This is a genomic window from Hyphomonas oceanitis (assembly GCF_036964545.1).
Classification (GTDB): Bacteria; Pseudomonadota; Alphaproteobacteria; order Caulobacterales; family Hyphomonadaceae; genus Hyphomonas; species Hyphomonas oceanitis.
Genome location: NZ_JBALTL010000002.1, coordinates 222186 through 275576, shown reverse-complemented (window position 1 = coordinate 275576; position 53391 = coordinate 222186). Strand labels below are relative to the sequence as shown.

Sequence of the window (53391 nt, the reverse complement as noted above, 5' to 3'; positions counted from 1 at the left end):
CTGCCAAGCCGGAACGTGTCTGCGGCGGCGTCATAGGCCGTGCGACCGAGTGCAGCATAGGGCGAGGCCTCGCCCCAGTCCTTGTCGCCGCCATTGGCGAGATCATAGAGGATGGCCGCCGGCACGATGGGCGATTTGGGCACGGTCGGCAGGTCGATCAGGCCGAAGCCCCGCCCCGCCTTCTTGAGGCCGGCCGCAACGCCGTCTGCAGCGGCGAGGCCGAACGCACTGCCGCCGGAGAGGCAGATGGCATCGACCGCATCAACCAGCGTGCCACCTGCCAGCAGGTCCGTCTCGCGCGTGCCGGGGCCACCCCCTGCAACACATACGGCAGCAACAGCGGGCTTCTCGGCCAGGATCACGGTCGTGCCCGTGCGCACGCGGGCATCTTCCGCCTGCCCGACGCTGATACCTGCCACATCCGTGATCAGGTTATTCTTTCCGGGCTTTGCCATGATGTCTGCCTTTGCCTTTTCATTCCTGTGCCAGTCTCTTAAGGTCAGCCGAACACTGCGCCAAGCAAAGGGTTTTTCATGTATCGTCGCACGCTATCGCCCAGCCGTTTCCTCGGGCTGCCTCTCATTGCCATTGCCAGCCTTGCGCTGAGCGCCTGTACGCAGGCCAAAAGCAATGTCACTTCCTCCGCAGACGCGGCCAAGACCGCGGCGGAAACAGCCGAATCACTGAGCCCGCCAACCGGCGACCTCAGCTGGACCAAGGGCGCGATGGTGGCTGCGGCCAACCCGCTGGCCGTGGAAGCCGGGCTGGAAGTGATGCGCAATGGCGGCAACGCGATCGATGCGGCGATTGCCGTCCATGCCGTGCTTGGCCTCGTCGAGCCGGAAAGCTCGGGCCTCGGTGGCGGCGCTTTCATGGTCTATTATGACCGTTCCAAGGACGAGATCACCGTATTCGATGGTCGCGAAATGGCCCCTGCGGCTGCCACGGCGGACTATTTCGTCAAGGACGGCAAGGTGATGGATTTCATCGAAGCCTGGCAGTCGGGCCATTCGGTGGGTGTTCCGGGACAGGTCGCGCTCTACAAGGCCGCGCATGACGCCGCCGGCACGGGCGACTGGGCGGCAGATTTCGCGCCCGCCATCCGCCTTGCCGAGAATGGTTTTGAAGTTGGTGAAAAGCTTTCGCAGGCGCTGTCATCCGAGCGGCTGCGCGCGGTTATCAATCTCGACGACAACCCGGTGACGGCCGCCTATTTCTATCCGGATGGCAAGCCGCTTCCAGAGGGCTACCTGCTGAAGAACCCGGACTATGCCGCCACGCTGCAACGCATCGCCGCTGAAGGCCCCAGCGCCTTCTACACCGGCGAGATTGCTGAAGGCATCGTCGCCGCCGCTGGTGCCGAGCCCTATGGCAGCGTGATGACCATGGAAGATCTCGCCGATTACACCGTGAAGACACGCCCGGCCGTCTGCGGCACGCTGCCGACCGGCTACAAGATCTGTTCCGCCCCGCCACCCTCTTCCGGCGGTATCGCGCAGAACGAGATCATGGGTCTCTATGACCTGATGAAGCCCGGCCCGAACGTGAAAGTGTCGGAAGACTATTACCTGAAAATCTTCGTCGACGCCCAACGCCTCGCCTATGCCGACCGCGACTATTATGTGGCCGATGCAGACCATGTCACCGTGCCGACGGCTGACCTGATCAACCCGGACTATCTGAAAGTACGCGCCAAGGAGGCCTTTGCGCCGGACGCGCATGCCACGCCGGGCGATCCGGGCGTGGCCCTTGGCCGCAGCCCGATGATCGGCATGTGGGGCCAGGACCAGACCGAGCACAAGCCGGGCACGACGCATATCTCCATCATCGACACTGACGGCAATGCCGTCTCGATGACGGCGACCGTTGAAGCCGCCTTCGGCTCGTCGCGCATGACGCATGGCTTCCTGCTCAACAACCAGCTGACCGACTTCTCCCGCGCGCCAACAGCTGGTGGCCAGCCTGTGGCCAACGCCCCTGCTGCCGGAAAGCGTCCGCGCAGCTCGATGTCACCAACGCTCGTGTTCAATCCTGAGGGCGACCTGTTCATGGTCACCGGCTCGCCGGGCGGCAACTCGATCATCGCCTATGTCGCCAAGACGCTCGTCGGCGTGATGGAATGGGGCCTGACGGCGCAGGAAGCCGTCGACCTGCCGAACATCATCGCGCGCGGTGACACGGTTGGCGTCGAAGTCGACCGCGAAGGCGGCCCGGAAGATGCCGAAACGCTGCGCCAGATGGGCTATGATGTTGACGAGCGCGAAGGCGAGAATTCCGGCCTGCACGTCATCGTCGTGCGCGACAATGGCCTTGAAGGCGCCGCTGATCCGCGCCGTGAAGGCGTTGCGAAGAAGCTGGAATAGGGTCGACAACGGGGCACCTTCCCCGCTTCCCCTGCGCATGCAGGGGTCCAGTGCGGCGCGTCACGGATGCGGCAAACTGGGCCCCAGCATTCGCTGGGGAGACGGCTCTGGACGGGCAAAATTGTGACAAACTAGACCATGGCCAAGCTCTATTTCTCCTACGCCGCAATGAATGCCGGCAAGTCGACCATCCTGCTTCAGGCGGCGCACAATTACCGTGAGCGGGGCATGGATGTGCTGCTGCTTACCTCCGAACTCTATGGCGGCACCGAGGACGGGCATATTTCCTCGCGCATCGGTATCAGTTCCGAAGCGACGCTCTATTCCGACAAGGTGGACCTTTTTGCGCTGATCCAGGACGTGATGGCCAAGGGACGGCTGGACGCCATCTTTGTCGACGAGGCGCAGTTCCTGACGAAAGCACAGGTCTGGCAGCTGGCGCGGGTGACCGACTATTTGCATGTGCCTGTGCTGACCTATGGCCTGCGCACGGACTTCCGGGGCGAACTGTTTGAGGGCTCGGCGGCCTTGCTGGCGATTGCCGACAATCTGCGCGAAATCCGCACGATCTGCGAATGCGGCAGCAAAGCCACGATGGTCGTGCGCATCGGGCCGGACGGCAAGGCGCTGACAGAGGGCGATCAGGTGTCAATCGAAAAGACGACTTATCTCTCCCTCTGCCGTCGCCATTGGGAAGAGCGGATGGGCCGTTTCCCCGTCGGCTGAGAACCGCTTATCCAGGGGCCGCGATGTCACGCAATCGTCGCAAATATGCGGCTGGTTGAGTAGCGCCATCACCGTTATAGCCGGGCACAGAACCGACCCTGATGGAGCCTGACATGTCCCCTGCCCGCCTCGTTCTCGCCAGCGCATCGGCGCTCGCCCTTGCTGCCTGCGCCAGCGTTCCGGCCTTCCCGACCGCTTCCGTTATGCCGCTTGCCGAGACCGGCCTTGTCGGTGCGACGGGCGACAGCGCGGACGATCCAGCCATCTGGGTCAGCCCGACCGATCCGGCGAAATCGCTGATCCTGGGCACCAACAAGCAGGAAGGTCTGGTCGTGTTCGCGCTCGACGGGTCTGAAGTCCAGCGCCTGCCACTCGGCCCGATCAACAATGTCGACGTGCGCCAGGACCTTGGCGGCCCCTTCGACCTCGCCGTGGCCAGCAATGACACGCAGGGCATTTCGGTCTTCTCGATCAAACGCACGACGGGCGAGATCGCCCATATCAACGACATCCAGACGGGCAAGACCGAGCCTTACGGCATCTGCCTAGGCGACGGTAAATCCAACCCGATTGCCGGCGTCACCTACAAGGATGGCACGGTTGAACTCTGGAAGATTGACGGCGAAGCCGATGGCGTCACCGGCAAGCTGCTGCGCAGCGTGAAGCTGGCGACCCAGCTGGAAGGCTGCGTGTTTGACGAGGTCAATGGCCAGCTGGTGATCGGCGAGGAAGGTCACGGCATCTGGACGCTGGCCTATGAAGAGGCGGACTCCCAGCCGATCGAACTCGACACGATTGCCGCGGGTAATGGTCTCGTGGCCGATGTCGAGGGCGTCTCGATGTGGCGCGGCAAGGATGGCAAGGGCTGGATCGTTGCATCGGCGCAGGAAGCCAATCGCTATGTCGTGTACGAACGCCAGGCACCGCACACGCCGATGGGCGCTTTCATGCTGGTCGAAAACACCGAAGCAGGCGTTGACGGTGTTACCCACACTGACGGGCTCGACATCGTCTCGGCCGCCCTGCCTGGTTATCCGCGCGGCCTTCTGGCGGTGCAGGACGATGCCAACCCGCTGAAGGAACAGGACCAGAATTTCAAAATGGTCAGCTGGGCCGATGTGGAAGCGGCCCTCGGCCTGCCGCTGCTCGACGCCGAATAAGGGTCTACTCAAGCGATAGCCCCGCCAAACAGCGCCGGATGGCGCAAGGCGGCGCCATAACTGAGATTCCTGGACAGGCCGAGCGAGAGCGCGGCCAGTTCATCCATCACTTGAGTGTCCGAGGCGCTTTCGAACGCCAGCGTCCATTGCGCTATACCGGCGCAGGTTGCTTCTGTCAGCTCGGCGCGCAGTCCGCCTGCATCGCTCAGCCGGCGGACCTTTTCGACTGCACGGACCGGGGCGACGGCCCCCAGACGACGCAGCGCATCGGCGGGATTTGCGAGCGGCTCGTCGGCGCAGTCCATATCAGGGAAGATGACAGCCAACATGGCCTGTTCGTCCGGCGTCAGCGGAAAGTCCGACGCCATCTGCACCTGCCAGATTTCCAGCGGGGCCTGCCAGCCTATGCAGGCCTTGATGTCGAAGCGACTGCCGCTTCGCAGCTTGATCAACAGGTCGTCGCGGTGAGCGGCCGGGAAATAGATATCGGTCCGCCGGTTTGCGGGTGCCAGATTATAGCGCGTCTCGACATCCCGGCGCAGAGCGGACGTGAGTTCGGGCCAGCAGCGAAATTCGAAACGCGTCGTTTCAGACGTCATTGTCAGGTTCCTCGCGGCCAAGGATCCGCCGCTTTCCCAGCAAACGGCTCTCGATGATACGGAAGGGCAAGAGGATGACAATGGCGAACACGGCGCCGATGACAGCGACCGTTAGATACCCTGCCCCGCATGCGAGACCGACTGCGCCAGCAAGCCACATGCCTGCCCCCGTCGTCAGACCTTTTACGGACCCACGCGCCTGAATGATCGTCCCGGCGGCGAGAAAGGCGACGCCTGCCGTGACCGCTTCCACTACGCGTATCGGATCGAACTGGGTGTGACGGTCTTCACCAGCCATGTTTGCCATCATCTCGATGGCGATGATGGCAAACATGGCGGCTGCCAGCGCCGTGAGCATGTGCGTTCGCAAGCCTGCCGGACGATCACGCACTTCCCTGTCGATGCCAATGGCAATGCCGAGCGCGCAAGCGGCTCCGAGGCGCAACGCAATGACACCCCAGGGCAGGCTCGTCTCGAAGGAAGTGATGAATACGTTTTCCATGCCGACAGGATAAACGCGTCAGCGCAGTGCTGGTTTCAGGCTCAGACCATATGCTCTGTCAGGCTGAACGCTGCATGATGCCAACGGGCGCTGGCGCGCGCAGCTCCGGCCGACCGATCAGGTAACCCTGCGCGAGGTCGCATCCCAGCTGCGCGATGAGATGGAGATTCTCGCGCGTCTCGATACCCTCGGTGCAGCTCTTGATGCCGAGCTCCTTGCAGAGCGCAATCGTGGCCTTGAGGATCGTCCCGCGCACGGTCTTTCCGCCTTCCTGGGCGACGAAAGAGCGGTCGATCTTGATCTTGTCGATCGGCAGCTGGTCGATCAGCTTGAGTGAGGAATAGCCCGTGCCGAAATCGTCGAGCGCGACAGACACGCCCATGGCGCGCACCTTTGTAAGGATTTCCGTGCTGAGATCGAGATTGCTGAAATAGATATGCTCGGTGACTTCCAGCTCCAGACGCCCCGGGTCAACATTGTGGCGTGTGAGCAGGCTGTCGAGCTTGTCGAGGAAATAGTCCGAACAGAGTTGGGTCGGCGAGATGTTCAGCGCGAGGAATGTCTCGCTGTCATCCATGCTTGCAACGGCCTTGTCTGCGAGTGACCAGAACAGCGGGTCAATCAGCCCGAGGCGCTCGGCAGCCTGGATGAACTGGCTGGGCATGGGATCGGACTGGAGACCGCTTTGCGGCCAGCGGGCGAGCATTTCATGGCCGACAACGCGGCCGGTGCGAACATCCAATATGGGCTGGAACGCCGGCTCGAAACGCTTGTTCGCCACAGCTGAGACGAGCGCGAGATCCACCATGTCGGCCTCGCGGCTGCCGATGTCGAGCACCCTGTTGAAGCGGGCAACGCCGCCGCCCTGCCCCTTGATCCGCAGCATGGACTTGTCGGCGGCATGCAGCATGGCCGCTTGCTCGAACGTGTCCATAAGGTGGATGGCATAGCCGATGGAGGCACCGACAAAGACTTGGCCGACAGCGGAATCGATGCCGCAGATCAGTTCTGCCTGTGTGTCCTCTAGAATCTGCTGGATCGCAGCAGACCCACCGGACGCCCGGACCACAAAGGCAAACTCGTCGCCGCCCAGCCGGGCCGCATGCGCCAGCGCCGCATTATTCGACAGGCGGTTTGATATCGCCTTCAGCACTTCATCGCCGACCGCATGGCCATAACGGTCATTCAGATGCTTGAACCGGTCGAGGTCGACAAAAGCGCAGGCAAAGGGAATGCCCCGCGCGATATGGGCATCGACCTCGCGGACAAAGGCGCGCCGGTTGAGGATTCCCGTGAGCGGGTCTTCATCGGCCAGAGACTTGATTTTCTCTTCGGCAACTTTGCGTTCGGCAATTTCAAGTGTCAGCTTTGCCAGCATGCTCGTATGGATCTTGTTCATGGCTTCGAACACGTGAAGGCCACTCATGATGCCGTAATAGCGGCCATGCTGATCGACGAGCACGAGGCCGTCGCGGATCGTCCTGTCATCGGAAATATAGCGCCCGATGACATCCGCAATCCTGTCGCGGATGGAGGGAAAGTCCGCGCTGGACTTCATCAGGTCATGAATCTTCTTCTTTTCGTGCAGCGCATGGCCAAAGGGCGAGGCGAGCATTGTCTGGAAAGACAGGGAGGACACATAGCCGATCGGAACCTGCTGCGCGTCGATCACCGGGCATAGCGTCGCGTCGGGATATTGCCGGAAGAAAGCCGCCACATCATGGAAACCCATCTCCCGTGTCAGGGCAGGCGTTCTCTGGATAGGGGCCGACTCAAACTGCATACGGTATTCCTTGCTTAACGAGCCTTAGGCGGAATATGTATTTATTTCCTGAATCAAAACGCCAAATCTGTAGTAATTTATACAGAATGGCAAAATACAGCCCTGAGGTGTTTACCTTTACGTCCTGCTGCTGCGGACAGGGCTGCGACACAGCGTTGTTGAAGCTGGCTACAAGCGATTGCGGCGGCAATGCCACGGCGTCCTCCGCAATCCTGCCGTAATTGCGAGCAAGGATTCACAGGCAATGGGATACGAAAAGGAGATTTCCCGTGGGCGTGAAGCGCAATGCCATCCTGGGAATACTGACGATCGCCGCCTTTGTCGGCTGCGGCCTGCTGGCCAATGCCGAGGCGCAGGAGACACCTCAGCCAGCCGAAGCCCTGATTGACTATGACGGCTTTGTCGGCCTCAGCAGCGAACTCGCCGCCTATCGGCAGGCCCGCCTTGTGGGCCTTGAGACATTTAACGCGATGAAGGCCGAGCCAGGCACGATCCTGCTGGATACGCGCAGCGCCGAGGCTTTCCACATGGGCCATATCGAGGGCGCCGTGAACGTCAATTTTTCCGATTTCACCGACGCGAAACTGGCCGCGGCGCTGGGCGACAAGACCACGCGCATCCTGATCTATTGCAACAACAATTTCAGCGACAATACGGCGCCAGTGATGCTGAAACGGATGGAGCTGGCGCTCAACGTGCCGACCTTCATCAACCTTTATGGCTATGGATATGAGAATATCTACGAGCTGAACGGCGCCCATTCGATCAAGGATGCCGATGTGCATTGGGTGTCCGACTGGCCGGAAATAGCCCTGGCCCCGACTGTTCAGCAAAACTAAACTGCCAATCTGACGCCTTGCTTTTGCAGGCCCGAGGGGTCATTTGCGGGCTGAACCTGTAATGCCGCCCCCTGTAAAGAGGCCTGCCCATGTCTGCTGATGCATCTGCCGCTGCTGCGACGCCTGCACCGAAAGTGAACCCGAATGCCCCGACCGAGGAGACTGTCCTCAGCGTCGAGCATTATACCGACCGGCTGTTCCGTTTCCGCATTACCCGCCCGCAGAGCTTCCGCTTCCGCACCGGGGAATTTGTGATGATCGGCTTGCCCAAGGAAGACGGCAAACCCCTGCTGCGTGCCTATTCCATCGCCTCCCCTGCCTGGGACGAGGAACTGGAATTCTATTCGATCAAGGTGCCCGACGGCCCGTTGACATCGCGCCTGCAATCGATCCAGCCGGGCGACAAGGTGCTGTTGGGCAAGAAACCGACCGGCACGCTGGTGCTGGACGCGCTGACGCCCGGCAAACGGCTCTACATGTTCTCCACCGGCACCGGCTTTGCGCCCTTCGCCAGCCTGATCCGCGACCCGGACACATATGAGCGCTATGACGAAGTGATCGTGACGCATACGTGCCGCGACAATGGCGAACTGGCCTATTCGACAAACCTTGTGCGCGACATTGCCAATGACCCGCTGGTTGGCGAAATGTCGAACGGCAAGCTGAAGCTGTTTACCAGCTGCACGCGCACGCCGCACCCGACAATGGGGCGGATCACGACGCTGATCGAGACCGGCAAATTGTTCGAGGCGCTCGGCGTGCCGAAGCTCGACCCGGCAACCGACCGGGCGATGATTTGCGGCTCGATGGAAATGATCCAGGACGTGAAGGCGCTGATGATCGCCAATGGCCTGACCGAAGGGTCCAATTCCGCGCCGGCCGAATTCGTGATCGAGAAAGCCTTCGCAGGCTGATCCCTGCCCTGCCGATGAAGCAAACCGCTTCGTAAAAAACTGACGCCTATGTCATCTATTGACACCGGAGCCGATGCCCGGCTCCTATTCCCTGAGGATGGGGAGGGAGAGGGCATGGCGGTTTCGAGGCGGACCATTTTGTTGGCAGGAGGCGCGGTTGCTGCAGGCAGCGCTGCGATTCCCGTCGAAAAGCACATAGCCTGGACCGGGCGTGATTTCACACGCCCGGACTATGAACCTGACTATCCGGAGGCGCCGGACGGCGAGGACAGCTGGATGAACTGGTCGGGCGTTCAGCGCGCGACGCCTGAGGCGATCAGCCTGCCCGCCAGCGAGGATGAGCTGAGCGAACTGGTCGCCGGAACGACGTCCCGCATGCGCCCTTATGGGAGCGGCCATTCCTTTGTGGGCCTTGCGCCGAGTGAAGGCGTGATGGTGGATGTGAGCCGTCTGACGGGCCTGAAATCATTTGATGAACAGACAGGCCATGCCGTGTTCGGGGCCGGCACGCGCCTCTTCCAGATGGCAACGGAGCTGGCCGAAGTGGGCCGGGCCCTGCCCAACCTGCCGGACATTGACGTCCAGACGCTGGCAGGGAGCTTTTCCACAGCGACGCATGGCACCGGCGAAACGCTGACGGCGCTGCATGACCATATTGCCGGCTTCCGGCTGGTGACCGCCACGGGCGACGTGATGGATGTGACGCCGGAGCGCCACCCTGACCTGTTCGCGGCGGGGCGCGTGTCGCTCGGCGCCCTTGGCGTGATCTCGCAATACACGCTGAAGACGGTGCCGAGCTTCAATCTGCACAGGAAACTGTGGGTCGAGCCCATCGACGAGCTGATCGCGCGGGCCGAGGCGCTGGCCGGGACGCACCGCAATTTTGAGTTCTATTACTTCCCGCACACTGGCTATGGCGCGGCGATCAGCCATGACCTGCACGAAGGGCCCGTCACCGGGCGCGGCGACGATATTGATGACGAGACGCTGGACCAGCTGAAGATGCTGCGCAACCAGTTCGGCTGGGCGCCCTGGCTGCGGCGCAAAATTGTCGGCGCAGCGCTGCCCAAGGGCACGATCGAGGATTTCAGCGACAGTTCCTACAAGCTGCTGTCTACGACACGGCCGACCAAGTTCAACGAGATGGAATACCACCTTCCTCGCGAGACCGGGATCAAGGGCCTGCGCGAAGTGATTGCCCAATTGGAGACGCACAAGGACGTTTTCTTCCCCATGGAAGTGCGGTTCATTGCGTCGGATGAGGCCTGGCTGAGTCCGTTCAATGCCGGTCCGCGCATTTCGGTAGCGATCCATGCCGCTGTGGACGAGCGCTATGACTATTTCTTCTCGGAGATCGAACCGATACACCGCGCCAATGGCGGGCGGCCGCATTGGGGCAAGCACCATTCGCTGGGCAAGGCGGAGCTTTCCGGGCTGTATCCGAAATTTGACGACTTCCTGGCGCTCCGCCGCGAGCTCGACCCGGCGGGCAAGTTCCTGAACCCATATCTGGCCTACCTGTTTGGAGAGCCTTTCAATGATTGAATTTTCGCGCCGCAATGTGATCCTGGGCGGAGCGGCCCTGGTAGGAGTAACAGCCCTGATGATGAAACCTGGTGACAAGAGCGGGCCACGCGACGCCTATTTCCTGGATGTGCAGAAGGCGCTGATTGCGGCCGGCATCGCGCAGCCGACCATGGTGGTCGACAAGGCGCGGCTCAATGCGAACGTGGACACGCTGAAGGGCTTCCTGCCAGCGGGCATGAACTATCGCATCGTGGCGAAGTCCCTGCCCTCGCTGGGGCTGATCCAGCACATTCGCGAACGGACGGGCACAGACCGGCTGATGACGTTCAACCTGCCAATGCTGCTGGAAATTTCGCAAGCCATGCCGGAGGCGAGTCAGCTGCTGGGCAAGCCCCTGCCCGTGGTCGCGGCGAAGCATTATTTCGAACAGCTGCCTGCGGACTATTCCGGCGCGGCGGACAATGTGCAGTGGCTGATCGATACCCCCGAGCGGCTGGCGCAATATGCAGACCTCGCCGACCAGGTGGGCCGCGACCTCGCGATCAATATCGAGCTCGATGTCGGCCTGCACCGGGGCGGCATGGTGGCTGGCAGCGCGCTGAAAGGCATGCTGGAGGCGATAAAGGCCAATCCACGCCTCAGCTTTGCAGGCTTCATGGGATATGACCCGCACATCGCTTCGCTGCCGACGGCCATGGGCTGGCAGGCGCGGGCGATGAAGGGCGTACGCACGGGCTATGCGGCGGCGCTGGCGCAGGCGACCGAAGTGTTCGGCGCGGATGCCATGAAAGGCATCACGCGCAATGCGGCGGGCAGCCCGACCTACCGGACCTATCAGGATACGGAGATTGCCAGCGAAGTGTCGGCTGGCTCGTGCCTCGTCAAGCCGACGCATTTCGACACCGAGCTTCTCGAGCCGCATCTGCCCGCGAGCTTCATTGCGACGCCTGTGATCAAGTCCATGCCGGTGACGCATATGCCGGGCCTGGAATTTGCCGATGGCGCGACCAAGGCCTGGAACCCGAACGCGTCGAAGACCGTGTTCATCTATGGCGGCAACTGGCTGGCCGACCCGGTCGACCCGCCGGGCCTTGCCTACAACAAGACGTTCGGGCGCTCATCCAACCAGGAAATGCTGAATGGTGGGCCGGAGCTGCAGATTGCCGCCGACGAATTCGTGTTCCTGCGCCCGCACCAGAGCGAGGCGGTGTTCCTGCAATTCGGGGATATTGCCGTCTACGAAGACGGGGCGATCACGGAGCGCTGGCCGGTGTTTGATTATTCGGCCTGAGGCTGCAGGCCCAAATCAGGATATTCCAAATCCCGGGGAAATCATGTAGATTTCACCCTGCACCGCGACTGTGCGGCGCTAAAGGGTGGGACCCATTTCCATGATAAAATCAGGCTTGGCGGGTGCACTGGCACTCGTGGGGTTGTCGGCGTGCACGCCGACCGAATCTGCAGCACCAGCAGCGCCTGCCGCTGAAGCCGCTGCGCCGGTAGAGGTGGCCGAGGGGCCGGTCGCTGAAGATCCGGTGGCGCGCGGGCAATATCTCGTGAGCATCACAGGGTGCCATGATTGTCATACGGCCATGACGCCGACCGGCCCGGACATGGGCCATGCGCTGCAGGGCGGACCGCTGCCCTTCGCCCCGCTGGCCGAGATGCCTTGGGCGCCGGTTGCGCCATCGATTGCCGGGCTGCCCGAAGGCTGGACGGATGGCGAGTTCACAGCCTTCATGACTGGTGGCCCGCGGCCGAGCGGCGTGCCGGTGCTGCCACCGATGCCGCGCTATGCAATGTCGGATGCCGATGCGCAGGCCGTGACGGCCTATGTCGCCTCGCTGCCCCGCGCAGCCGAATAGGTAGGCGAGGCGTCGGTGATCGCTGAGCGCTGGCCGGTGTTTGACTATTCGGCTTGAGGACTGATTCAAGCACAATGCCCTTTATCCTCCCCCGCGCGCGGGGGAGGTGGCCCGAAGGGGCGGAGGGGGTATCTGCATAATATATCACACTCCCCCTCCGACTGGCCGCTACGCGTCCAGCCATCTCCCCCGTTTTACGGGGGAGGATAAGGGGGGCTGCGCGTCAGGACGAGTTCAGATTGTCCAGCTGGTAGACGGCTTCGTCGTGGAGTTGTTCGAGGGCGTCGCGTTCGTCCTTCGGGACGCGGCGGGCGCGGACGGCTGGAGGGAGTGCGCCGAGTTTGTAGCGGCGTGTCGCGGGCTGGGCCCTGGCGCGCAGGAGGTGGCGCCCCATGCGGGCAAGATGAGTGGCCGGATCCACGAAGACCTGATTCAGGGCGACGAGGCGGCGGATCAGCGGCTGGCTCGGCACAAGGTCTTCGGAGAGGACGGGATATTCCCATGGCTCCGGCGGAGGCAGCGGCTGGTCGAGACGCAGGATGCGCGGACGCGGGCCGCCTTTGAGACGTCGGGGTGGCGGCGTGCCTGCGGCGCGGCCGGTGCTCTCGGCAAGCCGGAAGGACGGGACGGTAAGGCTGGGGCGTGATTGGGGCGCAGATGTTTGCGCGATCGCGGGCTGTTGCCGGCGAGCGGCGACGGGGGACCGGGCGACGCCGTAATGCGACAGCCCCTTCTCCAGAACCATCAGCACGAGCAGGCGGCGCGTCAGAGCCTCGAAGCGGGCAAGATCTGCCGCGAGGCGGGCGCGCACGGGGCGCAGCAGGAAGGGCTTGCACGGCAGCAAGCCAAGGCCGAGCGCGCACACCATTTTATGTACGAGATAATCGGCCCGGCGCCAGGCGAGCATGACAAGGGACTGGAAAGGATCAAGCGGCGTGAGAGACATGGGCCAAGCCTCTCACGGGTTTCATCCCGGTCGGAGACGGCCGCGGATTTCCGGCAAATTATCGCCGCGCTGCGCAATGACCGCTGCTGATGGGCGCACTCTCTCCCGTGGAAATCCGCGCAATTGCCCCTCATCTTTATACAGCGCACTTGTGCAAAGCCTTCAGAAAAGCGCCGTCATGCGATCAGTTGCACGACAGGCAGAATGCACGCGCTCCGCGAATATTATCCGCATAAAAACAATTATAGGCGAAAATGTTAATTTGTGTTAACCATCGGATATATAATAAAAAAAGGAGGAAACGATGAGAACACACTGGAGCAATTCGCTGAAGATCGCGGGCCTTGCCGTAACGATTGTGCTCGCGGGATGCGCAACATCCGCAACGGCGCAGGAACCGGCAGCCACGACCACGACGGATGCCGATACGTATCCGATGGTCAGCGGTGATTTCTGGGAAGTCACGGGGATCGACATCAAGCCGGGCGGCGGCCTCGCTTATGCCAACCACCTCGCCAACAAATGGCGCGCCTCGCAGGAGTTTGCGAAATCAAAGGGCTGGATCAAGGACTATATGGTCCTGTCCAATTATCATAACCGCTCAGGCGAGCCGGACCTCTACCTGATTACGGTGATGACGGACATTGCCAGTGGCCCTGAGGCCGAAGCCCGGTATGTGGCCTATAATGAATGGTCAAAGGCTTCCGACGCGCAGCTGGAAGCAGAGAGTGCCGACCGCGCGGAATTCCGCGAAGTGATGGGCACGAGCCTGATGCAGGAACTCAACTTCAAGGACTAGGTCCTCACCCTGGTCGTCTTGAAAGCCGCCGGATTTGCGTCCGGCGGCTTTTTCAGACGCTGCGGTGAGGCTCTGAATGGTCCCACTCGGCGAGCAGCGTGCGCAGGGCCGAGACGAAGGCGAGCGGCTGGTCGAGCATGACATGGTGGCGCGCATGCGGGATCGATATGAACGGCACCTGATGGCCGAGCAGCTTGCGCATATAGGCGCCGACATCATCGGGCATCAGCGCACTTTCCTCGCCGCGAATGATGGCGATGCGGCACTTGGCAGCCTTCAGCATGTCGCCGGGCGCGTCGTTCGGCTCGAAATGGGTCCAGATCGAGGGATCGAACTTCCACGTCCAGCCGCCATCGGCCTTCTTGAGGCTCCAGCGGGCGATATAGTCCATGGCGTAATGGTTGTCGCAGATCTGCGGCGGCGCGAGGCGGAAGCGGCCAAGCGCGCTGGCGAGATCATCATAGACCTTGTTGGGCCGGCCGGAGCGCGGCGGACCCTGATGGGGCCGTTCCGGGGGATTCACGGGGCTGTCGACGATGACCATGCCGGTGAAGCGGTCGCCATGTTCGGCGCCGGTGACGAGGGTGACGAAGCCGCCGAAGGAATGGGCGACGATGATGGGCTTTACGTCCGCATCGAAGAGGCCTGCATCCTCGGCGACGGCGACTTCCTCTTCGGCGAAGGTCGCCATGTCGTATTTCTCGCGCCACTCGCTGTCGCCCATGCCGGAGAAGGTGAGCGCGGCGACATTGTAATGCTGGGCGAAATAGGGCGCGATGAAGTCCCACCAGTGCGCATGGGCGCCGTTGCCGTGCACGAGGAGCAGGCCGGGCCGTCCGCGCTGGCCCCAGCGCTGGTAGCGGACCTTGGCGCCTTTGACGTCAACGAAATGGGTCTCGTAGGGCGTTGCGACGGCGTCCTGGAACCAGGCGGGCGATGGCGGCAGGTTGCCGTGATATTCGAGCAGCGGGCCGCCTTCAGAGGGCATTTCCGCCGGCTGGTCGCGGACGATACTGTCGGATCCTGAACTCATGGCCTGCCCCTCTTTTTAGACATACCTGTCATAAATGGGAGGGGGGTGAAGGCAAGCCTGACGCTGGGGACGGGGCAAGAGGGGCTCATCCTGAGCGAAGTCGAAGGACGGACCCCGTACGGCAAGAACAGGATGCCCACGCTCGTCCTTCGACTTCGCTCAGGATGAGCGTTCCGGGCCGGGCGAGGCTTCGGCGCCTGCGACCCGATCAAGGTTTGCGATCAGGCGCGTCAGCAGGGTTACGAGCAGACCTGCCTCCTCCTCCGTGAAGTCGCGCAGCACGTCATCATTTCCCTGCAGCAGGACGGCAACGGCGTCCGGCAGGCGCTCTTCTGCGCCCTCTGTCAGCGTGATGAGACTGCTGCGCCCATCGGCCGGGTCAGGCGTGCGCCGGATCAGCCCGTCGCGCTCCATGCGGGCGAGCATCTGGGCCATTGGCGGCTGTTCGACCCGCGCAAAGCGGGCGAGATCGCGTTGCGTGCTGGCACGCCCATGCTGAAGCGCGACCAGCACGGGCAGATGCCCCACGCCGAAGCCAAGCGGCTTGAGCCGCGCTTCGCTGAGGCGGGCGAAACCGCGTGCCGCCAGACTGATCAGGTGCCCCGGTGTCGAAAGCACATTCATGTCCATCGCAGATCACCCCTTGCACCTATCCAGTCTCAAATATATATGTGCATATGTATCTTGATGCAATACCCAAACTCTGCAAGGAGCGACGCGATGGAAGATGACATCAAAACCGTTGAACGCATGTATGTCAGCTTCAACGCACGCGATATTGCCGGCGTTCTGGCCGTGCTGACCGATGATGTTGCCTGGGCCAACGGGATGGATGGCGGACATGTTCATGGCCGCGAGGCCGTGCGCGAATACTGGACGCGCCAGTGGACAATGGTCAGTCCGCACGTCGAGCCTGTGGGCTTTCAGCGGATGGCGGATGGCGCGATCATCGCGGCGGTCCGCCAATCCGTTTTCGATCTCGAGGGCAAGCCGCTCGAGGGGCAAACGCACGGGCTGAAGGACAAGACGGTCGGGCACGTCTTCCATTTTCGGGACGGCAAGGTGGCCCGGTTCGACATCGCGGAAGCTGCCTAAGGCCCGGCCAATTTGGCGCCGGACCGCTGAGGCCTATTCGTACTTCACAGAGCAGCCATAGGGCTTGGAGCTGGCAACCGTGACGGGCTCGTCGGCGGCCACGCTGGTGAGGGCGGCGCGGACGTAATTGGTGGCCGTGTCGATGTCGTCGACGCGGGCGGAGGGTTTGGAATCGATGGCGCCTTCATAGGCCAGCGTGCCGTCAGCCTTGATCACAAACATGTGGGGCGTCGTCTTGGCGCCGTAGAGGCGGCCGATGTCGCCGGACGGGTCGAGGATGACGTGAGCCGGGGCGGCGCTGCGGCTGGAGGTCAGGGCGTTGGCCTCATTGCCGGAAACATGACCCTGCTTGCCTGGGGCCGAGGAGATGACCGAGAGCCAGACAACGTCATCGGCGGCAGCTTCGGTCTGCAGCGTCTGCATGTTCGAGGGCGGCGTTGAATAATGCTTCTGGACGAAGGGGCAGCCATCATTGGTCCATTCGAGGACGACCGTCTTGCCGGCGAAATCAGCGAGGGAGACGCTCTGGCCTTCGGAATCAAGACCGATAAAGGCCGGCGCCGGTTCGCCGGGCGCCACAAGCGGGCTGGCATTGGCGGTGGAGGCGATAAGGGCGCCAGCTGTCAGTGCGACAGCGGCGGCCATGCCTGCGGCGAGGGAAAAGTTGCGGCGGCTGAACATGGGCAGTCTCCTTGGTATCTGATGTAAAAATCGACCCCTCCCGCCCCGTATTCAAGTCATGATGGGGCAAGAAGTCCAATCACAAGGTCTTTAGACAGGATTTCAGGCAGGATATCGGGCTCTGAGGCACCGGCAGGATACCAGAGATACATGGGCACGCCTGCGCGTTCGCGGCGCTTCAGTTCCTCGGCGATGACGGGATCCTTGCGGGTGAAGTCTGCCACGAGGAAGGCGACATTGGCGTCGGCGAAAGCCTCCTGCACAGCGGCGGTTTTCAGCGTGCTGAGCTTGTTCAGCTGGCAGGTGGCGCACCATGTGGCGGTGAAGTCGACGAAGACGGGGCGGCCTTGCGCAGTCAGCTCGGAGACGCGCTCAGGGCTCCAGGCTTCGGTTTCGTATTTGGCGGCATAGGCGGCCGAGTTGCCTTCAGCGGCGGCAGGCGCATTGGCGCGCAGGACCGGGTAGGCAAAACCGAGGACGAGGATTGCAGCCGCAACCGCGCGGGCGGGAATGCCGCCGCGACGGGCGAGCCAGATGGCGAAGGTGACGGCGGTGGCACCAGCGACGGTCCACGCAACAGCGCTGTGGCCGGAGAGGGCGCCAAGCACGGAGAGGAGCCAGGCTGCGGTGAGGAACATGGGGAAGGCGAAGAATTGTTTCAGCGTTTCCATCCACTTGCCGGGCTTCGGCAGGAGGCGCTTCAGGCCGGGCACAAAGCTGAGCAGCAGGAAGGGTAGCGCGAGGCCAAAGCCCATGGCGAGGAAGACGATGAAGACGGCAGGCGCGGGCTGGCTGAGCACGGCGCCGAGGGCCACGCCGAGGAAGGGACCGACGCAGGGCGCGCCGACGACGGCGGCGAGGATGCCAGTGAAGAAGGCGCCAGCGGCGCCGTTGCGGCTGGCGAGACCGCTGCCAGTGTTCTGGATGGAGGTGCCGAGCTCGAAGAGGCCCATCAGCCAGAGGCCAATGGCGAACATGATGAGCGCGAGAATGGCGACGGTCGGCCCGTTCTGAAGCTGGAAGCCGAGCGTGGCCGAGCCTGTGGCGGCGCGCACGGCAACGATCACACCTGCGAGGGCAGCGAAGGAGACAAGGACGCCGGCCGTGTACCAGATGCCATGGCTGCGCAGCTCGTTGGCGTGGCCGCTGGCGGCGGCAGAGACCATACCCATGGCCTTGATCGAGAGGACCGGCAGCACGCAGGGCATGAGATTGAGGATGAGGCCGCCGATCAGTGCGAAAAAGGCAAGCGTGAGGAGGCTGCTGCCGCCCCCTGCCCCGCCCTTGCCGGAGCGGATCGCGGCGAAACCGGACGTGTTTTCAAAGGTCGGCCCCTGCGCAGCCGAGATTTCATAGCCGAGGCGCGTGCCGTCAGCGTGTTCCACGACGAGGACGCCGTCGAGATTGCCTTCAAGCGGCGCACTGCCTGCGGGGGTCAGCGTCAGCGTTGCGCCTGCCGAGCCGAAACTGACCGGCTGGGCGGCGGGGTGGCTGATCTCGTGACCGAAGGGGAAGAAGCGGATATCGGCGTCGCGCGTGAGGCCGGGCTCGCCGCGCAGGCTGAGCTTCCAGGGCGTGGCCGCAGTATCGACATGGGCCTCGCCGACAAATGCCAGCGGCGCCTGCGCGATCCATTGCGAGATCATGTCGCCGTTTTGGGTGTCAGGTATGGGTTCGCCAACATTCAGCGTCAGTGAGACATCGGCTGTTTCGGGCACGCAGATGTCTTCACAGATAAGATAATCGGCCACGACATCGAGCTGGACCGTGCCGGAGGCATTGGCCGGGATCATGAGCGGGAATGGCAGGATGACCTCGCGGCTGTAGCCGTAATCCATGATCTCGCCCTCAACGACGGGCAGGAGATGCGGGACGGGCCAGACAAAATCGCCAATGGCGCCGCCGGGAATGTTGCTGGTTTCCCGATAGATCAGTTCCGGCGGCAGGCCGGCATCGCCCGCATTGCGCCAATAGACGTGCCAATCGGGATCAAGGTCCATCTTGAGGGCGGCATAGATGGTTTCGCCCGGCATGACGCTGGAACGCTCCGCGATCAGCTCGACACGGGCATGGCCGCCATCGACGGGCGCAGCGCTGGCAGGGGCCAGGGCGCCGAGGAAGAAGATGGCCAGAAGACTTGTGAAGATACGGATCATGACAGGGCTTTCATTATGCCAGCTGCCCATATGCCTGCGATTGGCTGGAGAATGAAGACCCTCGCCTTTTCGTGAACACGGCGCGAGCAATGTGCCGCAGATGCAAAAAGGGCGGCGCCTTGCGGCGCCGCCCCTGAATTAAGGTATAAATAGCGATCAGGCAGCAGGCTGGGCCGCCGGCGCGCTACGGATGGCGCGCTGGATGATCTTCTGCCAGTTAAGCAGCGAGACGAGGTGCGCATAGCAGGCACCAAGGGCACCATTGTTGCGCAGCTCAAGGTATTTGTCGTCCGGAAGGGCGCTAAGGCGCTCTTCGGAAATGGCGAAATAGTCAGCCACTTTCTGCTGCGGACCGGATTCATTGCCCTGCGCATCGCGCGGCTGGAAGCCGATGGATTTCTCTTCCATCAGGTCGAGATCCATAATCATCTTGGTGAATTCAGCGGTTGCACGGCGCTGACGCTCGAATTCCTTGCAGAATTCGATGGCATCATTGGTGAACTTGGTCGGCTGGCCATTCTCGAAGAAAGGCACTTCCGGCTGGTTGGACACCATGGGCGCAGCGCGGTCGACGCACAGGATCAGGCGATCTGACTGGTCATCGGACGCAAACACGAACGGATAGCGGCGCACGAAGGCGGGCACATAGTGATCATCCGGCACACGGCCATTGGCATCGACGAACAGGTTCTGGCCCTGACGGACGCCCATGACTGCGACCGGCGTACGGTCAGCGCCGACAAAGATGATCGGATACGAGGCGGCCGCAAGGCCAAACTCGGTGACCGTGATCGGCACGGCGTGCGCCTGACGCATGAAACCGAAGGGTTCAGCGACCTGCTTGACGCCAAGGCCACCGTGATCTTCCGGAGACAGCGGCTGGGGCTGCTGGTAGAAGAGGACCTGGCCTGTGAGAGGCGAAGTACCGCCGTTTTGCGGTGTTGCAGGGGGGTTGTTCACGTGTCTGCTCCTGATTTGATGGGCCGAGCGTTAGCGGAAATAGGGGCTGGCCACAACACCCGAACCGGCTTGAAGTACAGTCTAGACAAGGTGAAAACGACGACATGTTCATGCAGAGGCTAACCAGCTTCCAAAAGCGCGTAGCTTCAGCAGCGATCGGCCTTGCCATGGCCCTGCCGCTGGCCACGTGTTCGGCCCCTGTCGATGATTCCGGCACGCCACGCCGAATCGCGCGGCAGGTGGACCAATTGATGACGACGCTGGCGCAGACCGAGCTGGCGCGCGACCCGGAACTGGCGACACGGCTGGGCCTGACCGAAAAGACGGTTGGCTATGACTTCAACCGCTATCTGACGGACCGTTCGCAGGCCGCCTATGAGCGCACCCGCGTATCGCGGCTGGAAATGCTCCAGGCACTGGCCGATACGCCGAAGCCCGCACCGGGCAGCGCGCAGGCGCATAATCTGGAAACGCTGATCAAGGCCTATGAGACCGCCGAGAGCCTGTTCGTGGCCGGACATGGGCAGACCGGGCTCGGCATCGCCTATCCTTATGTCGCTGACCAGATGCGCGGCGCTTATATCGACGTGCCGGACCTGATGACGAAATCACACCCCGTGCTGACGGCGCAGGATGCACAAGACTATATTGCGCGCCTTGCCGCCCTGCCCGATGCGATTGATGACGAACGCCGCCGACTTTACGCCGATGCCTCGGCAGGCGTAATCCCGCCGGATTTCATCCTGCGGCGGATGGCGGTTCTGGCGACCGAGATGGGCCAAAGCCCGGCCGAAACCCACATTCTCGTGGTGACGCTGGATAGCCTGCTCTCCGGGCCGGAAGACCTGACATCTGAAGAGCGAGAAAAGCTGGCCCTGCAGGCGCGCGAGCTGGTGGAGGACAAGATCCTGCCGGCCTATGAGCGCTTTGCCGATGACATGATTGCACTCGCCACCAAGGCGCCGTCGCAACCGGGCGTGTGGCAGCTGCCGGATGGCGATGCCTATTATGATGCCTCGCTCGCGGCCTATACCTATGATGGCATCAGCGCTGAAGAGCTGCACGCCTTGGGCAAGCGCGAAGTGATCGCGCTGACCGATCAGATCGATGCGGCGCTGACCGAGGCGGGCTTTGTTGAAGGCACAGTCGCCGAGCGGCTGGTCGCGCTGGCAGCCCTGCCGGAACAGGCCTATCCCGACACGGAAGAAGGCCGGATCGCACTGCTGGAACGCATGCGGCTGCTGGAGCAGAAAGCAGAATCGGCACTCGGAGGCGAGATTCCGAAATTGCCTAAGACGCGCGTGGCCATCCGCGCCGTACCGGACTTCTTGCAGAACTCCTCCCCCTCGGCCTTCTATAGTGCGGCGCCGGCCAATGGCACAGCGCCCGGGGTGTTCGAGATCAACCTGAAGGACATGACCGACTGGCCTGACTTTACCCTCGCCACACTGGTCTATCACGAGACGCTGCCGGGCCATCACCTGGAGAGCGCTGTGGCGGCAGAGCGCGCGAACCTGCCGCTGGCGCGCCAGATGATCTGGAACGTAGCCTATGGCGAAGGCTGGGGCGTCTATGCTGAAACGCTGGCGGACGACATGGGGCTCTATGCGGATGATCCGCTGGGGCGCATCGGCTATTTGCAGAGCATGTTGTTCCGCGCGGCAAGGCTCGTCGCCGATACCGGCATCCACCGGATGCGCTGGCCCCGTCAGCAGGCGATCGACTATCTGACCAGCGTAACCGGACAGCCCGAACCGGCCATGGCAGCGGAAGTTGATCGCTATACGGTGTGGCCGGGACAGGCAGCGGCCTATTGGGTGGGACGCCAGCGCATCCTGGACCTGCGCGAGCGTGCCGAGCGTGTTCTGGGGCCGAAATTCGACCGCGCCGCCTTCCATGAAGTGATCCTCGCAGGCGGGCCGCGTCCGCTCGACATTCTGGAGAAAGATGTGGAGCAATGGTATGGCGCGCAGGTCGACCGATCCAACTGAGGACTTAGAAATCTCCAAACAATCCTGACTCTGCCCTATTCCCGCCATGACGACTCGGCCACTCTGTACCCGGACGCGAAACGGAGGGACACGGGATATGCGACTGCATGGATTGGTATTGGCAAGTGTGGCAGCGGCAGCGCTGCTGACAGGATGTGCATCGGAGACCGGCGCGCCGGCAGATGAGGTGGTTGCGGCAACGCCGCCACCACCACCGCCGCCTCCCCCGCCTGCACCACCACCGCCGGCCGCCGCTTCAGCAGAAATGGCCGCCGTTATGGGCCGCTCCATGCCGGCGCCAATGCCGATGCAGGCCCCACCGGAACCGGAATTCCGGGACAAGTATGAGGATGTCGATGCCAATCCGGTGAAGCTGACCAGCGAAGAGCCGGTCTCGACTTTCTCGATTGATGTGGACACAGCGTCTTACGCAAACGTGCGTCGCTTCCTGAAGGGGGGCACGCTGCCGCCGAAGGACGCCGTGCGCATCGAGGAGCTGATCAATTATTTCGACTATACCTATCCGCAGCCTGAGAAAGGCGCGGACCCGTTCTCGACCAGCGTGAACCTGATGCCCTCGCCCTTCAATGCGGGGCGCGAGCTGATGCAGATCGGCATCCAGGGCCGCGACATTGACCGCAATGCGCGCCCGCCAATCAACCTGACGCTTCTGATGGACGTGTCGGGCTCGATGTTCTCCGAGGACAAGCTGCCGCTGGCCAAGCAGGCGATCAAGCTGATGCTGGAGGAGATGGCGCCGACGGACACGATTGCGATCGTGGTCTATGCGGGCGCAGCAGGGGAAATCCTGCCGCCGACGCCGGTGAGCGACAAGCGCAAGATCGTGGCGGCGCTGGAAGACCTGCAGGCAGGCGGCTCGACTGCGGGCGGCGAAGGCCTGCGCCTTGCCTATTCGCTCGCCGAACAGGGCCTGAAGAAGGATGCGGTCAACCGCGTGATGCTGCTGACCGATGGCGACTTCAATGTGGGGATTTCAGACCCCGAACAGCTTGAGGATTTTGTCGCCCGCAAACGCGAGACGGGAATCTATCTCTCGGTGATCGGCTTCGGGCGCGGTAATTACAATGATGCGATGATGCAGAAGATTGCCCAGACGGGGAATGGCATCGCGGCCTATGTCGACACGCTGTCAGAAGCGCGCAAGGTGCTGGCCGATGACATGGCCGGCAATATTTTCCCGATTGCGGATGATGTGAAGATCCAGGTGGAGTTCAACCCGGCCCGGATCGCGGAATATCGCCTCATCGGCTACGAGACGCGGATGCTGGATCGCGAGGATTTCAACAATGACAAGGTGGATGCCGGCGACATTGGGGCGGGCACAAGCGTGACGGCGATCTATGAAGTGACACCGGCAGGCTCGGACGGCGCCGCGATTGACCCGCTCCGCTATGGCGACGCGGCCAAGGCTGGCAGCGCCAAGGGCGAGTACGCCTTCGTGAAGCTGCGCTACAAGGCACCGGGCGCAAGCGACTCCACCCTCATCACCCATGCCGTGACCGACAAGGATCGCTCCAAGAGCGTGGACACCGCGCCTGAATGGGCCCGGTTCGCTACGGCCGTAGCCGGATTTGGCGAAATGCTGAAAGGCGGGGACGCCCTTGGCACAGGGTTCGGGTGGGAGGCAATTCGAAACCTGGGGCTGGGTGCCAAGGGCGAAGATGAATTTGGCTATCGCGCCGAGTTCATTGAACTCACCCGACTGGCCGAAACCGCCGATGCCCAGGCCGCACTGACCAGCCCGGGCAAGGGCGAATAGGGATCAGGCCGCGATTTTGCGGGAATGATCGGTAAAGCAGACGGTCGAGAAGCCTTCCTCGATGTCGTTGGCCATCAGGCTGCGCGTCGCGGCGTCGAACTCAAGGGCGAGGAAGACGGCGTTCGCGCCGTAGCGCTCGGCCTCTGCCAGGGCCCAGATGGGCTGCAGGTCATGCGGCTTGCCCGACAGCTCTACAACACGGATGAGGCGCCATCCGTAGGCGTCCGGCGCGGCGAAGATGACCACGCCCGGGCTGCGGGCCCAAGGGGCATCTGCTGCCACGCGCTGAAATTCCCAGGCCTTACCAGACCGTCCCCGAAAGCTGACTGCGATACCCATGTTCCTGCTCCGTTCTCGTGTTCCTGTTCCTAATATGTTCCAAAAGAACGCGCAAGAATTTTTTAGTTAACAAGAGGTTAACAGATTAGGTGAAATTCGACGGATGTGCTTACTTCACAACAGTGAAGCGGCGCGTATCAAAAACGCGCAGGACCTGTTTGAGCTCTCGGCCCCGGCGCAGGATCTGGCCGGCTGAACCATAGACGGCATACTGGCCCTGACGGTTGGCGAGCGCAGGCTCCTTCTCGATGCGCCAGGTCGGGTTTTCGGCGTGGCGCCTGAAGATGGCGAAGATGGCGATGTCCTTTTCCATACCGATGGCATAGTCGCGCGCCTCTCCGGCAATGACGAGGCGGCCATAGACATCGAGGATGGGTTGCATCTCGGCTTTCTGGAAGGCGACCCGCGGCTCCGGCGCCATTTTCCGTGAGAACGTATCGCTCATCTCATCCTTTCAGGCTCGCCCGGCTGGCGATTCCGCTAATCTGCAGTCGCCTAACCGCATTGTAATCGAATTGGGGCAAAAATGCCGTTTTTTGGCCTTGCGTGGAACACCGGCGCTCGTCATCTTCTAAGTGTCGGGCGGAGGTGTATACCAAGCACCCCGGACCCATCAGCCCCCCCAGCCCCCTGGGGCGCTTGATCAACTTTCGCCCGACACCTTCCCCCTTCAAATCAATTCTCCTGTCCGCGCCCGGATGATTTTCCGGCGCTTTTCAGCGCGCTCAGCCTGTCCAGAACGGGGCCGACGACTTTACCTGCGCTGCGGCCGAAACCGGACGCCTGCTGCAGTCGGCGCGACACATAGGCGTCGAGATCGGCAGGTGCGGGATTGTCGAGCCAGTGCATGACGATGCCCGGAATTACGGCGGCGAGCAGGCCGCGCTTGGAATAGCGATTATAGTCGGTGGCTGTGTCGCCTGCAGCGGTCCAGACCATGTCCGCGACAGACCATGTGCGCTGAGCCGCAGCACCTGCGCCCCATGGCAGGAAGCCGCGCGCGGCGGCGCGGCGCACGGCCTCGCGATTCGGTTCCAGCGCCTCCAGCCAGGCCAGCACACCACGTTTAACCTTGTCCGGCACGCGCAGGGCGGACATATCCTGCGAGGCGAGATTCGCTTTTGCTTCGGCTTCGGCAGCGGCGAAAAAGGCTTCCAGCAGGTCGATCACGCCATTGGGCGCCGCAAGGGCCTGTTCACCCTGGCTGAGCCCCGCCTCTTTGGCGGCTGTGGCGGCGGCCGCATCGGTCCAGCCATCAAAGGCGACATGCGGGAGCAAGGCGGTAACCCAGCGGGAACGGTAGGCTTCTGACGGCGTTTGTGTCATATATTACCTTTGCATCACTTAAGGGGCTTGGCCAACTTGCTTCTTGCGTGATATAGGCGCCCCTTCATGGCCGACAAAGCCGTAAAGAATTAGTCGGGGCGACGCCCCCAACCCAATGGAGAAGACCCATCGTACAGATCGTCGTCCGCGATAACAATGTCGAGCAAGCCCTGCGCGCATTGAAGAAAAAGATGCAGCGTGAAGGCCTCTTCCGCGAAATGAAAGCCCGTCAGGCTTTTGAAAAACCATCCGAGAAAAAAGCCCGTCAGCGCGCAGAGGCCGTTCGTCGCGCCCGCAAACTGGCTCGCAAGCGCGCTCAGCGCGAAGGCATCGTGTAGGCGTTCCGCGTCTTACGCATTGAAAAAAGCCCCGTCAGAGCGATCTGGCGGGGCTTTTTCTTTGGGGGACCTGCTATTCGAGCCCCGGACTGTATCGAAGTACGCCGGACGGTTGGGTGTCATTGAATGCCAGCCACTGGACATTCCGGCCTGGCAGGTTGCGGTAGGATAAGCGACCGTCACCGACAAAACCGAATCGTGAATAATACGCCGGATCGCCGATCAATGCGCAGCCTTGCGCATCCATCTGCCTTAGCCGCGCAAGCCCCTCGTTGATCAGGGCGGTCCCGATACCCGTCCGCTGGGACCGGGGCGAAACCGAGACAGGCCCCAAGCCATACCAGCCATCGAAGCTCTCATTGATGAGGACGGGTGAGAACGCGATATGCCCCGCCAACGCGGCGTCCTTTATCGCAACCAGAGACAGTGTCAGATCCCCGTCCCTGCGGAGTTTTTCGATACACTCTGCCTCAGTACCTTCACTGAACGGCATGGGCGCGAAAGCCGCGCGCGTTATCCGGTCTATTGCTGCATAGTCGCTCGGGTTTTCGGGCCTGATCTCCATGTTGCGAAAATAGCATTGGCCGGAGGAGCGGAACAGCCAGTGTTCATTTGGTGGTGCTTTTTCTTTGGCCTGTCATCATCCGGCCAGAATGCGGGTACATGCTTTTGACTGCAGTCAATCGGGACAGACGATGAAGAGACTTATCCTTTGGGCGATCGTGCCGATTGTGATCGTGGCCTGCGGCCTCGCCTTCTGGCTGGGGCCGGACGTATTCGCCACGCAGACGCTGACCATTGCCAATGAGAGCGAGCGGACCGTGACAGTGACGATTTATGACCACGCCTGGATGGTGACTCCGGGCGAGACAGTGGTGGATCGTTTTGAGGCCAAGGGCGACGCGCATTTCGAAATCGTGGACGCAGGCAGTGGCGAGATCCTCGCCACGCCCGGCTATCTCACGTCGGGCATGGCGCAATGCCATGTCATCACGATCAGGGAGACCGTGGATTACCTGTCAGGGCTTGATGAGAAGTGTTAGCGCGGGCGGAGGGACGCCTTGCGGATTGAAGCGCGAACAAGGAAGCGCAATAATCGGAACATGACCAAGCGCACGCAACTCACCCGGGGACAGAAACGGCGCGTCATGTACGTGGAAAACAAGTCGGGCGAGATTGACGGTGTTGCAGCCCGGATAGGCTGGGTGACGTTTTCGAAATCAGGACAGTCTGTCCATTATCGCGAAAGAACGCTGACCAAGGCCAACGGCGTGGCCGGCAACTTTGTCGATGTCGAGAACGGAGACGAATACTGGGTTTCCGGCATCAAGAAACGCGGCTCGAATGTGCACTGGGCGGAAGGCGTGGCCGTCGTGATCGATGATGACGCGCGCGACGCCTATAATGAGCTGAAGGCGGGTTAGGCTAATCGCCGCGCTCAGCCCTTCTTGCGGCTGAACATGCGTTTATCAGCGCGCCTTTGCACCCAGCGGGGCTCCTCCATGGTCCTGTCATCATCTGGCCAGAATGCCGCTTCAGGGGTTTGTTATGGAGTATCGGAGGCGCAGATGAAAAAGGTGATCACGGTTGGCGTCATGCTGGTTGGCATCATCGCGCTATGGGCCGGGTATTGGGTTATGATAAATCTCATATCCCTTCAGACCGTTGTCATCGAGAACGACCCGGACGCCAGCATCACAGTGGAAGTATCCAGCCACTTAATCGGGGAAACGATCAGCCATGCCTGGTTGGTGGCCCCGGGATCGCGAAAAGTGGTTCGCTATTTCGAAGACGGCGAGAGCGAATTCATTATCCGTGACACCAACACCGGCGCAGAACTGGGACGCTCGGGTTATGTGGTGCAGCACCTGTCAGGTTGTCACCATATCCATATCGACACAGCGGTCACTTACGATGAAAATGGGAATTGGTCTTGCCACCTATTGACGTGGTAGTCGGCATAAGCCGCACGGGCCTCGTCCTTCGACTTCGCTCAGGCTGAGCCCCTGCCCCGGGATCAACCCTTCTTGCGGCTGAACATGCGTTTGAAGACGCCGCCGAGGTCGCCGATGCCGGCGCCGTGGATGGCGCCTGCGCGGTAGACTTTGGTGGCGAGCCAGAGGATCGTGGCGGCGGTTACGGCCATGATCAGCATCTGGGCGATGATTTCCCACATGGGCGGATTGTGCGGCATGCGCAGGATCAACAGGAACGGCGTGAAGACCGGGATCCATGACGCGATGTCGATGACGGGCGAGCCCGGATCCTGGAACGCGATGAAGATGGCGAACATGGGCAGCATGAGCAGGATCATCATCGGACTGAGCAGGGTCTGCGCTTCCTGGATCGTGTCGCAGAGCGAGCCGAGGGCCATGAAGATCATGCCGTACATGATGTAGCCGAGGAGGAAGCTGATCAGGCCGGGAATGATAATGGCCGGATTGGCGAAGGCCGCGAGGAAGGGCGACAGGAGGCTCGCGCCGCCGGGGATCTGGCTGGTGGCGAAGAGCGAGGCGCCGAACGCGAAGAGGCCCCATGACAGCATCATCGTGGACGTGACCGCGAACACGGCGAGCAGCTTGCCTGCGAGGAGTTCCGGAAGCTTCACGGAGGTCAGCAGCGTGTCGAATATCTTGTTCGAGCGCTCTTCGATCGTTCCCATCAGCAGGTACTGGATGATCGAGAAGATCATCAGCCAGAGGAAATAGGCGAGGCCGCCGGCGACATAAACGGGCGCCTTGTCGGCCATGGTGACTTCGGAGCCGGCTGTGGTCTGCTCGGCGACGGTGCGGATGCGATGGGCCGGCACAGTCAGGGCGCTGTCATCGACCGTGTCGAGGAAGTCATCGCCGAGGCCGGCCTCGCTGAAGGCCTGCTGGCGGGCGAGGCGGCGCATGGCGCTTTCAGCCTGCCAGCGCAGGCCACTGACGCTGACATCATCGCTCCAGTATTCGAGGCTGGTGCCATCGGACGACGGAATGAAGACGGCAAAGAGCGGCTTGTCGCCCAGGGGCCCTGAGACGAGTTGCTGGCCGAGGAGATAGGGGCGCAGGTCGTCTATGGCCGTTGCCGGAGCAGGCACACGGATGAACTTGCGTGAGGAAGCGGCTGCATTGTCCCGCAACTGGTCGCGCTGGTCGTCGGTCAGGTCCATGCCTTCGGCCATATCGCGGGCCTGATTGCCGATATCGGCCTCATCGCGGGCGAACTCGCCATCGATGGCATCGGCATAGACAGAACCCGTTTCGACGACGGCGTAATAGCGCACGGGCGAAGACTTGGCGGCGAAAACAGCGAACGTGCCGCCAATCAGCATGAAGAGCGGCACCGCAGCGAGGCTGAGCCAGAAACCCCAAGCCTTCACATAACCGAGATAGTCACGCCGGAAGATCAGGTAGACATTGCGCATCAGGCAGGCACCCCTTCCCCGGTGGATTCAAGCAGGGCGGCGGCATCGGCCTCACCCACAAGCGAGACAAAGACATCGCGCAGCCGGGCCTCTTCAGGCGCAAAGCCGACAATCGGAGCGCCGGCCTCGATAGCGGCGCGCAGGGCGTCCTGTGCCCCTGTGCCGGGTCGCAGGCTGATGCGCCAGGCATCTCCCGGGCCCTTGTCGGGGGCGCGATGGGCCTCGAAACCCTTGGGGGCAAGCGCGGCGGCGAGATCAAAGCCCTCACTGACGGCAATGCGGGCGCCCTGCCCCAGCGCGTAAAAGGCCTGGTCCAGCGTGCCATCAAAAACCTTGCGACCACGCGCCATCATCACGATGCGGTCGCAGAGGCGTTCGGCATGTTCCATCACATGGGTTGAGAACAGGATGGTGGCGCCGCGGTCATGCTCGGCACGGATAAGGTCTTCGAGCACTTGCTGGTTGACCGGGTCGAGACCGGAGAAGGGTTCGTCGAGGATCAGGAAGTCCGGCCGGTGAGCGAGCGTGGAGAGGATCTGGACCTTTTGCGCCATGCCCTTGGACAGCTTGGAAATGCGTGTCGTCTTGAACTCGGAAAGGCCCGACATGTCGAGCAGTTCAATCGCGCGGGCGCGGGCATCGCGGGCGGCGAGGCCTTTCAGGCGCGCGAAATGCTCGATCGTGGCGCGCGTGGTCATCTTCTTGTAGAGGCCGCGCTCTTCGGGAAGGAAGCCGACGCGCTTCAGCGTGGCAATCTCGGGCGGCTTGCCGAACAGGCTGACCGAGCCGGAATCAGGCTGCATCACGCCGAGTGCCATGCGCAGGCTGGTCGACTTGCCGGCGCCATTTGGGCCGAGAAAGCCGATAATCGCGCCCTCGGGCACGTCAAGCGACAGGTCGCTCACAGCTGTGAACGCGCCAAAGCGCTTGGTTACGTTGCTCATGACCAGGGGCGGCAGGCCCATGAAAGCCTCCTCGGCAGCCGGGAGCCCGCAAATGCGCGCAATTCCCCTATCAGACGAAAGAGTTTCACCCGAAACGCCTTGCCAAGCCCTTAAAGCCGACGCAGCATATTGGAATGAAAAGGGATATTTCCCCTGTTGCGCCCGATTGCCTTCGTCTGACGCGCGAGGACATGGCCAATACCCGGCGCAACGCGCTGCTTGAGCGCAACCGTCTGCTAAGCCGTATCGAAGCGGCGATGGCGCGGATGGAGGGTGGTCAATTTGGCCTCTGCACTCAGTGCGGCGGCTCCATCCCGCGCGCCATGCTGGAGGCAGACCCCGCAATGGTGCGGTGCCCTGACTGTCTCAAGATTTGTTAGATTGCAGGCTGCCTAGAGCAGCAGGCCGAACAGACCGATAAAGCCCTGAACGACAAGGGCCAGGATGATGAGCAGCACAAGCGTTGCCATCCAGCGGCCACCAAGGTTCAGGAACAGGCCGGCGGCCAGACCGACAACAGCCATGATACCGAGCGAGATCATCCAGTTCATGCCGATGGCAACAGCAAGCACTGCATAGCCAACGGAGAGCACAGTGATCAGGCCGCCCCAGGTGCTGCCCACGATAAAGCCATGCCAAGTGGCTTCCTGTGCTTCGATGTCCATATCGCCGTGATGATATTCGCTGGTCGCCATGAGGCCTCTCCGTGACTCGTATCTGCACGCCGTATTAGCGAAGGCGGAGCTTGGGTCAAGCGCGGCAAAGCGCGCGGGTGCGTGTTCAGTTCAGCTTGCCCTTGGTACGGGCCTGTTTCGGAGGTTTTGGCGTGAAGGCGCGCGGCAGGGGCGCAGCCGGGACGCCTTCCTCAAGCAGGGCAGCCGACTCTTCTGGCGTGGTGGCGCCCCAGATCGGGCGGTCTTCGGTTTCGCCATAATACATGGCGCGGGCCTCGTCGGCGAAACTGTCGCCGACATAGTCGAAATTCTTCTCGACATGATCGCGCGCCTTGGCGGCAAATTCGGCTGCCAGCTTTTCCGCCTCCGACCGCGCCGCCGTCTTCTTGGGCGATTTCACCGACGGCGCCATGATCTGTTTCGTGACCTGAGCCCCGGCACATTCCGGGCAGATCACAAGATGCTTCTTCGCCTGCGCGTCAAAGGCGGCGGATGAGGCAAACCATGCCTCGAATTCGTGTTCGCAATCACCGCAGATGAGAGCGTAACGGATCATGCCTGATCAGGCCGCCAGCATTGCGTCGAGCTTGCCGGCCCGTTCGAGTGCCATCATGTCGTCGCAGCCACCGATATGCTTGTCGCCGATGAAAATCTGCGGGAACGTGCGGGCACCACCGGAGCGCTCAACCATTTCGGCTTTCTTCGCGGCATCCATGCCAGCGTCGATTTCCTTCATGGCGATCTTCTTTTCCTTGAGCAAGGATACGGCGCGGCTGCAATACGGGCAGAAGGCGCGCGTATAGATAGTAACCTTGGGCATTACGGGCAGGCTCCTTAAAGCTGTGAGTTCTTTGGCTTATATGGTGACATCTGTTTCCCGGACAACGCGCGCGAGCACAAGCACATCCACATTGGCTGCGCCTGCCTGTTTCAGGGCACGTGTACAAGCCGAGAGTGTGGCGCCGGTGGTTAACACATCGTCGACAAGCAGCACCCGTCGGCCCGATATCCGCGCTATGGCGGGCTTTCTGACGGTAAATGCCCCGGCCATGTTGCGGCGGCGCTGGCGGGCAGAGAGACCCGCCTGACTGGGTGTACGGCGCGTACGCTTTATCGCATCAACAATAATTGGCGTGCCGGACATGCGGCAAATGGCCTGTCCGAGCCAGGCAGACTGGTTAAAGCCGCGCCGGGCGAGCCGGGCAAAGTGCAAGGGCACAGGCACGATCAGGTCGGCCTCTGCGACGAGATCCCGGCCCGACTGGACCATCCATCCGGCGAGGGTTTGCAGGCCGTCGCGACGGCCAGAGCGCTTCAGATCGAGCACCGGACGGCGCGAGGCCGCGTCATAGACCATGGCGGCGCGCGCGCGGTCCCATCGCGGCGGACGGGCGATGCAGGGGGCGCAGATAGCGCCGGGGCCGAGATCAAAGTCGAACGGGCTGCCGCAGGTTTCGCAGACGGGCCCTGTCAGGAAATGGATCTGGCCGAATTCCTCCGGTGCGAGGGGACCCTTGCCCACGCCGCGCTGGCCGGAAACAAGGGAACGGGGCGGCCAAAGGAAGTCAGCTGCCGCGCGCAGAAAGCCCTTTGCGCGGGCCGGACGCCGGTCCATATCGCTTGGCATGACCCCTCCTGCCGCTCCCAAAGCCCCGCCGCGCCTGTTTGACCGCGACCTGCTGGTGCGCCGCCGTGACCGGGCCGCACCGCATTTCGACGAGTATTCCTTCCTGAAGGACCGCGTGTCGAGTGATCTTGTCGACCGGCTGAACGATACGGCCCGTACGTTTCGGGCAGGACTGGAGCTGGGCGGGCATGATGGCGGCGTCAGCGAGCAGCTGAAGGGCGGCGCAAAAGTGGCCGCGATGACGCTGACAGACCCCTCCCCCGCCATGGTGGCGCGGGCGCGTGAACGCGGTCTCGATGCGGTCGTTGCCGATGAAGAGAAGCTTGGCTTCGATGAAGCGCGTTTCGATCTCGTCGTGTCAGCCCTGTCGCTGCATTGGGTCAACGACCTGCCCGGCGCGCTGATACAGGTGCGCCGCGTGCTGGAGCCGGATGGCTTGTTCCTGGGCGCCCTGTTCGGGGCGGGCACGCTGGCCGAACTGCGCGCGTGCCTGATCGAGGCTGAAACGGAGATCATGGGCGGTCTTGCGCCCCGCCTGTCGCCGCTTCCGGCGCTGGCCGACATGGCCGCGCTGATGCAGCGGGCCGGGTTTGCCCTGCCAGTGGTGGACCGCGAAAGCGTGGTGGTGCGCTACGATTCCGTGTTTGGCTTGCTGGCAGACCTGAAAGGCATGGGCGAGCGGGCGGCTTTTGCCAGCGGGATGGCTCAGCCCCTGCCTCGGCGTGTGCTGATGCGGATGGCCGAGCTTTATGCGCAGAATTTCAGTGACCCGGACGGGCGCGTGCGCGCGACGTTCGAAATTGTCTACCTGTCAGGTTGGGCACCAGCACCGAGCCAGCCAAAGCCGTTGAAGCCGGGAAGCGCAAAGGTGAGCCTTGCTGACGCTGTGCGCAGACAGGGAGAAAGCAGCCAGGACGACTGACGGCTTTCAGCTCGGGAACTGGTCAGCCGCATTCTGCATGGCGTCGCCGGTGCTGTTGCCCATGAGCGTTGCTCCACCAACAATGGCAATGCAGATCAGCGCCAGTATGAGGCCGTATTCAATTGCCGTGGCGCCCCGCTCATCATGGGTCCAGCGCAGGAGTGTTGTCTTCAGCCCCATTGAACCCTCCGAGTTCACTTCCCCGAAAGCACATCAAACAGAGGGATATCTGCCGCAGGCGCCGGATAGTCGTGCAGGGATGATGGCGCGACCCATGCGACCGACTGGCCTTCCGCAGGGATTACGTCGCCAGCCCAAGCCCGACAGCGGAAGAGTGGCATAAGTAGGTGAAATTTCGGATAATCGTGACTGGCAAATGTGATCGGTATCAGATCGGCCTCGTCAACCATTATGGATAGCTCTTCCTGCAGCTCCCGCACCAGGGCCCGGGTTGGCGTCTCACCCGGCTCGACCTTGCCACCGGGAAATTCCCAGAGGCCGGCCATGGACTTGCCCTCAGGGCGCTGCGCGAGAAGGATTTCGCCTTTCGCATTGTAGAGCGCGACCGCGACCACCAGCAAAAGCGGACGCGTCATGTCCGGTAGGCGCCGTTAATGTCGACATAGCCGTGCGTGAGGTCGCAGGTCCAGACAGTTGACGCGCCTTCGCCATAGCCAAGGTCAATGCGGATCGTGAACTCGGGCTTTGCGAACACGGCGCTGGCGGCAGCCTCGTCATAATCCGGAGCGCGGGCGCCGCCCTTGGCGACCTGGACCTCATCGAACCAGATGGCCAGCTTTTCCATGACGATCGGCTCGAGCGACTTGCCGACAGCCATGACGACACGGCCCCAGTTGGCATCACCGGCTGCCATGGCCGTCTTGATGAGGGGAGAGTTGGCGATGTGACAGGCCACGTTCTTGGCCGAACGCTCTGTGTCGGCGCCTTCGACCTTCACGGTGACGAACTTGCTGGCCCCTTCCCCGTCCTTCACGACCTGCAGGGCAAGATCGAGGCAGGTGGCATGCAGGGCATCGGCAAACGCCCGGAAGCGCTCATCGTCACGCGACTCGATCACCGGCGCGCCGGTGCCGCCTGTAGCGAAGACCATCAGCGTGTCGGAGGTCGACGTGTCGCCATCGACGGTGATGGCGTTGAAGGTCACGTCAGTGATGTCCTTGAGCAGGTCCTGCAAGAGTTCAGGCGCGACGGCAGCATCTGTGAAGACATAGGAGAGCATGGTGGCCATGTTGGGCATGATCATGCCGGAGCCCTTGGCGATGCCCGCGAAGGCCGTGGGCACGCCAGCCAGATCGACCGTGCGGCCTGACGCCTTGGGATAGGTGTCCGTCGTCATGAAGGCGCGGGCGCAGGCCTCCCAGTCGGGCTGGCCGAGCTTGGCGGCGAGATCCGGCACGAAGGCGCCGACAAAGTTCGGATCCTTCAGCGGCTCGCCAATCACGCCGGTCGCGGCGAGGAAGCATGTCTCCCTGGCGACGCCGAGTGTGCCGGTCATCGCCTTCAGGGTCGCTTCATTCTTCTCGACGCCCTTGGGGCCGGTAAAGGCATTGGAATTGCCCGAATTGGCCACCAGCGCGCGGGCCTTGCCGCCGCCGGCCGCCAAAGCCTCGCGGCACCAGCGCACGTCAGCCGAGGCCGTGTTCGAGACCGTATAGACGCCAGCGCAAGTCGTGCCTTCGTCAAACGCGAACAGGAAGACATCATCGCGCTCTATTCCCCGGCGCGCATAAAAGCCGCGCGAGCCCGCTGTGGCGCGCAGGCCCTTGACGGTTGGCAGCACCGGAAACGTGGCGGGGGCAAAGGGAGATGGCTTCAGGTTCACAGGTCGCTTCCTTGATCGGCTTCAGGCGCAGCGTCCTCATCAGGCATGAGCCCATTGTCAAGCGAGATCGGGGCGGCCGGCGCGCTATCGACGCCCGGGCCGCCTTCCTGAACCGTGGCCTGGGTGCGCAACTCGCGCAGGATCTTGCTGATCTCGTTCAGGGTGAGGAAGGTGACGATCTCGGGCCGCATTTCCTCGCGGGTCTTGGGCGCGCGGGTGCGTCTGTCCTTCACTTTCAGGATGTGCCAGCCGTCGGCGCCCTTGAAAGGCTTCGATATCTCACCCTCGGGCGTGTCGGCGATCATGACCGGAAACGGATCTGGCTGGTCGTTCGGCGAGACATAGCCGAGATCGCCATTCTCCATCCTTGTGGCGGTATCCTTGGAATGGGTCCGCGCCATGCTCTCGAAACTCGCGCCGACCTTTATCTCGTCATAGACGGCCTGGGCCTCCTCTTCTGTATCGAACAGGATATGGGCAATCGAGACTTCGTCGTTGGACTGCTGGAGCGTGACCTGTTCGGCATACATCTTGTCGATCCGGTCTTCGGTCACCTCACGGGCGACCAGGTCTTCCACGAGCAGATTGCCGAGAATGCGCTCACGCGCCATCTGAAGCCGCCGCTTGGCTGCCGATTCCTTGTCGATACCGCGCCGCGTGGCTTCCTGCGCCATCAGCTTCTGATCGACCAGCTGGTCGAGCACGGTCTTGTATTCCGTACTCTTGTGATCGAGCGGCTGTCCGGCAGGAACCAGCCCCCGCGCAACCGCCTCAAGCTCGACATCGCTGACATAGATTTTGTCGCCATTGACCGTCGCCGCGGCAGCGCCATCGACCTGGACCGGAATTTCGGCCTCGTCGCCATTGCCGCAGGCGCACAGTACAAGTAGCGCCGCGCCGCAGGCCAGTCGGCCGAATGCAGCCTTATTCGCCTTGAAAAACAGCACAGTTATCTCCCGTGATCGCTGAGAGGGTCGCATTGACACCCCATTGCGGCGTTCTTAAGTCTGACCCTCACTCTGGTCGAGAGTTCTCGTCCAGTGTAAGCGCTGCGGAAGAACCCGCAAAACGGTCCTGCCATATGATACTGTCAGGACTAAGAGTTTAGTTTGCCCAGATCGATTGGTGCCGCCTGATATGCTTTCCGTAGCCCGCAAGATTTTCGGTTCCGCCAATGACCGCAAGCTGAAACCCATGCGCGCCCGCGTCAACCGGATCAATGCCCTTGAGCCGATGATGGAGGCGCTCTCCGACCAGGCCCTGCGCGCCAAGACCGTGGAATTCCGCAAACGACTGGCCGATGGCGCAACCCTCGACAGCCTTCTGGAAGAAGCCTTTGCCGTTGTCCGCGAGGCCTCGCGCCGCGCGCTTGGCATGCGCCACTTCGATGTGCAGATGATGGGCGGCATGATCCTGCATTCCGGCGCCATTGCCGAGATGCGCACCGGTGAAGGCAAGACGCTGGTGGCAACGCTGGCCGTTTACCTGAACGCGCTTGAAGGCAAGGGCGTCCACGTCATCACCGTGAACGACTATCTCGCCAGGCGCGACGCCGAATGGATGAGCGGCATTTACGGCTTCCTCGGCCTGACGACCGGTATCATCGTGCACGGCGTGACGGATGAAGAGCGCAAGGCCGCCTACGCGTGCGACATCACCTACGGCACGAATAACGAGTTTGGCTTCGACTATCTGCGCGACAACATGAAATACTCGCTGGACCAGATGGCCCAGCGCGGACACCACTTTGCCATCGTCGATGAAGTCGACTCGATCCTGATTGATGAGGCGCGTACGCCGCTGATCATTTCCGGTCCGACGGATGACCGATCGGAACTCTATATTGCGCTCGACAATCTGATGCCGCGCCTTGAGCCGGAAGATTTCGAACTCGACGAGAAGCAGCGCTCTGTCACCTATACCGAGTTCGGTACCGAGAAGATCGAGCGATGGCTGACCGAAGCGGGCCTGCTGGAAGGCTCGATGTGGGAACCGTCGAACATTTCCTTCGTGCACCATGCCAACCAGGCCCTGCGCGCGCACAAGCTCTACCAGAAAGACAAGGACTATCTGGTCAAGGATGACCAGGTCATGCTGGTCGACGAGTTTACCGGCCGCATGATGGAAGGCCGCCGCCTGTCGGAAGGCCTGCACCAGGCCATCGAGGCCAAGGAACGCGTCGACATCAAGCCCGAGAACCAGACGCTCGCCTCGATCACGTTCCAGAACTATTTCCGCCTCTACAAGAAGCTGGCCGGCATGACCGGTACGGCGCTGACCGAGGCCTCCGAATTCCATGACATCTACAAGCTGGAAGTCATCGACCTGCCGACCAATAAGGAAATCCAGCGGATTGACGATGACGATGTCGTCTACCGGACGGCCAAGGCGAAATATGCCGAGATCGTCAAGGAAGTGAAGGAATGCCAGGCCAAGGGCCAGCCCATCCTGCTTGGCACAGCCTCGATCGAGAAATCCGAAATCCTCTCCAGCCTGCTGACCGCAGCGAAGATCCCGCACAAGGTTCTGAACGCGCGCCACCACGAGCAGGAAGCCTTCATCGTCGCCAATGCCGGTGTGCCGGGCGCAATCACGGTTGCCACGAACATGGCTGGCCGTGGTACCGACATTCAGCTCGGCGGCAATTTCGACATGCGTGTCGAGCATGAGACAGCCGCGAAAGAGCAAGAGCTTGGCCGCGAGCTGACCGAGAGCGAACTCTCCGTACTGACCTCGCAGATCAAGGCTGATATCGAGGTGAAGAAGAAGCGCGCGCTCGACGCGGGCGGGCTCTACGTCCTCGGCACCGAGCGCCACGAAAGCCGCCGCATCGATAACCAGCTGCGCGGCCGAACGGGCCGTCAGGGCGACCCGGGCCGCTCGAAATTCTACATTTCCATCGAAGACGACCTGATGCGGATTTTTGCCGCCGAACGCATGGACGCCGTGATGCGCCGCCTCGGCATCAAGGAAGACGAGGGCATCACCCATCCCTGGATGAACAAGGCGATGGAGACCTCACAGCGCAAGATCGAGGAACGCAACTTCGAGATCCGCAAGAACGTCCTCAAATATGACGACGTCATCAATGACCAGCGCAAGGCCATCTTCGAGCAGCGCATGGAATTCATGCGCGACGACGACGTGTCAGACACGATTGCCGAAATGCGCGACCACGTGATCGATGCGCTCGTGCTGCGCACGATGCCTGAAAAGGCCTATGCCGAGCAGTGGGACATTACTGGCCTCAAGGAAGCGCTGCAGACCGATCTCGCGCTCGACCTGCCCGTGGCTGAATGGGCCGCTGAAGAAGGCGTTGCCAACCAGGAAATCGCCGAACGCATTCGCAAGCACGTATCCGAGGCTTACGAGAACCTTGGGCGTCAGGTCGGCGACGCCCAGATGCACCGGATCGAGAAACAGGTCCTGCTGCAGGTTCTGGACCTGCGCTGGCGGGAACACCTGCAGCAGATCGACCAGCTGCGCTCGGTGATCCACCTGCGTTCCTACGGCCAGCGCGACCCGCTGAACGAATTCAAGGAAGAGGCCTTCAACCTTTTCTACAACCTGCTGAACGAACTGCGCGCGACGGTTACCCGTTCGCTGATGCATATCCGCGTCCAGCCGCCGGAACAGCGCCGCCCTGCCCCACCGCCTCCACCTCCGCCGATGCGCGAGCTGCACCTTGACCCCGATACCGGTGTCAACGAGATGGCGCCCGAGGAACCAGCGGGCAATACAGGCCCCGGCCCGGCGCTTCACCAGGCCGAGGATGACTGGACGAACACGCCGCGCAATTCGGCCTGTCCGTGCGGTTCCGGCAAGAAGTACAAGCACTGCCACGGTGCCCTGACGCCGCAGCAGGCCTGATCCGTCAGACCAGTTCGGCGGGCTCCGGTCCCACATAGACTGATTGCGGGCGGATAAGACGCCCAGTGAGACGCTGCTCGCGCGCATGTGCGAGCCAGCCAGCTGTGCGGCCTGTGGCAAAGACGGCCGTGAACGCATCCGGCGGGAAGCCCAGCGCTTCGAGCAGGAGCGCGGTATAGAATTCCACATTCACATCGAGGGGCCTGTCTGGTTTGCGCTGGTGCAGGACTTTCAGCGCAGCACGCTCGACGGCTTCGGCCAGTTTAAGGCGCCCCGGTAGCGCGCTCGAGTCGGCGGACATGCGTTTCACCGCAGCTTTCAGCGCGTCCGCACGCGGGTCGCGGACCTTGTAGATGCGGTGGCCGAAGCCCATCAGCCGATCACCGCGATCCAGCGCGTCCTCGATCCAGCTTTCGGCATTCTCGGGCTTTCCGATGCCGTCCAGCATGGCGATGATCGGGCCGGGTGCGCCGCCATGGAGCGGGCCTTTGAGGGCTGCGAGGCCTGCGAGAACCGATGATGTCAGGCCTGACCAGGTGGAGGCGACGACACGGGCCGCAAAGGTGGACGCGTTGAGGCCGTGGTCCGCGACGGTGACGAGGTAGGTGTCGAGGGCAGCTGCCACGTCCGGCGCCGGGATGTCGCCGGTCAGCATGTGGAGCATGTCGGCAGCATGGCCCGCCTTTGCGTTTGGTGCGATAGGGGCGAGCCCTCGGCGGCGGCGCAGGAAGGCGGGCAGAAGCACGGCGGGCGCAGCAAGGAGGCGGAGCGCAGTCGCCATGTCTTCCCCGTCTTCGATACGGGCGGTCAGGACGCGGACGCCGTCCATGGGCGGCAGGGCCAGCAGTGCATCGTCAATGTATTGGGCGAGTGGGTAGACCGCGTCGCGGGCGGCACCGAGGCGAGCGGAAAAGGCTTTCGCATCCGGCAAATCATCCAGCAGGCCTTCCAACAGAAGGTGCGCGACTTCTTCGAAATGTTTCTGGCCTGCGATTTGGTCCAGTGAAAAGCCTTTTATAACAAGGATTCCCTGCGCACCATCTACGGAAGAGAGGCGCGTTTCGGCAGCGATGACATCATCCAGGCCTTGGCTCATTTTGTGGTTCTCCTTTTGATTTTCAGCGTGGAGATCGGCGTGAAATGCTGTATCGTCAATCTTGATCAATATAATCAACGTATGGAGCAGGCATGGCGTGGATCAGTTCGGAGGAGGCGATCCGCCTGCTCGGCGTGCGGCCGCAAACGCTCTATGCCTATGTCAGCCGGGGGCGCCTGGAGGCGCGGCCTGATCCGGACGATTCCCGCCGTTCGCTCTACAGTGCCGAGGATGTGGCCCGGCTGGCGTCGCGCCGGTCCGGACCGATACGGGCGGCGGAGATTGCCGAGGCGTCGATTGCCTGGGGCGAGCCTGTGCTGACCTCGAAACTGACGGTTATTGTTGACGGGCGGCTATGTTATCGGGGCGTGGATGCCATCACCTTGTCGCGCACAGCGACGCTTGAAGAGGCGGCAACGCACTTCTGGGCGGCCCCTTATGCCCCGCGGCGGGACCATTCGGTGGGTATTCCCGGACCATTCAAGGTCCGTTTGTTCACCGCTCTAGGGGCGCGGGCGGGCCATGACGCGCACGCGCGGGGCCGTTCCCGGACCGTTCTGACGGCTGACGCCGCCACCGTGCTGGAAACGCTGGTCGATGCCGCCACAGAGCGGCGAGGCAATGGCGCGATCCATGAGCGGCTCGGCGCAGCCTGGGGCCTCGAGCCCAAGGGCACCGACATGGTGCGCCGGGCGCTGGTCCTGCTGCTGGATCATGAGCTGAATGCCTCGACCTTCTCGGCGCGGGTGGCGGCGTCGACGGGGGCGTCGCTGTCGGCCTGTGCGCTGGCAGGTCTGTCGACCCTATCGGGGCCGCTGCACGGGGGAGCGGTGGCGGGCGTGCTGGCCTTCCTGAGCGAGGCGGAACAGGTGGGCGCGGAAGTGGCGGTGCGGGCGCGGCTGGACGAGGGGCGCGCCCTGCCCGGCTTTGGGCATCCGCTCTATCCGGACGGCGACCCGCGTGCGGCGGAGCTGCTATCACATTTCGACGTGCCGCCGCTGATCAGTGCCGTGCAGGCTGCCGTGATGCGGGAAACCGGCGAGCATCCGAATGTGGACTTTGCCATTGGCGCGATGGCGCAGCACTTTGGCTTTCCGGCGGAGACGGCATTCGGCATCTTTGCCATTGGCCGCTGCATCGGCTGGCTCGGCCATGCCATGGAGCAAATCGAGACCGGATCGCTGATCCGGCCCCGGGCCCGCTATGTGGGCGTAATGCCGACGCCTATTTCGCCATCACATTGACGACGGCGGTTGTCATCGCGGTGACGCCGGTCTCGATGGTTGGCGCTGGGACAGGCGCAAAGAAGGGCGAATGGTTGCCCGGTACTTTCAGCACGTCGAGCGGGGCACCGGTCTCGTCGAACAGAGCCGGGTCATAGACGCCCACACGGAAGTAGACCGAGTTGCTGAAGGCCTTGAGGAATTCACCATAGTCCTCGCTGCCAGTGGTGGGGGCGGCGAAGTAGACCTTGTCGGCTGGCAGTACCTTGCTCATCGCCGCGAGGGTCTTCTCCGAGAGATCCGGATCGTTGAAGACCGCCGTGCCGCCGCTGCGCACGCTGATCTCTGCGTCTGGCGCGCCGGCCATGGCCACGATGGCCTCGGCTGTGCGCTTGACGCCTGCCAGCAGTTTCTCGCCAACGGCCGGCTTGTACCAGCGCACCGTGCCGCGCACGCGGGCAGAGTCCGGGATGATATTGCCAGCCGAGCCGGCCTGGATAGCGCCGACGCTGATGACGCCGAATTCCTGTTCCGGCTTTTCACGGCTGACCACGCTTTGCAGGTCGACGACAAATTTCGAGGCCATCATGACCGGGTCGATGGTTGTGCTGGGACGCGAGCCATGGCCGCCGATGCCGTTGAAGACGATATCGAAGCCGCCGGCAAAGGAGTTCATCTGGCCCTTCACGATCTGCACCGTGTCATAGGCAGACGGACCGACATGGAGGGCAAAGCCATAATCCGGCACGCCAAACTTACCAAAGATATCATCCGCCATCATCTTGCTGGCACCGCCGCCGCCCTCTTCCGCAGGCTGGGCGACGAACATGAGCGTGCCTTTCCAGTCTTTCTTCATGTCGACGAGCGTCTGCGCCGTGGCGAGGAAGATGGCCATGTGGGCGTCGTGGCCACAGGCGTGCATGACGTATGTGTTCTCGCCGCGCCAATCGGTCTGCACCGTGCTGGCATAATCGAGGCCGGTCTTTTCCTGTAGCGGCAGGGCGTCCATGTCGGCGCGCACCATGACGAGCGGACCCTTGCCATTGCGCAGGATGCCGACAAGTCCTGTCTGGCCGATGCCTTCGGTGACCTCGAAGCCGAGCGTGCGCAACTCCGCAGCGATGATACCGGCCGAGCGCGTCTCCTCCAGGCCGAGTTCCGGGTGCGCATGGAAATCCTTGTAGACGGCCACCCAGTCATCAATGTGCTCGGAGACAAAGCTGGCAACATTGGATTTGAACTTGTCATTGATTGGCGCGGCACTGGCGGGCGCGGCGAGTGGCGCAAGGGCGAGCACACCGCAGAGGCTGGTGCGGGCAAGGCGGGACAGGAAAGTCTGGGACATGGCGGCGGCTCCGGTGAGATGTCGGCGGGATGGCGGAAAGACATTAGCCATCCCCCTGATACGCAGCCTGTTCAACAGGATTCGGACTTGGGCCGTTGCAGACGAGGCGTATGCATCCTTTTGGTGCGAGGCCTGCCCTCAACGCGTCAGGGAACTGAAACATGCCGCCTGCGTATGGTTAATTCCAAAGGCTAAAAGGGGCTGCATCATGCGCAGAGACATTCTTTCCACGATACTGGCAGTGATATGCATCGTGTTCATCGTATCGCTTGGCATTTTCTATATTCAGGAAGGCTCTTTCGAAGGCGCAGGCCGGAAGATGGATGCCACGCTTCAAACCTTGCCTGAAGATACGGCTCGCGTGGCCAATGACGTGGCCGACAAAACCGATGAGGTGATCGAGGATATCGCCGACGGCCCGGACGAAAGCCCTTCCTGATCCACGCTGCCATGACAGTGACCTGAATAAAGGCCCGGCCTCCCGAGAGAGACCGGGCCTTTTCCGTTCAGGCATAGGAAAGCACTTCGTATTCGACATTGTCATAGTCGTGGAAATAGAAGCGGCTGCCGGGATTGTACGTCTGGTGGGAGTGCGTGACGAAGCCGGCGTCGAGGATGCGGCGTTCGGCGGCGGCGAGATCATCGACGATGACGCCGACATGGTTGAGACCGCCTTGCGTATTGTAGGTGATCTGGTCCGGTGCGTCTGTTTCACCCGGCGAGTAGAGCGCGATATAGGCCGTGTCCGTACCGACATGCGCGGTCTGTCCATTGTTGATGGACGCGCCTTTCCAGCGCAGGTGCCACCCGAAAATGCGCTCCAGCATGCGGGTTGTGCGGTCAATGTCGCTGACGGTGATGTTGACGTGTTCGAGGGTTGCGGTGGGCATGGGAGACGTCCTTTCGTGCGGGCTTTCAGGCCCCTTTTCCGTGATTGGACGTCTTTGATAATTCCTCAACCTTACTTGAGGTCAAGGTATTTCTTTGCTATTTCCTCGTGCCATGAAAACAACTGATCTCATTCCGATTGGGCAATTGGCGGCGCGCACAGGCGTGGCGGTGTCGGCGATCCGCTTCTACGAGGATAAGGGCCTGATACGGGCGATGCGAAATGCGGGCGGGCAGCGGCGGTTCCTGCGCTCGGACGTGCGGCGGCTGTCCTTCGTGATGATTGCGCAGCAGCTGGGCTTCACCGTGGCCGAGATTGGCGAACTGCTGTCGGGTCTGCCGCAGGAGCGCACGCCGACCAAGGCGGACTGGTCGAAGATCAGCGCGCAGTTCCGGGAGCGACTGGATGGGCAGATCGAGCGGCTGGAACTGATGCGCGACCGGCTGGACGTGTGCATCGGGTGCGGGTGCCTGTCGCTGTCGAATTGCGCGCTGTACAATCCGGAAGACCGGGCAGCGCGCCTTGGGCCGGGCCCGCGTTACCTGATGGAGCGCAATGGCGCGGCCAAGGCCGCCGAGGCTTAACCTTTACCCTTACGCTTGTTGCAGACGGCATGGGCAAGCTGGAGGTTTGACTCGTCATCCGGGCCGCCGCGCGCGAGGGCGTGGATGTGGTCGAACGTGGGGCGCTGTTTCTTCCAGACCGTGGCGTGACCAACGGCAAAGCGCGTGGACGGCATGGGCTTGCCGCAGAGCGCGCACTTGCCGCCCTGCGCCTGCCAGAGGCGCTGGAACATCTTGGTTGCGGGGGGCGCGAACTCCTGGCTCAAAGGCTCTCCGGGACGCTCCAGCCGCGCCGGGCGCAGGCGGCCAGCACCGTATTGCGCAGGAGGCAGGCGATGGTCATGGGGCCGACGCCGCCGGGGACGGGCGTGATGTGGCCGGCCACGGGTTCGCAATCGGCAAAGTCTGCATCGCCGACGAGGCGGGTCTTGCCCTCGCCCTTCTCGGGCGCGGGAATGCGGTTGATGCCGACATCAATGAGCGTGGCGCCGGGCTTGACCCAGTCGCCTTTGACCATGTTGGGACGACCGACGGCGGGCACGAGGATGTCGGCGGTGCGGCAGACGGCCGGCAGGTCTGCCGTGCGGCTGTGGGCGATGGTTACGGTGCAGTTCTCGGCGAGGAAGAGCAGCGCGGCTGGCTTGCCGACGAGAATGGAGCGGCCGATGACGACGACGTGGCGGCCGGAGAGATCAGCGCCGAGGGCGCTTTTCGCGAGGATGACGCAGCCATTCGGCGTGCAGGGGCGCAGACCCGGCTTGCCGAGCGTGAGGCGGCCGGCGGAGACTTCGGTGAGGCCGTCGACATCCTTGTCGGGGTCGATGCATTCAATGGCGCTGTGCTCGTCGAGGCCCTTGGGCAGTGGCAGCTGGAGCAGGATGCCGTCGATTGTGTCGTCGGCATTGAGGCGGGCGATCAGGTCTTCGACTTCGGCCTGCGTGGCCGTGGCGGGAAGCTGGTGATGGACGGAGACCATCCCCGCCTCTTCGGTGAGGCGGACCTTGGAGCGGACATAGACCTGGCTGGCGGGGTCTTCCCCGACGAGGACGACCGCGAGGGCCGGCTGGCCCGGCAGCGCCTTGACGGCTTCGGCCACTTTGGCGCGCACCTCGGCGGCGACGCCGGTTCCATCAATCCGCTGAGCACTCATTCCTGCATCATCCCTGCCAGAACAGCCGCCAGATCCGGCGGCCCGTCTATATCGAGGCCTTTTAGCCGGTTCTTGGCGCCCGTCACCACCCTGACGGCAGACTTTGGCAGGCCGAGATGCTTTGCGAGCAGTTTTTCGACGGCCGCATTGGCCTTGCCGTCTTCCGGAACGGCGCGGACGCGGACTTTCAGGTAGGTGCGGCCCGCCGCATCGGTTTCGGGGCCTTCGATCCGGTCGGCGGAGGCGTTTGGCTGCACGCGAACGGTGAGCCGGTGCATCGGGCTAGAAAGGCGCGATCGTGTAGCCGTAGCGGACGATCAGGCGCTGCAGGAAGAAGATGATGAGCAGCACGGCCATGGGCGTGAGGTCCAAACCGCCGAGGGGCGGAATGATCCGGCGGATCGGCGCATAGACCGGCTCGGTAATGCGCTCCAGCCCGCCCCAGATGCTGCGCACGGTGGGGTTGCGGATGGAGAGGACGTTGAAAGCCACAAGCCAGGACATGACGGCCTGCACGATAATGATCCATGTGGCGATGTTCAGGAGGAACAGGACAACATCCAGGATCGCGCGCATTGTAATCTCTCCGGAAACAGGGTGGCTTATAAGTGTCACTTAGGGTGTGTTGGTGAGTGAGTGCAAGGTCACCACTGCCGGTTTACCCTGCGACACGGTTGGCCCGGAACGTGAGCCAGACTAGCTCTGAGTGATCCAATGAAGGGGAATCGGGGATGACAGACACAGAAACGCCCCTTCGCCCGTTGACCCGCCTGCAGCAGGGCATGATTGCCCTCGCCATGGTCGCCATGGGCGCCGGGATGACAATCAACTTTGTGGTTGTGGCTCCGCTCGCGCGAAAAGCCGGACTGGCCCCGATCGAAGTGGCGGGCATCCTGACCTTCTCCTCAGCCCTCTATGCCTTCATGATCCCGGTCTGGGGGCGGCTGGCCGACCGGATCGGGCGCAAGCGCGTCATGGTATTCTCGCTGGTCGCGATGGGCCTTTTGAACATGGCCTTCCTGTTTGCACTGAGCGCCGCGCTGGCCGGCGTGGTGACGGGGCTCGCGGCGTTTTTCCTGCTAGCGTTTACGCGGCTCTGGTTTGGCCTGCTGGCGCCCGGCCTGCAGCCAGCCTCGATGGCGGCGATGACAGATGCAACGACCACGCTGACCCGCGCCGGGGGCCTCGGCATGCTGGGGGCGGCGATGAGCGTCGGGTCGATCCTTGGCCCGGCGGGCGCGGCCGTGCTTGCGCCCTTCGGGGCACTGGTGCCGCTCTGGGGCACGATCATCCTCAATATCGCCGTCGGCATCATCCTCGCTTTCGTGCTGCCGAGGACGCGCAACACACCGCGCGAGTCCAAACGCCCGACACCGCTGGCGTTCAATGACAAGCGCGTGCTGCCGCACCTTGTTTTCCTGTTCATCTATTTCATGGCCATCGGCATGATCCAGCAGACGATTGGCTGGTTCATCGAGGACCGCTACCATTTCGTCGATACGGCGGCGCATACTGCCGGCGAGATTGCCGTGCGCTATACCGGGATCATCTTCTCCTGCCTCGCGGTGGCGATGATCATCGTGCAGTTCGGCTATATCGTGCCGCGCCGGCCCGACCCGCGCAAGATCCTGCCCATAGGCCTCGGACTGGTCGCGCTCGGCTATATCTGCGCCGACACGTTCCACCCTTTCTGGGCCATGTGCGTCAGCTTCCTGATCGCCGGTGTGGGCGGCGCGCTGGCTGTGCCATCCGCCAATGCGCTGGGCAGCCTGTCGGTGGAGCGGCATGAGCAGGGTTCGGCGGCGGCGCTGCTGGCTGCAGCACCGCCGGCCGGGTTTGTGTTCGGACCGCTGATCGGCGCGGGCCTCTATTCCATCGCCGCACCGCTGACGCTTTATGCATCAGCGGGCGTTATGGCGGTGCTGTGTATCTACGCGTTCCTGGTGACGTCCAAGAAGACGCTCACCCCATGATGAAGGCGTTCAGCTTGTTGCCGTCCGGATCGCGGAAATAGGCGGCATAGAAACCGCCTTCCCCGCGCGGGCCGGGAGGGCCTTCGTCGGTGCCGCCCTGTGTGATCGCGATCTTGTAGAGCCGGTGGACCTGTTCCTTGTCCTTCGCCTCGAGCGCTACCATCGTGCCATTCCCGACCGTCGCCGGCTTGCCGTCAAACGGCAGCGTGGCGGCAATGCCTGCGCCGCCGCCCGGCGTGCCCCACGCAATATATGTGTCGGTTTCCATCATGCGGCCCGTGCCCATTTCCTTGGCGATCGCATCATAGAATGCAGCCGCGCGGGCAAGGTCTGACGTGCCGAAAGTTACATATCCAATCATCATCTTTTCCCCAGTTGAGAAAAAGAACATAACATGAACATATTTAAAAAGGCAATCGCCTACATCGCAGAAATGCCGCCATCGACTTTCAGTTCGATGCCGGTGACCAGTTTGGATTCGTCCGAGGCGAGATAGAGCACCGCATAGGCGATATCGTCAGGCTCGCCCACTTTGCCGAGCGGGATCTGGCGGCCGAGCTTGGCGAGGGCTTCTTCCTCGCCGAACATTTCCTTGGTGCGGTCCAGGATCGGCGTGTTGATGAAGACCGGGTGGACCGAGTTGCAGCGGATCTGGCCGCCCTTGGCGCAATGCAGCGCGATGGACTTGGAGATGTGGCGCACGGCGGCCTTGGCCGTGTTGTAGGAAACATAGTTCGCACTGGCGATGATGCCTGCGATGGACGAGATGTTGATGATCGAGCCGAGGCCGTGCGCGCGCATCAGCGGGATGGCGTACTTACAGCCGAGGAAGATGGAGTCGACATCGACCGTCTGCACCTTTTTGAACATGTCATAGTTCTCGTCCTCGACCGAGCCGAGCGAGCCGATGCCGGCATTGTTGACGAGAATGTTTATGCCACCCATTGCCTCATGGGCTGCGTTCAGGACTTCCTGCCAGCGGGCTTCATCGGTGACGTCATGCTGGAACGCGAAGGCGGTGCCCTCGCCATGGGCGGCGTTGATTTCGGCGGCGACTTTTTCGGCGCCCGCGCCGTTCACATCGGTCAACGTGACCTTGGCGCCCTCTTTGGCCAGCATCTTGCCGATGGCTTCGCCGAGGCCCTGCGCGCCGCCGGTGATGAATGCCATTTTTCCCTGAACTCTGCCCATACCTGTTTCCTCTCGTTTTTTTTGATCGCCTTCTCCCTAGCAGCCGAAAGTGATCGGCGCCAAACGCATTCTTTCGGCAAATGCCCTTGATGCCTGATCCATTCGGAGTGATCCTGAAGGCATGACGCAGGGCAATGATCCTGACCGGGCAGAAGCCCATTTCCACCTGTTCGATACGGCCATTGGACCGTGCGGCCTGGCATGGACTTCTGCGGGCCTGATCCAGGTGCAGCTGCCCGAAGCGAGCGAGGCGGCGACAGAAATGCGGCTGGGGCGCATCACGCGCGCGGCCTGGTCTGACAAGCTGCCGGACAATGTGTCTGACTGCGAGGACCGGATGCATGCCTATTTCAAGGGCGAGCCCGTGGCCTTCACCGACATAGATCTCGACATGAGCCGGGTGAATGCGTTCAGCGCGAAAGTCTATACCGTGCTGCGGGATGTGGGCTGGGGGCAGACGACGAGCTATGGCGCGCTGGCGCGGCAGATTGGCGATCCACATGCGGCGCGGGCGATTGGCGCGGCGATGGGCAAGAACCCGTGGCCGCTGGTGGTGCCGTGCCACAGGGTGCTGGCGGCATCGGGCAAGATTGGCGGCTTCTCGGCCTATGGCGGGCGGGCGACGAAACGCAAGATGCTGCAACTGGAACAGGCCGATGCCGACGGCGCGGCGCCGACCTTGCCCGGCCTGTTTGACTAGGATTTGGCACTGCGGCGCTGGGCTTCCCATTTGCGGCGCAGGGTGGTGACGCGTTCGGGGAAGCGGCCGAGCGTTTCGGCCTTGCGCACCCTGTCTGTGCGGAAATGGCGGAAGTCCTGGCGCAGTTCGCACCAGGCACCAATCAGGCGAATATCGTCCCAATAGGCGAGCAGGAAAGGCCAGACGACGCGGCGTGTGACATTGCCCGTCTCGTCGGCATAGTCGAGCGCGAGCTTTGTCTGACCACGGATTGACTGGCGCACGAGGGCGACGTCGAAACTGTCCTTCGGGCGCTCCTTGAAGCTGACAGGCGTGAGGCCGGAATCGACGATGACCGGTTGCAGTTCGCGCGGCACGGCGACGGTGAGCTTGGCGATCAGGTCTCGCGCGCCCCGGGCGAGGGCCGCGTCGCCGCGCGCCGCGACCCATTGCGCACCAAGCACGGCGGCCTCCAGTTCGTCGGCCGTCAGCATCAGCGGCGGCATGTCGTAGCCGTCTTCCAGCACATAGCCGGTGCCGGCCTCGCCGCGGATGGGCACGCGCTGGGCGATCAGTTCGGCCATGTCGCGATAGAGCGTGCGCAGGGAGACTTCCAGCTCTTCCGCCAGCACTTGCCCTGTGACCGGCGCGCGATGGCGGCGCAGGACCTGGATGATCTGGAACAGGCGTTCGGTGCGTCTCATTTTTTAAGGTCCTACTGCCACGCTGCTGACACCATGCTGTCAGCAGCCTTGCCGTATCAAGCCCCTATCGCAACCTTGAGACGGAGACTGACAATGATCACACTTTACGGATGGGGCCCGATGTTCGATTGCCCCTCGCCCAGCCCCTTTGTGATGAAGACCGACATCCAGCTGCAAATGCTGGGCGTGGAATTTGATCGCGCCATTGCCAACCTTGAGGCCGTGTCCAAGCACAAGGCGCCCTATGTGATGGATGGCGACGTACTGGTTCAGGACAGCAATTTCATCCGGGCGCATTTCGAGAAAAAGCTGCACAAGTCGCTTGATGCGGGACTGACCGACGAGCAGCGCGCGGCTGGCTGGGCGCTGGAGCGGATGGTGGAAGACAATCTCGCGGCAGTGATGCGGACGGAACGCTGGCTGAAGGACGAGAATTTCTACAAGGGACCTATCCACTTCTTTGACGGCATGCCGGAACCGGCTTTGTCGGACATGGTGGCCGGGCTGCGTGAAGGCATGGCGGCAACGCAATATGCCGTCGGCATAGGCCGCCATACCGAGGCAGAACGCATGCAGCTTGCCGAATGGGACCTTCAGGCGGTCGCCATTCAGCTCGGCGCCAAGCCCTACCTTTTCGGTGACAAGCCAAAGGCCGCAGATGCCAGCGTGGCGAGCGTGCTGATCAGCTGTGCGACCGAGTTCTTCGACACGCCGCTGACAGACCTTGTGCGCGGCCATACGAACTTGGTTGCCTATATGGACCGGATGAAGGCGACCTTTTTCGCCCGGGCGGTCTGGCCAGCGACCGAAATGGCCTGAACCCATTTGTGGCGAGGTTGCGCCTCTTCCCTTATAGACCTGTGTGTTCCTTGAGGGGGCACACAGGCAAAGAGGGGCGTTGTGGGACCGGGACCGCTGAAATACCTGAACTTCATGACGCAGACCGACAGGTCACGTGTCGTCTATCTGGCGCAGGCACTCGGTGCCGTGATCGCTGGCAGCGTCGTGACCCTGACGCTGGTGGCCATTCTCTTTCCGAACGCGCCCTCAGCGCAATCAGATGAACAGGGCGAGCCGCCGCTGTTCGGCCTGCTCGTTATCTGGCCTGTCGTCTCGACACTGGCGCTCTGGTTCATTCTCTCGATGACACGGCGGGCGACACCGACCTATTGGCATGCTGCAGGCTGGTCGGCGCTTAGCTTCACGTTCGTGTTCGCGCTTCTGGCCGGACCGCAGACAGGACTGATCTTTGCCTGGCCCTATTTCATCTATTCGCTGACATTTCTGGCCTGGCAGCTCAATTCGACCCGCGACGCCCTGTTCATGACCACTTTGCTGCAGGCGGCGGTGATGGCGGTGCCCGCGCTGATCATCAAGCTATAGCGCCGAAACCGCCCATATCGATCAAATTTGCAACATCGTGTTCAGCGGGCATATACCCTGCCCGTGTTAGCGATTGGGGATGCTCCGCAAGCTCATCGCCTCGTTGATAGCTGTCTATGCCATCGCCTTTGCGTTCGGCGCCCTGACGGCCGTGCGCTGGCCCTCGATCATGATGATGGTCAGCTGGATCGTGCATGACGATGTGGCCGCAGGTTTGGAAGCGGTCGACTGGCGCGCGCTCGGCATTGCCTATGGAGCCCCCTATTTGCTGGCCGCACTTTGCTTCTATGCCTCTGCCGCGATGATCGCCGGGCGCCGCCATGGCGGCGTGCTCTGGTATATCATGGGGCTCGCAGCGGGTTTCCCGACCGTCTATCTCGTCCGGTTTTCGGATGGCTGGTGGAACAACCCGACGCCTGCCGAAGGCGCCGTGGCAGGCGCAGGGATTGGCGCGCTGCTGCTGCTGAGCGCTGTCTATGAATTGCGCAAGCGCAAGCCCGTTCGAGTGCCGCTGGCCGAGCCGGCCCCCGCCCCCGCTGCGCAAGCCGTGGCCGTTGCCCCGGCACCGGAGCCGCAGGCAGAGCCCGTTCGCAAACGCCCGGGGGCTCCCAAGCCGACCTTCGTTCCCGCCGCCATCGCCCGCCAGCGCGCCAGCTTTGCCGCGCATGGGCGACGCATGCATGCCAAGCAGAACCGGCCGATCACCATCCGCCTGTTCTAGGGTGAACCTGTTTCTGATTGCGAGCCGAGCGGCTTCGCCATAGCTTGTTCCGGGAGCTTGGGAGGGCACTGCAATGAATATTCGAATCCTGGTCGGGATCGCTCTGGCTTTCCTCTCTGGCTGGCTGCTGTGGCAGGGCCTTTCCGCCGTGATGATGATCACAAGCCGTGGCAGCCCGCTCAGCGATGCCCTGCTGCAGCCGCCAACCAGCCTGGTCCGTATCGTCGCAGCCTGCCTGGTTTTGCTCGGTGCACTTGTTGCTGTTGCCCAGCGCCCCGGCGGTGCCTGGCTTGCCGCAATCGGTACGGTGCTTTTCGCCTTGTTGCCCATCATGATGGCGGCCACAGGCACCGCGTCGCGCCTGTGGGCCGACGAGGCCGTGGTCTCGGTCGTCCTGATTGCTCTCACGGCTGCCCTTTGTGTGATCAAGCGACGAAAAGCCTGACCTAGCGTCAGAGGTCGCATTGATTTCAGAGCCAAAATGCCTAGGTTGCAGGCTCTCGCCCTAGAGGCCCCTTCAGCAAGGCAGAATTCCCATGTCAGAGACCTATGATGTCGTCATTATCGGCGGCGGACCCGGCGGCTACAATTGCGCCATCCGTGCCGGACAGCTTGGTCTGAAGACCGCTTGTATCGAATCGCGCGGCAAACTTGGCGGCACATGCCTCAATGTCGGCTGCATTCCGTCCAAGGCGCTGCTCCATGCGTCGCAGATGTATGCGTCGGCCCAGAACGACTTTGCCGGCATGGGCATCAAGGTCGGCAAGCTCGAACTCGATCTGGCCCAGATGATGAGCCAGAAGGAAGAAGCGGTCGAAGGCCTGACCAAGGGCGTCGAGTTCCTCCTGAAGAAGAACAAGGCCGACTATATCCAGGGTTACGGCAAGATTGTCGGCAAGGGCAAAGTCGAGGTTACGGGCCTCGACGGCAAGAAGCAGACGCTGGAAGCCAAGAATATCGTGATCGCGACCGGATCGGAGCCGACTGGCCTGCCGGGCATCGAGGTCGACGAAGAGCGCGTTGTCACCAATACGGGCGCCCTGTCGCTAACCTCCGTGCCAAAGCGCCTGATCCTGATCGGCGCCGGTGTGATCGGCCTTGAAATGGGCTCTGTCTGGGCCCGTCTCGGATCGGAAGTGACGGTTGTCGAATATCTCGACCGCATCCTGCCGCCAGCCGATGCTGAAGTGGCGAAGGAAGCGCAGAAAGTCTTCAAGAAACAGGGCCTCGATTTCCGCCTCGGCATGAAAGTGACGGGCGTTGAAAAGCTGAAGAGCAAACTGAAACTCACAATGGAACCCGCCAAGGGCGGCGATTCGGAAACGCTGGACGCCGATGTGGTGATCCTCGCGGTCGGCCGCAAAGCCTATACCGAGGGCCTCGGCCTCGAAAACATTGGCGTGACACCGGACAAGCGCGGCGTGATCCAGCCCGTCGACGGCCATTTCAAGGTGGCAGACGGC

The 53391-nt window shown here is 62.5% G+C and carries 63 protein-coding genes (2 of these 63 running past the window's edge); 29 read left to right on the top strand and 34 right to left on the bottom strand.

The window, feature by feature from the left end; all coding sequences use genetic code 11:
- Positions 1–455, bottom strand: partial view of a P1 family peptidase gene (locus tag V7651_RS06295; protein ID WP_335612619.1) — the beginning only. 526 nt of this gene lie to the left of the window's left edge; only the first 455 of its 981 coding nucleotides appear in the window; its start codon is at positions 453–455; its stop codon lies beyond the left edge, outside the window.
- Positions 456–533: 78 nt separating this feature from the next.
- Between V7651_RS06295 and ggt the strand changes: the two genes are divergently transcribed.
- The 3 genes from ggt to V7651_RS06280 all read left to right on the top strand — a co-directional run bounded on the left by ggt (position 534) and on the right by V7651_RS06280 (position 4249).
- Positions 534–2363: a gamma-glutamyltransferase gene (gene ggt / locus V7651_RS06290; protein WP_335612618.1), complete on the top strand. Its 1830-nt coding sequence runs from the start codon at positions 534–536 to the stop codon at positions 2361–2363.
- 138 nt (positions 2364–2501) lie between these two features.
- Positions 2502–3089 (top strand): thymidine kinase, encoded by a 588-nt coding sequence (locus V7651_RS06285; RefSeq protein WP_035538338.1) that lies wholly within the window; start codon positions 2502–2504, stop codon positions 3087–3089.
- 113 nt (positions 3090–3202) lie between these two features.
- On the top strand, positions 3203–4249 hold the full coding sequence (locus V7651_RS06280) for a phytase (protein WP_335591107.1): 1047 nt from the start codon (positions 3203–3205) through the stop codon (positions 4247–4249).
- A gap of 8 nt (positions 4250–4257) precedes the next feature.
- Here the strand turns inward: V7651_RS06280 and V7651_RS06275 are convergent, their stop codons facing one another.
- Genes V7651_RS06275 through V7651_RS06265 form a run of 3 tightly spaced genes read right to left on the bottom strand, consistent with a single transcriptional unit; the run spans position 4258 to position 7133 of the window.
- On the bottom strand, positions 4258–4848 hold the full coding sequence (locus tag V7651_RS06275; protein ID WP_335612617.1) for a hypothetical protein: 591 nt from the start codon (positions 4846–4848) through the stop codon (positions 4258–4260).
- On the bottom strand, positions 4838–5350 hold the full coding sequence (locus tag V7651_RS06270) for an MgtC/SapB family protein (protein WP_335612616.1): 513 nt from the start codon (positions 5348–5350) through the stop codon (positions 4838–4840). Before V7651_RS06270 ends, V7651_RS06275 begins: the two co-directional genes overlap by 11 nt.
- A 58-nt stretch (positions 5351–5408) precedes the next feature.
- Positions 5409–7133: an EAL domain-containing protein gene (locus V7651_RS06265; RefSeq protein WP_335612615.1), complete on the bottom strand. Its 1725-nt coding sequence runs from the start codon at positions 7131–7133 to the stop codon at positions 5409–5411.
- Positions 7134–7402: 269 nt separating this feature from the next.
- Here V7651_RS06265 and V7651_RS06260 point away from each other — a divergent pair, with 269 nt between their 5' ends.
- The 5 genes from V7651_RS06260 to V7651_RS06240 all read left to right on the top strand — a co-directional run bounded on the left by V7651_RS06260 (position 7403) and on the right by V7651_RS06240 (position 12278).
- Positions 7403–7972: a rhodanese-like domain-containing protein gene (locus tag V7651_RS06260; RefSeq protein ID WP_335612614.1), complete on the top strand. Its 570-nt coding sequence runs from the start codon at positions 7403–7405 to the stop codon at positions 7970–7972.
- 89 nt (positions 7973–8061) lie between these two features.
- Positions 8062–8886, top strand: coding sequence for a ferredoxin--NADP reductase (locus tag V7651_RS06255; RefSeq protein ID WP_335591110.1), 825 nt, complete (start codon positions 8062–8064; stop codon positions 8884–8886).
- Between the two features lie 114 nt (positions 8887–9000).
- Entirely contained in the window at positions 9001–10431 is a 1431-nt protein-coding gene (locus tag V7651_RS06250) for a D-arabinono-1,4-lactone oxidase (protein ID WP_335612613.1), read from the top strand.
- Between the two features lie 58 nt (positions 10432–10489).
- Positions 10490–11704 carry an alanine racemase gene (locus tag V7651_RS06245; protein WP_335612612.1) on the top strand — a complete coding sequence of 405 codons (1215 nt, stop codon included), beginning with the start codon at positions 10490–10492 and terminating at the stop codon, positions 11702–11704.
- A gap of 100 nt (positions 11705–11804) precedes the next feature.
- Positions 11805–12278, top strand: coding sequence for a c-type cytochrome (locus tag V7651_RS06240; protein ID WP_335612611.1), 474 nt, complete (start codon positions 11805–11807; stop codon positions 12276–12278).
- Positions 12279–12501: 223 nt separating this feature from the next.
- Here V7651_RS06240 and V7651_RS06235 read toward each other — a convergent pair whose 3' ends face one another.
- Positions 12502–13224: a hypothetical protein gene (locus V7651_RS06235; protein WP_335612610.1), complete on the bottom strand. Its 723-nt coding sequence runs from the start codon at positions 13222–13224 to the stop codon at positions 12502–12504.
- A gap of 304 nt (positions 13225–13528) precedes the next feature.
- On the opposite strand from V7651_RS06235, the gene V7651_RS06230 reads away from it, so the two are divergent.
- Positions 13529–14023: a hypothetical protein gene (locus V7651_RS06230; RefSeq protein WP_335612609.1), complete on the top strand. Its 495-nt coding sequence runs from the start codon at positions 13529–13531 to the stop codon at positions 14021–14023.
- 52 nt (positions 14024–14075) lie between these two features.
- Here V7651_RS06230 and V7651_RS06225 read toward each other — a convergent pair whose 3' ends face one another.
- Entirely contained in the window at positions 14076–15056 is a 981-nt protein-coding gene (locus V7651_RS06225) for an alpha/beta fold hydrolase (RefSeq protein WP_084146256.1), read from the bottom strand.
- 159 nt (positions 15057–15215) lie between these two features.
- The gene (locus V7651_RS06220) at positions 15216–15686 is read right to left on the bottom strand and encodes a MarR family winged helix-turn-helix transcriptional regulator (RefSeq protein ID WP_335612608.1); all 471 of its coding nucleotides are present in this window, start codon (positions 15684–15686) and stop codon (positions 15216–15218) included.
- A 90-nt stretch (positions 15687–15776) separates the two neighbouring features.
- Between V7651_RS06220 and V7651_RS06215 the strand changes: the two genes are divergently transcribed.
- Positions 15777–16151, top strand: coding sequence for a nuclear transport factor 2 family protein (locus V7651_RS06215; RefSeq protein ID WP_335612607.1), 375 nt, complete (start codon positions 15777–15779; stop codon positions 16149–16151).
- A gap of 33 nt (positions 16152–16184) precedes the next feature.
- On the opposite strand, the gene V7651_RS06210 is transcribed toward V7651_RS06215, so the two are convergent.
- The 3 genes from V7651_RS06210 to V7651_RS06200 all read right to left on the bottom strand — a co-directional run bounded on the left by V7651_RS06210 (position 16185) and on the right by V7651_RS06200 (position 19948).
- Positions 16185–16832 (bottom strand): redoxin family protein, encoded by a 648-nt coding sequence (locus tag V7651_RS06210; protein WP_335612606.1) that lies wholly within the window; start codon positions 16830–16832, stop codon positions 16185–16187.
- Between the two features lie 56 nt (positions 16833–16888).
- Positions 16889–18988, bottom strand: a complete 2100-nt coding sequence (locus V7651_RS06205) for a protein-disulfide reductase DsbD family protein (protein WP_335612605.1) — start codon at positions 18986–18988, stop codon at positions 16889–16891.
- Between the two features lie 156 nt (positions 18989–19144).
- On the bottom strand, positions 19145–19948 hold the full coding sequence (locus V7651_RS06200) for a SapC family protein (RefSeq protein ID WP_335591122.1): 804 nt from the start codon (positions 19946–19948) through the stop codon (positions 19145–19147).
- Positions 19949–20052: 104 nt separating this feature from the next.
- Between V7651_RS06200 and V7651_RS06195 the strand changes: the two genes are divergently transcribed.
- Together V7651_RS06195 and V7651_RS06190 are read left to right on the top strand one after the other, a co-directional pair.
- Positions 20053–21939: a DUF885 domain-containing protein gene (locus V7651_RS06195; protein WP_335612604.1), complete on the top strand. Its 1887-nt coding sequence runs from the start codon at positions 20053–20055 to the stop codon at positions 21937–21939.
- A 97-nt stretch (positions 21940–22036) separates the two neighbouring features.
- Positions 22037–23719, top strand: coding sequence for a vWA domain-containing protein (locus V7651_RS06190; RefSeq protein WP_335612603.1), 1683 nt, complete (start codon positions 22037–22039; stop codon positions 23717–23719).
- A 3-nt stretch (positions 23720–23722) separates the two neighbouring features.
- On the opposite strand, the gene V7651_RS06185 is transcribed toward V7651_RS06190, so the two are convergent.
- From V7651_RS06185 to V7651_RS06175, 3 genes are all read right to left on the bottom strand, one after another.
- Complete coding sequence (locus tag V7651_RS06185; protein ID WP_034739882.1) at positions 23723–24058, bottom strand: hypothetical protein; 336 nt, start codon at positions 24056–24058, stop codon at positions 23723–23725.
- Between the two features lie 109 nt (positions 24059–24167).
- Positions 24168–24503: a DUF2794 domain-containing protein gene (locus V7651_RS06180; protein WP_051624753.1), complete on the bottom strand. Its 336-nt coding sequence runs from the start codon at positions 24501–24503 to the stop codon at positions 24168–24170.
- 230 nt (positions 24504–24733) lie between these two features.
- The gene (locus tag V7651_RS06175; RefSeq protein WP_335612602.1) at positions 24734–25384 is read right to left on the bottom strand and encodes a COQ9 family protein; all 651 of its coding nucleotides are present in this window, start codon (positions 25382–25384) and stop codon (positions 24734–24736) included.
- Between the two features lie 128 nt (positions 25385–25512).
- Here V7651_RS06175 and rpsU point away from each other — a divergent pair, with 128 nt between their 5' ends.
- Positions 25513–25722 (top strand): 30S ribosomal protein S21, encoded by a 210-nt coding sequence (gene rpsU, locus V7651_RS06170; RefSeq protein WP_034739875.1) that lies wholly within the window; start codon positions 25513–25515, stop codon positions 25720–25722.
- A 73-nt stretch (positions 25723–25795) separates the two neighbouring features.
- Here the strand turns inward: rpsU and V7651_RS06165 are convergent, their stop codons facing one another.
- Positions 25796–26287: a GNAT family N-acetyltransferase gene (locus V7651_RS06165; protein WP_335612601.1), complete on the bottom strand. Its 492-nt coding sequence runs from the start codon at positions 26285–26287 to the stop codon at positions 25796–25798.
- A gap of 130 nt (positions 26288–26417) precedes the next feature.
- Between V7651_RS06165 and V7651_RS06160 the strand changes: the two genes are divergently transcribed.
- The 3 genes from V7651_RS06160 to V7651_RS06150 all read left to right on the top strand — a co-directional run bounded on the left by V7651_RS06160 (position 26418) and on the right by V7651_RS06150 (position 27677).
- Positions 26418–26765, top strand: a complete 348-nt coding sequence (locus V7651_RS06160; protein WP_335612600.1) for a hypothetical protein — start codon at positions 26418–26420, stop codon at positions 26763–26765.
- 60 nt (positions 26766–26825) lie between these two features.
- The gene (locus V7651_RS06155) at positions 26826–27146 is read left to right on the top strand and encodes a hypothetical protein (RefSeq protein WP_335612599.1); all 321 of its coding nucleotides are present in this window, start codon (positions 26826–26828) and stop codon (positions 27144–27146) included.
- Between the two features lie 144 nt (positions 27147–27290).
- Positions 27291–27677 carry a hypothetical protein gene (locus V7651_RS06150; RefSeq protein WP_335612598.1) on the top strand — a complete coding sequence of 129 codons (387 nt, stop codon included), beginning with the start codon at positions 27291–27293 and terminating at the stop codon, positions 27675–27677.
- A gap of 62 nt (positions 27678–27739) precedes the next feature.
- On the opposite strand, the gene V7651_RS06145 is transcribed toward V7651_RS06150, so the two are convergent.
- Entirely contained in the window at positions 27740–29131 is a 1392-nt protein-coding gene (locus tag V7651_RS06145) for an ABC transporter permease (protein WP_335612597.1), read from the bottom strand.
- The gene (locus V7651_RS06140) at positions 29131–30096 is read right to left on the bottom strand and encodes an ABC transporter ATP-binding protein (protein ID WP_335612596.1); all 966 of its coding nucleotides are present in this window, start codon (positions 30094–30096) and stop codon (positions 29131–29133) included. The genes V7651_RS06145 and V7651_RS06140 overlap by 1 nt, the downstream gene beginning before the upstream one ends.
- Positions 30097–30209: 113 nt before the next feature.
- Between V7651_RS06140 and V7651_RS06135 the strand changes: the two genes are divergently transcribed.
- Complete coding sequence (locus tag V7651_RS06135; RefSeq protein ID WP_335612595.1) at positions 30210–30455, top strand: TraR/DksA family transcriptional regulator; 246 nt, start codon at positions 30210–30212, stop codon at positions 30453–30455.
- A gap of 12 nt (positions 30456–30467) precedes the next feature.
- On the opposite strand, the gene V7651_RS06130 is transcribed toward V7651_RS06135, so the two are convergent.
- The 4 genes from V7651_RS06130 to V7651_RS06115 all read right to left on the bottom strand — a co-directional run bounded on the left by V7651_RS06130 (position 30468) and on the right by V7651_RS06115 (position 32376).
- Complete coding sequence (locus V7651_RS06130) at positions 30468–30770, bottom strand: aa3-type cytochrome c oxidase subunit IV (protein WP_035538307.1); 303 nt, start codon at positions 30768–30770, stop codon at positions 30468–30470.
- Between the two features lie 85 nt (positions 30771–30855).
- Entirely contained in the window at positions 30856–31305 is a 450-nt protein-coding gene (locus V7651_RS06125; protein WP_335591133.1) for a DUF1178 family protein, read from the bottom strand.
- A gap of 6 nt (positions 31306–31311) precedes the next feature.
- Positions 31312–31569 (bottom strand): glutaredoxin 3, encoded by a 258-nt coding sequence (gene grxC, locus V7651_RS06120; RefSeq protein ID WP_035538305.1) that lies wholly within the window; start codon positions 31567–31569, stop codon positions 31312–31314.
- A 36-nt stretch (positions 31570–31605) separates the two neighbouring features.
- Positions 31606–32376 (bottom strand): ComF family protein, encoded by a 771-nt coding sequence (locus V7651_RS06115; RefSeq protein ID WP_035538304.1) that lies wholly within the window; start codon positions 32374–32376, stop codon positions 31606–31608.
- On the opposite strand from V7651_RS06115, the gene V7651_RS06110 reads away from it, so the two are divergent.
- The gene (locus V7651_RS06110; RefSeq protein ID WP_335612594.1) at positions 32375–33298 is read left to right on the top strand and encodes a methyltransferase domain-containing protein; all 924 of its coding nucleotides are present in this window, start codon (positions 32375–32377) and stop codon (positions 33296–33298) included. The genes V7651_RS06115 and V7651_RS06110 overlap by 2 nt on opposite strands.
- A gap of 6 nt (positions 33299–33304) precedes the next feature.
- Here V7651_RS06110 and V7651_RS06105 read toward each other — a convergent pair whose 3' ends face one another.
- The 4 genes from V7651_RS06105 to V7651_RS06090 are packed head-to-tail and all read right to left on the bottom strand — an operon-like array spanning position 33305 to position 36088.
- Positions 33305–33478, bottom strand: coding sequence for a Flp family type IVb pilin (locus V7651_RS06105; protein ID WP_335612593.1), 174 nt, complete (start codon positions 33476–33478; stop codon positions 33305–33307).
- Positions 33479–33492: 14 nt separating this feature from the next.
- The gene (gene mutT / locus V7651_RS06100; protein WP_035538302.1) at positions 33493–33894 is read right to left on the bottom strand and encodes an 8-oxo-dGTP diphosphatase MutT; all 402 of its coding nucleotides are present in this window, start codon (positions 33892–33894) and stop codon (positions 33493–33495) included.
- Positions 33891–35141, bottom strand: coding sequence for a bifunctional glutamate N-acetyltransferase/amino-acid acetyltransferase ArgJ (argJ, locus tag V7651_RS06095; protein WP_335612592.1), 1251 nt, complete (start codon positions 35139–35141; stop codon positions 33891–33893). The genes mutT and argJ overlap by 4 nt, the downstream gene beginning before the upstream one ends.
- Positions 35138–36088: a peptidylprolyl isomerase gene (locus V7651_RS06090; protein ID WP_335612591.1), complete on the bottom strand. Its 951-nt coding sequence runs from the start codon at positions 36086–36088 to the stop codon at positions 35138–35140. Before V7651_RS06090 ends, argJ begins: the two co-directional genes overlap by 4 nt.
- Before the next feature lie 190 nt (positions 36089–36278).
- Between V7651_RS06090 and secA the strand changes: the two genes are divergently transcribed.
- Positions 36279–39011, top strand: a complete 2733-nt coding sequence (secA, locus tag V7651_RS06085; protein ID WP_335612590.1) for a preprotein translocase subunit SecA — start codon at positions 36279–36281, stop codon at positions 39009–39011.
- 4 nt (positions 39012–39015) lie between these two features.
- Here secA and V7651_RS06080 read toward each other — a convergent pair whose 3' ends face one another.
- Entirely contained in the window at positions 39016–40107 is a 1092-nt protein-coding gene (locus V7651_RS06080) for a citrate synthase/methylcitrate synthase (protein WP_335612589.1), read from the bottom strand.
- Positions 40108–40199: 92 nt separating this feature from the next.
- Here V7651_RS06080 and V7651_RS06075 point away from each other — a divergent pair, with 92 nt between their 5' ends.
- Positions 40200–41351: a citrate synthase family protein gene (locus V7651_RS06075; RefSeq protein ID WP_335612588.1), complete on the top strand. Its 1152-nt coding sequence runs from the start codon at positions 40200–40202 to the stop codon at positions 41349–41351.
- Here V7651_RS06075 and V7651_RS06070 read toward each other — a convergent pair.
- Positions 41332–42675: an amidohydrolase gene (locus V7651_RS06070; protein ID WP_335612587.1), complete on the bottom strand. Its 1344-nt coding sequence runs from the start codon at positions 42673–42675 to the stop codon at positions 41332–41334. The genes V7651_RS06075 and V7651_RS06070 overlap by 20 nt on opposite strands.
- A 208-nt stretch (positions 42676–42883) precedes the next feature.
- Between V7651_RS06070 and V7651_RS06065 the strand changes: the two genes are divergently transcribed.
- Positions 42884–43114 (top strand): hypothetical protein, encoded by a 231-nt coding sequence (locus V7651_RS06065; protein ID WP_335612586.1) that lies wholly within the window; start codon positions 42884–42886, stop codon positions 43112–43114.
- Between the two features lie 67 nt (positions 43115–43181).
- On the opposite strand, the gene V7651_RS06060 is transcribed toward V7651_RS06065, so the two are convergent.
- Positions 43182–43565 carry a VOC family protein gene (locus tag V7651_RS06060; RefSeq protein ID WP_335612585.1) on the bottom strand — a complete coding sequence of 128 codons (384 nt, stop codon included), beginning with the start codon at positions 43563–43565 and terminating at the stop codon, positions 43182–43184.
- Positions 43566–43677: 112 nt separating this feature from the next.
- Here V7651_RS06060 and soxR point away from each other — a divergent pair, with 112 nt between their 5' ends.
- A complete protein-coding gene (gene soxR, locus V7651_RS06055; RefSeq protein WP_335612584.1) occupies positions 43678–44148 on the top strand; it encodes a redox-sensitive transcriptional activator SoxR in 471 nt (156 codons plus the stop codon).
- Here soxR and V7651_RS06050 read toward each other — a convergent pair.
- Genes V7651_RS06050 through V7651_RS06035 form a run of 4 tightly spaced genes read right to left on the bottom strand, consistent with a single transcriptional unit; the run spans position 44145 to position 45853 of the window.
- Positions 44145–44393 (bottom strand): HNH endonuclease, encoded by a 249-nt coding sequence (locus V7651_RS06050; RefSeq protein ID WP_035538291.1) that lies wholly within the window; start codon positions 44391–44393, stop codon positions 44145–44147. The genes soxR and V7651_RS06050 overlap by 4 nt on opposite strands.
- Positions 44390–45277: a bifunctional methylenetetrahydrofolate dehydrogenase/methenyltetrahydrofolate cyclohydrolase FolD gene (gene folD / locus V7651_RS06045; protein WP_335612583.1), complete on the bottom strand. Its 888-nt coding sequence runs from the start codon at positions 45275–45277 to the stop codon at positions 44390–44392. The genes V7651_RS06050 and folD overlap by 4 nt, the downstream gene beginning before the upstream one ends.
- Positions 45274–45555, bottom strand: a complete 282-nt coding sequence (locus V7651_RS06040; RefSeq protein ID WP_035538287.1) for a DUF167 family protein — start codon at positions 45553–45555, stop codon at positions 45274–45276. The genes folD and V7651_RS06040 overlap by 4 nt, the downstream gene beginning before the upstream one ends.
- 4 nt (positions 45556–45559) lie before the next feature.
- Entirely contained in the window at positions 45560–45853 is a 294-nt protein-coding gene (locus V7651_RS06035) for a YggT family protein (RefSeq protein WP_035538284.1), read from the bottom strand.
- Positions 45854–46008: 155 nt separating this feature from the next.
- On the opposite strand from V7651_RS06035, the gene V7651_RS06030 reads away from it, so the two are divergent.
- Positions 46009–47250 (top strand): MFS transporter, encoded by a 1242-nt coding sequence (locus tag V7651_RS06030; protein ID WP_335612582.1) that lies wholly within the window; start codon positions 46009–46011, stop codon positions 47248–47250.
- Here the strand turns inward: V7651_RS06030 and V7651_RS06025 are convergent.
- The gene (locus tag V7651_RS06025) at positions 47240–47611 is read right to left on the bottom strand and encodes a VOC family protein (RefSeq protein WP_035538376.1); all 372 of its coding nucleotides are present in this window, start codon (positions 47609–47611) and stop codon (positions 47240–47242) included. The two genes, V7651_RS06030 and V7651_RS06025, sit on opposite strands and share 11 nt — an antisense overlap.
- A 59-nt stretch (positions 47612–47670) precedes the next feature.
- On the bottom strand, positions 47671–48441 hold the full coding sequence (locus V7651_RS06020) for an SDR family oxidoreductase (protein ID WP_335591146.1): 771 nt from the start codon (positions 48439–48441) through the stop codon (positions 47671–47673).
- Positions 48442–48562: 121 nt separating this feature from the next.
- On the opposite strand from V7651_RS06020, the gene V7651_RS06015 reads away from it, so the two are divergent.
- Positions 48563–49141: a methylated-DNA--[protein]-cysteine S-methyltransferase gene (locus V7651_RS06015; protein WP_051624747.1), complete on the top strand. Its 579-nt coding sequence runs from the start codon at positions 48563–48565 to the stop codon at positions 49139–49141.
- Here the strand turns inward: V7651_RS06015 and V7651_RS06010 are convergent.
- Positions 49138–49824 carry a helix-turn-helix transcriptional regulator gene (locus V7651_RS06010; protein ID WP_335612581.1) on the bottom strand — a complete coding sequence of 229 codons (687 nt, stop codon included), beginning with the start codon at positions 49822–49824 and terminating at the stop codon, positions 49138–49140. The genes V7651_RS06015 and V7651_RS06010 overlap by 4 nt on opposite strands.
- A 93-nt stretch (positions 49825–49917) precedes the next feature.
- Here V7651_RS06010 and V7651_RS06005 point away from each other — a divergent pair, with 93 nt between their 5' ends.
- From V7651_RS06005 to lpdA, 5 genes are all read left to right on the top strand, one after another.
- The gene (locus tag V7651_RS06005; protein ID WP_335612580.1) at positions 49918–50643 is read left to right on the top strand and encodes a glutathione S-transferase family protein; all 726 of its coding nucleotides are present in this window, start codon (positions 49918–49920) and stop codon (positions 50641–50643) included.
- An 81-nt stretch (positions 50644–50724) separates the two neighbouring features.
- Positions 50725–51207 carry a hypothetical protein gene (locus V7651_RS06000; protein ID WP_335612579.1) on the top strand — a complete coding sequence of 161 codons (483 nt, stop codon included), beginning with the start codon at positions 50725–50727 and terminating at the stop codon, positions 51205–51207.
- 79 nt (positions 51208–51286) lie between these two features.
- On the top strand, positions 51287–51928 hold the full coding sequence (locus tag V7651_RS05995; RefSeq protein ID WP_335612578.1) for a hypothetical protein: 642 nt from the start codon (positions 51287–51289) through the stop codon (positions 51926–51928).
- 73 nt (positions 51929–52001) lie between these two features.
- Complete coding sequence (locus V7651_RS05990) at positions 52002–52373, top strand: hypothetical protein (protein WP_335612577.1); 372 nt, start codon at positions 52002–52004, stop codon at positions 52371–52373.
- A gap of 91 nt (positions 52374–52464) precedes the next feature.
- On the top strand, positions 52465–53391 hold the 5' portion of the coding sequence (lpdA, locus tag V7651_RS05985) for a dihydrolipoyl dehydrogenase (protein ID WP_335612576.1). 480 nt of this gene lie beyond the right edge of the window; only the first 927 of its 1407 coding nucleotides appear in the window; its start codon is at positions 52465–52467; its stop codon lies off the right edge, out of view.

Excerpts from the sequence above, each read along its gene's own strand:
- V7651_RS06230 (WP_335612609.1), top strand. The coding sequence starts at position 13,529 with ATGAGAACACACTGGAGCAATTCGCTGAAGATCGCGGGCCTTGCCGTA.
- V7651_RS06250 (WP_335612613.1), top strand. The coding sequence starts at position 9,001 with ATGGCGGTTTCGAGGCGGACCATTTTGTTGGCAGGAGGCGCGGTTGCT.
- V7651_RS06060 (WP_335612585.1), bottom strand. The coding sequence starts at position 43,565 with ATGCCCACCGCAACCCTCGAACACGTCAACATCACCGTCAGCGACATT.
- V7651_RS06030 (WP_335612582.1), top strand. The coding sequence starts at position 46,009 with ATGACAGACACAGAAACGCCCCTTCGCCCGTTGACCCGCCTGCAGCAG.
- V7651_RS06020 (WP_335591146.1), bottom strand. The coding sequence starts at position 48,441 with ATGGGCAGAGTTCAGGGAAAAATGGCATTCATCACCGGCGGCGCGCAG.
- V7651_RS06285 (WP_035538338.1), top strand. The coding sequence starts at position 2,502 with ATGGCCAAGCTCTATTTCTCCTACGCCGCAATGAATGCCGGCAAGTCG.
- V7651_RS06075 (WP_335612588.1), top strand. The coding sequence starts at position 40,200 with ATGGCGTGGATCAGTTCGGAGGAGGCGATCCGCCTGCTCGGCGTGCGG.
- V7651_RS05990 (WP_335612577.1), top strand. The coding sequence starts at position 52,002 with ATGAATATTCGAATCCTGGTCGGGATCGCTCTGGCTTTCCTCTCTGGC.
- V7651_RS06125 (WP_335591133.1), bottom strand. The coding sequence starts at position 31,305 with ATGATCCGTTACGCTCTCATCTGCGGTGATTGCGAACACGAATTCGAG.
- V7651_RS06040 (WP_035538287.1), bottom strand. The coding sequence starts at position 45,555 with ATGCACCGGCTCACCGTTCGCGTGCAGCCAAACGCCTCCGCCGACCGG.
- V7651_RS06180 (WP_051624753.1), bottom strand. The coding sequence starts at position 24,503 with ATGAGCGATACGTTCTCACGGAAAATGGCGCCGGAGCCGCGGGTCGCC.
- V7651_RS06080 (WP_335612589.1), bottom strand. The coding sequence starts at position 40,107 with ATGAGCCAAGGCCTGGATGATGTCATCGCTGCCGAAACGCGCCTCTCT.
- V7651_RS06185 (WP_034739882.1), bottom strand. The coding sequence starts at position 24,058 with ATGGGTATCGCAGTCAGCTTTCGGGGACGGTCTGGTAAGGCCTGGGAA.
- V7651_RS06275 (WP_335612617.1), bottom strand. The coding sequence starts at position 4,848 with ATGACGTCTGAAACGACGCGTTTCGAATTTCGCTGCTGGCCCGAACTC.
- V7651_RS06135 (WP_335612595.1), top strand. The coding sequence starts at position 30,210 with ATGAAAAGGGATATTTCCCCTGTTGCGCCCGATTGCCTTCGTCTGACG.
- V7651_RS06205 (WP_335612605.1), bottom strand. The coding sequence starts at position 18,988 with ATGATCCGTATCTTCACAAGTCTTCTGGCCATCTTCTTCCTCGGCGCC.
- V7651_RS06240 (WP_335612611.1), top strand. The coding sequence starts at position 11,805 with ATGATAAAATCAGGCTTGGCGGGTGCACTGGCACTCGTGGGGTTGTCG.
- V7651_RS06160 (WP_335612600.1), top strand. The coding sequence starts at position 26,418 with ATGAAGAGACTTATCCTTTGGGCGATCGTGCCGATTGTGATCGTGGCC.
- V7651_RS05995 (WP_335612578.1), top strand. The coding sequence starts at position 51,287 with ATGCTCCGCAAGCTCATCGCCTCGTTGATAGCTGTCTATGCCATCGCC.
- ggt (WP_335612618.1), top strand. The coding sequence starts at position 534 with ATGTATCGTCGCACGCTATCGCCCAGCCGTTTCCTCGGGCTGCCTCTC.
- V7651_RS06270 (WP_335612616.1), bottom strand. The coding sequence starts at position 5,350 with ATGGAAAACGTATTCATCACTTCCTTCGAGACGAGCCTGCCCTGGGGT.
- V7651_RS06070 (WP_335612587.1), bottom strand. The coding sequence starts at position 42,675 with ATGTCCCAGACTTTCCTGTCCCGCCTTGCCCGCACCAGCCTCTGCGGT.
- V7651_RS06175 (WP_335612602.1), bottom strand. The coding sequence starts at position 25,384 with ATGACACAAACGCCGTCAGAAGCCTACCGTTCCCGCTGGGTTACCGCC.
- V7651_RS06210 (WP_335612606.1), bottom strand. The coding sequence starts at position 16,832 with ATGTTCAGCCGCCGCAACTTTTCCCTCGCCGCAGGCATGGCCGCCGCT.
- V7651_RS06105 (WP_335612593.1), bottom strand. The coding sequence starts at position 33,478 with ATGGGGCTGAAGACAACACTCCTGCGCTGGACCCATGATGAGCGGGGC.
- V7651_RS06190 (WP_335612603.1), top strand. The coding sequence starts at position 22,037 with ATGCGACTGCATGGATTGGTATTGGCAAGTGTGGCAGCGGCAGCGCTG.
- V7651_RS06195 (WP_335612604.1), top strand. The coding sequence starts at position 20,053 with ATGTTCATGCAGAGGCTAACCAGCTTCCAAAAGCGCGTAGCTTCAGCA.
- folD (WP_335612583.1), bottom strand. The coding sequence starts at position 45,277 with ATGAGTGCTCAGCGGATTGATGGAACCGGCGTCGCCGCCGAGGTGCGC.
- V7651_RS06005 (WP_335612580.1), top strand. The coding sequence starts at position 49,918 with ATGATCACACTTTACGGATGGGGCCCGATGTTCGATTGCCCCTCGCCC.
- grxC (WP_035538305.1), bottom strand. The coding sequence starts at position 31,569 with ATGCCCAAGGTTACTATCTATACGCGCGCCTTCTGCCCGTATTGCAGC.
- V7651_RS06130 (WP_035538307.1), bottom strand. The coding sequence starts at position 30,770 with ATGGCGACCAGCGAATATCATCACGGCGATATGGACATCGAAGCACAG.
- V7651_RS06280 (WP_335591107.1), top strand. The coding sequence starts at position 3,203 with ATGTCCCCTGCCCGCCTCGTTCTCGCCAGCGCATCGGCGCTCGCCCTT.
- V7651_RS06035 (WP_035538284.1), bottom strand. The coding sequence starts at position 45,853 with ATGCGCGCGATCCTGGATGTTGTCCTGTTCCTCCTGAACATCGCCACA.
- V7651_RS06265 (WP_335612615.1), bottom strand. The coding sequence starts at position 7,133 with ATGCAGTTTGAGTCGGCCCCTATCCAGAGAACGCCTGCCCTGACACGG.
- V7651_RS06220 (WP_335612608.1), bottom strand. The coding sequence starts at position 15,686 with ATGGACATGAATGTGCTTTCGACACCGGGGCACCTGATCAGTCTGGCG.
- V7651_RS06155 (WP_335612599.1), top strand. The coding sequence starts at position 26,826 with ATGACCAAGCGCACGCAACTCACCCGGGGACAGAAACGGCGCGTCATG.
- V7651_RS06145 (WP_335612597.1), bottom strand. The coding sequence starts at position 29,131 with ATGCGCAATGTCTACCTGATCTTCCGGCGTGACTATCTCGGTTATGTG.
- soxR (WP_335612584.1), top strand. The coding sequence starts at position 43,678 with ATGAAAACAACTGATCTCATTCCGATTGGGCAATTGGCGGCGCGCACA.
- V7651_RS06165 (WP_335612601.1), bottom strand. The coding sequence starts at position 26,287 with ATGGAGATCAGGCCCGAAAACCCGAGCGACTATGCAGCAATAGACCGG.
- V7651_RS06235 (WP_335612610.1), bottom strand. The coding sequence starts at position 13,224 with ATGTCTCTCACGCCGCTTGATCCTTTCCAGTCCCTTGTCATGCTCGCC.
- V7651_RS06025 (WP_035538376.1), bottom strand. The coding sequence starts at position 47,611 with ATGATTGGATATGTAACTTTCGGCACGTCAGACCTTGCCCGCGCGGCT.
- V7651_RS06010 (WP_335612581.1), bottom strand. The coding sequence starts at position 49,824 with ATGAGACGCACCGAACGCCTGTTCCAGATCATCCAGGTCCTGCGCCGC.
- V7651_RS06225 (WP_084146256.1), bottom strand. The coding sequence starts at position 15,056 with ATGAGTTCAGGATCCGACAGTATCGTCCGCGACCAGCCGGCGGAAATG.
- mutT (WP_035538302.1), bottom strand. The coding sequence starts at position 33,894 with ATGACGCGTCCGCTTTTGCTGGTGGTCGCGGTCGCGCTCTACAATGCG.
- V7651_RS06215 (WP_335612607.1), top strand. The coding sequence starts at position 15,777 with ATGGAAGATGACATCAAAACCGTTGAACGCATGTATGTCAGCTTCAAC.
- secA (WP_335612590.1), top strand. The coding sequence starts at position 36,279 with ATGCTTTCCGTAGCCCGCAAGATTTTCGGTTCCGCCAATGACCGCAAG.
- V7651_RS06140 (WP_335612596.1), bottom strand. The coding sequence starts at position 30,096 with ATGGGCCTGCCGCCCCTGGTCATGAGCAACGTAACCAAGCGCTTTGGC.
- V7651_RS06065 (WP_335612586.1), top strand. The coding sequence starts at position 42,884 with ATGCGCAGAGACATTCTTTCCACGATACTGGCAGTGATATGCATCGTG.
- V7651_RS06255 (WP_335591110.1), top strand. The coding sequence starts at position 8,062 with ATGTCTGCTGATGCATCTGCCGCTGCTGCGACGCCTGCACCGAAAGTG.
- V7651_RS06245 (WP_335612612.1), top strand. The coding sequence starts at position 10,490 with ATGATGAAACCTGGTGACAAGAGCGGGCCACGCGACGCCTATTTCCTG.
- V7651_RS06115 (WP_035538304.1), bottom strand. The coding sequence starts at position 32,376 with ATGCCAAGCGATATGGACCGGCGTCCGGCCCGCGCAAAGGGCTTTCTG.
- V7651_RS06150 (WP_335612598.1), top strand. The coding sequence starts at position 27,291 with ATGAAAAAGGTGATCACGGTTGGCGTCATGCTGGTTGGCATCATCGCG.
- V7651_RS06015 (WP_051624747.1), top strand. The coding sequence starts at position 48,563 with ATGACGCAGGGCAATGATCCTGACCGGGCAGAAGCCCATTTCCACCTG.
- V7651_RS06110 (WP_335612594.1), top strand. The coding sequence starts at position 32,375 with ATGACCCCTCCTGCCGCTCCCAAAGCCCCGCCGCGCCTGTTTGACCGC.